The organism is Bacteroidota bacterium (genome assembly GCA_016713925.1).
Taxonomy (GTDB): Bacteria; Bacteroidota; Bacteroidia; order AKYH767-A; family OLB10; genus JAJTFW01.
Map to the genome: position 1 here is coordinate 57,672 of JADJOH010000008.1, position 57,671 is coordinate 115,342.

Annotated in this window: 35 protein-coding genes and 1 pseudogene (2 of these 36 cut by a window edge); 21 read left to right on the forward strand and 15 right to left on the reverse strand. The window is 43.4% G+C overall.

Going from position 1 to position 57,671, the window contains the following annotated elements; all coding sequences use genetic code 11:
- The 8 genes from IPJ86_14705 to IPJ86_14740 form a co-directional block, all read right to left on the reverse strand.
- Positions 1-1,771: the 5' portion of a hypothetical protein gene (locus IPJ86_14705; GenBank protein ID MBK7888473.1), read on the reverse strand. It extends 8 nt beyond the left edge of the window; 1,771 of the gene's 1,779 nt are visible here — the first part of the coding sequence; its start codon is at positions 1,769-1,771; the stop codon falls past the left edge of the window.
- Positions 1,772-1,867: 96 nt separating this feature from the next.
- A complete protein-coding gene (locus IPJ86_14710; GenBank protein MBK7888474.1) occupies positions 1,868-2,746 on the reverse strand; it encodes an alpha/beta hydrolase in 879 nt (292 codons plus the stop codon).
- A 333-nt stretch (positions 2,747-3,079) separates the two neighbouring features.
- Positions 3,080-3,826, reverse strand: a complete 747-nt coding sequence (locus IPJ86_14715; protein MBK7888475.1) for an MCE family protein — start codon at positions 3,824-3,826, stop codon at positions 3,080-3,082.
- 38 nt (positions 3,827-3,864) lie between these two features.
- A complete protein-coding gene (locus IPJ86_14720; GenBank protein ID MBK7888476.1) occupies positions 3,865-4,650 on the reverse strand; it encodes an ATP-binding cassette domain-containing protein in 786 nt (261 codons plus the stop codon).
- A complete protein-coding gene (locus IPJ86_14725) occupies positions 4,647-5,384 on the reverse strand; it encodes an ABC transporter permease (protein ID MBK7888477.1) in 738 nt (245 codons plus the stop codon). The genes IPJ86_14720 and IPJ86_14725 overlap by 4 nt, the downstream gene beginning before the upstream one ends.
- 154 nt (positions 5,385-5,538) lie before the next feature.
- Positions 5,539-6,666: an AI-2E family transporter gene (locus IPJ86_14730; protein MBK7888478.1), complete on the reverse strand. Its 1,128-nt coding sequence runs from the start codon at positions 6,664-6,666 to the stop codon at positions 5,539-5,541.
- A gap of 160 nt (positions 6,667-6,826) precedes the next feature.
- Positions 6,827-8,587 (reverse strand): DUF748 domain-containing protein, encoded by a 1,761-nt coding sequence (locus tag IPJ86_14735; GenBank protein ID MBK7888479.1) that lies wholly within the window; start codon positions 8,585-8,587, stop codon positions 6,827-6,829.
- Positions 8,584-9,186: a hypothetical protein gene (locus IPJ86_14740; protein MBK7888480.1), complete on the reverse strand. Its 603-nt coding sequence runs from the start codon at positions 9,184-9,186 to the stop codon at positions 8,584-8,586. Before IPJ86_14740 ends, IPJ86_14735 begins: the two co-directional genes overlap by 4 nt.
- 531 nt (positions 9,187-9,717) lie before the next feature.
- On the opposite strand from IPJ86_14740, the gene IPJ86_14745 reads away from it, so the two are divergent.
- From IPJ86_14745 to IPJ86_14760, 4 genes are all read left to right on the forward strand, one after another.
- Positions 9,718-10,755, forward strand: coding sequence for a pesticidal protein Cry7Aa (locus tag IPJ86_14745; protein ID MBK7888481.1), 1,038 nt, complete (start codon positions 9,718-9,720; stop codon positions 10,753-10,755).
- Positions 10,752-13,106, forward strand: coding sequence for a glycosyltransferase (locus IPJ86_14750; GenBank protein MBK7888482.1), 2,355 nt, complete (start codon positions 10,752-10,754; stop codon positions 13,104-13,106). The genes IPJ86_14745 and IPJ86_14750 overlap by 4 nt, the downstream gene beginning before the upstream one ends.
- Before the next feature lie 362 nt (positions 13,107-13,468).
- Positions 13,469-13,885 (forward strand): hypothetical protein, encoded by a 417-nt coding sequence (locus IPJ86_14755; GenBank protein ID MBK7888483.1) that lies wholly within the window; start codon positions 13,469-13,471, stop codon positions 13,883-13,885.
- A gap of 121 nt (positions 13,886-14,006) precedes the next feature.
- Entirely contained in the window at positions 14,007-14,483 is a 477-nt protein-coding gene (locus IPJ86_14760; protein MBK7888484.1) for a hypothetical protein, read from the forward strand.
- A 90-nt stretch (positions 14,484-14,573) separates the two neighbouring features.
- On the opposite strand, the gene IPJ86_14765 is transcribed toward IPJ86_14760, so the two are convergent.
- The 4 genes and pseudogenes from IPJ86_14765 to IPJ86_14780 form a co-directional block, all read right to left on the reverse strand.
- The gene (locus IPJ86_14765; protein ID MBK7888485.1) at positions 14,574-15,281 is read right to left on the reverse strand and encodes a DUF2807 domain-containing protein; all 708 of its coding nucleotides are present in this window, start codon (positions 15,279-15,281) and stop codon (positions 14,574-14,576) included.
- A 352-nt stretch (positions 15,282-15,633) separates the two neighbouring features.
- Positions 15,634-17,046 (reverse strand): MATE family efflux transporter, encoded by a 1,413-nt coding sequence (locus IPJ86_14770; GenBank protein MBK7888486.1) that lies wholly within the window; start codon positions 17,044-17,046, stop codon positions 15,634-15,636.
- Positions 17,047-17,129: 83 nt separating this feature from the next.
- Positions 17,130-19,496, reverse strand: a pseudogene (locus IPJ86_14775) (cation-translocating P-type ATPase).
- Between the two features lie 66 nt (positions 19,497-19,562).
- Positions 19,563-20,864 (reverse strand): HlyC/CorC family transporter, encoded by a 1,302-nt coding sequence (locus tag IPJ86_14780; protein MBK7888487.1) that lies wholly within the window; start codon positions 20,862-20,864, stop codon positions 19,563-19,565.
- A 216-nt stretch (positions 20,865-21,080) separates the two neighbouring features.
- Here IPJ86_14780 and IPJ86_14785 point away from each other — a divergent pair, with 216 nt between their 5' ends.
- From IPJ86_14785 to rnr, 3 genes are all read left to right on the forward strand, one after another.
- Positions 21,081-23,669: a cation-translocating P-type ATPase gene (locus IPJ86_14785; GenBank protein ID MBK7888488.1), complete on the forward strand. Its 2,589-nt coding sequence runs from the start codon at positions 21,081-21,083 to the stop codon at positions 23,667-23,669.
- A 67-nt stretch (positions 23,670-23,736) separates the two neighbouring features.
- On the forward strand, positions 23,737-24,087 hold the full coding sequence (gene folB, locus IPJ86_14790; GenBank protein MBK7888489.1) for a dihydroneopterin aldolase: 351 nt from the start codon (positions 23,737-23,739) through the stop codon (positions 24,085-24,087).
- A 197-nt stretch (positions 24,088-24,284) separates the two neighbouring features.
- Positions 24,285-26,615 (forward strand): ribonuclease R, encoded by a 2,331-nt coding sequence (rnr, locus tag IPJ86_14795; GenBank protein MBK7888490.1) that lies wholly within the window; start codon positions 24,285-24,287, stop codon positions 26,613-26,615.
- Here rnr and IPJ86_14800 read toward each other — a convergent pair.
- The gene (locus IPJ86_14800; protein ID MBK7888491.1) at positions 26,612-30,310 is read right to left on the reverse strand and encodes a T9SS type A sorting domain-containing protein; all 3,699 of its coding nucleotides are present in this window, start codon (positions 30,308-30,310) and stop codon (positions 26,612-26,614) included. The two genes, rnr and IPJ86_14800, sit on opposite strands and share 4 nt — an antisense overlap.
- Positions 30,311-30,507: 197 nt before the next feature.
- Between IPJ86_14800 and IPJ86_14805 the strand changes: the two genes are divergently transcribed.
- Entirely contained in the window at positions 30,508-30,867 is a 360-nt protein-coding gene (locus tag IPJ86_14805) for an ORF6N domain-containing protein (protein MBK7888492.1), read from the forward strand.
- 562 nt (positions 30,868-31,429) lie between these two features.
- Here IPJ86_14805 and IPJ86_14810 read toward each other — a convergent pair.
- Positions 31,430-34,057 carry a T9SS type A sorting domain-containing protein gene (locus IPJ86_14810; protein ID MBK7888493.1) on the reverse strand — a complete coding sequence of 876 codons (2,628 nt, stop codon included), beginning with the start codon at positions 34,055-34,057 and terminating at the stop codon, positions 31,430-31,432.
- 143 nt (positions 34,058-34,200) lie between these two features.
- Between IPJ86_14810 and IPJ86_14815 the strand changes: the two genes are divergently transcribed.
- The 12 genes from IPJ86_14815 to asnB all read left to right on the forward strand — a co-directional run bounded on the left by IPJ86_14815 (position 34,201) and on the right by asnB (position 55,254).
- Positions 34,201-34,701: a DUF1761 domain-containing protein gene (locus IPJ86_14815; GenBank protein MBK7888494.1), complete on the forward strand. Its 501-nt coding sequence runs from the start codon at positions 34,201-34,203 to the stop codon at positions 34,699-34,701.
- Between the two features lie 156 nt (positions 34,702-34,857).
- Entirely contained in the window at positions 34,858-37,488 is a 2,631-nt protein-coding gene (locus tag IPJ86_14820; GenBank protein MBK7888495.1) for a PKD domain-containing protein, read from the forward strand.
- A 31-nt stretch (positions 37,489-37,519) separates the two neighbouring features.
- Positions 37,520-38,095: a sigma-70 family RNA polymerase sigma factor gene (locus IPJ86_14825; protein MBK7888496.1), complete on the forward strand. Its 576-nt coding sequence runs from the start codon at positions 37,520-37,522 to the stop codon at positions 38,093-38,095.
- Positions 38,092-39,519 carry a hypothetical protein gene (locus IPJ86_14830; GenBank protein ID MBK7888497.1) on the forward strand — a complete coding sequence of 476 codons (1,428 nt, stop codon included), beginning with the start codon at positions 38,092-38,094 and terminating at the stop codon, positions 39,517-39,519. The genes IPJ86_14825 and IPJ86_14830 overlap by 4 nt, the downstream gene beginning before the upstream one ends.
- 539 nt (positions 39,520-40,058) lie before the next feature.
- Positions 40,059-41,450 carry a hypothetical protein gene (locus IPJ86_14835; GenBank protein MBK7888498.1) on the forward strand — a complete coding sequence of 464 codons (1,392 nt, stop codon included), beginning with the start codon at positions 40,059-40,061 and terminating at the stop codon, positions 41,448-41,450.
- 282 nt (positions 41,451-41,732) lie between these two features.
- Positions 41,733-45,209, forward strand: coding sequence for a T9SS type A sorting domain-containing protein (locus IPJ86_14840; GenBank protein MBK7888499.1), 3,477 nt, complete (start codon positions 41,733-41,735; stop codon positions 45,207-45,209).
- 194 nt (positions 45,210-45,403) lie between these two features.
- The gene (locus tag IPJ86_14845) at positions 45,404-46,510 is read left to right on the forward strand and encodes an acyl-CoA desaturase (GenBank protein MBK7888500.1); all 1,107 of its coding nucleotides are present in this window, start codon (positions 45,404-45,406) and stop codon (positions 46,508-46,510) included.
- 288 nt (positions 46,511-46,798) lie between these two features.
- On the forward strand, positions 46,799-47,431 hold the full coding sequence (locus tag IPJ86_14850; GenBank protein ID MBK7888501.1) for a TetR/AcrR family transcriptional regulator: 633 nt from the start codon (positions 46,799-46,801) through the stop codon (positions 47,429-47,431).
- A gap of 33 nt (positions 47,432-47,464) precedes the next feature.
- Positions 47,465-48,952 carry a TolC family protein gene (locus IPJ86_14855; GenBank protein MBK7888502.1) on the forward strand — a complete coding sequence of 496 codons (1,488 nt, stop codon included), beginning with the start codon at positions 47,465-47,467 and terminating at the stop codon, positions 48,950-48,952.
- A complete protein-coding gene (locus IPJ86_14860; GenBank protein ID MBK7888503.1) occupies positions 48,949-49,992 on the forward strand; it encodes an efflux RND transporter periplasmic adaptor subunit in 1,044 nt (347 codons plus the stop codon). Before IPJ86_14855 ends, IPJ86_14860 begins: the two co-directional genes overlap by 4 nt.
- Before the next feature lie 12 nt (positions 49,993-50,004).
- Positions 50,005-53,055, forward strand: coding sequence for an efflux RND transporter permease subunit (locus IPJ86_14865; protein MBK7888504.1), 3,051 nt, complete (start codon positions 50,005-50,007; stop codon positions 53,053-53,055).
- A gap of 531 nt (positions 53,056-53,586) precedes the next feature.
- Complete coding sequence (gene asnB, locus IPJ86_14870; protein MBK7888505.1) at positions 53,587-55,254, forward strand: asparagine synthase B; 1,668 nt, start codon at positions 53,587-53,589, stop codon at positions 55,252-55,254.
- A 172-nt stretch (positions 55,255-55,426) separates the two neighbouring features.
- Here asnB and IPJ86_14875 read toward each other — a convergent pair whose 3' ends face one another.
- Positions 55,427-55,912, reverse strand: coding sequence for a tetratricopeptide repeat protein (locus IPJ86_14875; GenBank protein MBK7888506.1), 486 nt, complete (start codon positions 55,910-55,912; stop codon positions 55,427-55,429).
- 710 nt (positions 55,913-56,622) lie between these two features.
- Here IPJ86_14875 and IPJ86_14880 point away from each other — a divergent pair.
- Positions 56,623-57,671: the 5' portion of a putative DNA binding domain-containing protein gene (locus IPJ86_14880; GenBank protein ID MBK7888507.1), read on the forward strand. It continues 280 nt past the right edge of the window; only the first 1,049 of its 1,329 coding nucleotides appear in the window; the start codon lies at positions 56,623-56,625; its stop codon lies beyond the right edge, outside the window.

The window sequence follows — 57,671 nt, forward strand, 5'->3', positions numbered from 1 at the left end:
ATTCCAATGCCTCAGGTTTCCCAAGTTCAAAAACCCGAAAATCGAAATCGGTTGTTTTTAGTGAATTGAACTGGATTGAATTTTGTTCATTGTTGTTGATAAATGTGTAGAAGGAAATGGATAATTGAAATGTATTCAAAACTAAGTTTTCATTTTTGATTAGCATTCCAACCCCTAGTTGTGAATATACTTTACTGCGCGCAAAGTCCGTATGCGCATTGCTCAGCATGCCCAGTGATCCAATAAGATAGGGGCCAAAACGGAATCCAAGCACATTCCAGGGCGCATAGGACTGCGATTGAAGCTTGAGCAATATCCGACTTTCTCCCGTCAGTTCAGAGTTCGTGAAGCCATCTAATCCAAAGCCATCATTAATCGAAAGCGCTTCACCCGGATTGCGTTTAATCCCTATAGTGATCGTCGGTTTTACAAATTGTCGGAAACGCCATTTTCTGATTTCTAATAGTGGAGTAAAGTAAGTGATTCCAGCCGCTAGTAAACCCTGACTGACTTTTGACCGTTGTAGAAATGTACCGAATGCAATTCCTGAACTCAGATACCCCCACTTGTAATAATTCCCATGGGAGATACTGCTTCCTATATAAACATTTCCGGTTTTATTCTTTTCCAGATAGCCGGCAGTAAGGTTTATAGCCCGTCCGACAGGAACATCTTCTCTTAAGCCATAATTAAAAATGTATTTATCCTGAATATATTTTCTGGTAGTAATACCAATGCTTCCCATATAGAAATGCGAGTCAGTAAATTGAAAAAGTGAATCTTCAGCTTCAGGTGGAGGTGAAGTGTAGTTAATATTTAGATAGCGAAGTGATGTGATGAGTAAAGTGCTACGGGCATTTTGAGATCTTCCTCTTAAAATAGGGGTGCCTTTTCCTATCCAATAATCTTGTGTTGTAAATTTATATTGCCGGGAAATAATTAAAGAATCGATGGTTTGAAAAGTATCTTTTCGAAGTTGTTGTGAAAAAGTAATTCCTCCTGCCCATCTGGTAAATGATGAATAGAAAGTACGATCTACAGAAATACTCTTTATAAAATTTTGAAATTCATCGCTACCATATTGCAATGTTGTTCTTATATACGTGTTGTAAATATTAGGATTATGGTATTTTGCATAAAAGTAATGGTGACTGTTTATTTTAGATATGGAATAGGAGCCTTGTATTTCCTGACCCAGGCCAAAAAGGTTGGTTTCTGTTAACCGGTAGTTGGAATAGTTATCAGTAAATGCCAGTTTTGGAATTATTGTCCATTTGTCAATTAAACGAACGATGATATCTACTGAATCTGAATTTGCTGAAGTGAATGAAGTATAAAATCTAACATCAATTACATATCCATTCCTTCGTACTAAACGCTCCGACTCTTTCACCAGTAATGAATCGAACACATCATTTGGTCGGATCAAGAGAAGATGCTGAATGGTAAGTTCCTTAGACCTGGAATGCAGCCTGTTGCCTGCCCTTGTGAGTAGATTTGAATTGGCAATACCGGTATCGGCGATAATGTATCCAAAGGGATCCAAAGACTCGATCAGAATATGCCGGATGATTTTACCCTCAAAGGGAGTAAGTCTGTTTTGGATGATATAAACCGATTCATTTTCCGGTGAATCTACGGGATGAAGCAGGAGTGATGAGGTGGAAGATGAATGGATCGAATTTGAGAATGCAGAGTTATACATAGGAGCATGCGCGGTTTGATCCCGGGTTGGAAAGAATGCATCAGCCGTTATGGCATTCACCGTCATACATACGTGAACTTGAGAAAATAAGCTGGTAAGGAAGAGCATTAAATATCTACATTTCCATGGTTGCATTATTTGAATTTGAACAAGATGAGAAAATTATTTTCGGTCAAGGGACGTTTGGTTTTCATTCGTCACATCAATGGATGGGTTTACATTCAAACTATTAAGAAAATCAAGTAAAAGATGGTTAAATGTATCCGGTTGATCGAGATTCGAAAGATGACCGGCTGTATCAATATAATGTAAAGTGGATAGGCGAATATTGTCTTTGAGATATTCAGCCTTTGCCGATGAGATGATGAGATCATCAGCACCGTTAATGATCATACAGGGGATATTGATTTCCTGCAACGTTGAACAGGTTTCGGTGCGTTCGGCAAGTGCACGTAAAGTTTCTGTAAGTGATGAAGTCGTAGTTGAAATAATAATTTCCTGTTGGCTTGCTACCAGACTTTGGTTTTTATTCATAGTTTCAGGATGAAAGCATTTTTTTATAAACTCACCCGCCCATGTGTTTTTACCGCCGCTGATTATTTTGGAGATGGTCTGGTTCCTGTTTTCAATCGCCTCAGGGGTGTCTGCATTGCATTGCGTATCACATAAAACAACAGCTTCAAACCGATCCGGAAAGCGTTGTATGGCGTTTAATGCAATATATCCACCCATCGACAGCCCGCAAAGGATGACTTTTACAATCCGGAGTTTATCCATAAAGGCAATTAAATCATCAGCAAATAAACCCATGCTTACCGATTCCATTGGCCCTGTAGATCTTCCAAACCCACGGATGTCATAACTGATAACACGGTGTGTAGTCTTTAAAAAATCCATTTGAGGTTGCCAGGATGATTTATCAAAAGGAAAACCATGAATGAAAATCACAGGAACTGTACCGATCCCCATGTCGTTGTAGCAATATACAGAATCATTGATTTCAACGCTTATATCCGTCCCGCTTGTATGTTGTTGTTCCATTTTTATATTTTATTTTATACTAGTTACAATTTAAATATTTTCTTCTACTATATCCGTCTAAATATCCGTTGCTTAGTCTGATTTTTCTGAGCATGTTACTTCCATATTCAACCCCGTTGGGGTTGGGTGATAGGTTATCTGTAACTCCGGGTTGCACCCGGAGTTGAGTACGTTGAACCCCTTTGGGGTTCGTATTCCGATCTACATTTCCTCTTTCAACCAAATTCTCACCTGCTCTACAATCCCCGCGACTTTCACCCCAGTGAAGCGATCCCCTGGTCTCGTCAGAAATAAATCGTCGCAGACGAATTAAGAATGACGAGACGTTCTCCTTTATTTCTTCTTCTCCTTTTCCTCAGCCGCTTTTTTCAACTTTTCCTCCGCTTCCCTTTTTTGCTTGGCAGCGGCCTTCTCCTTTTTATTGAAATATCCTTTCAAAAGTATATTGCTTTTCGCAGCTTTCATATTTTCATCAAGCCCCTTCGAACTGTTTTTAAGATTTTTCATGGTTTGATTCAGGTTCTCTGCAATAGTCGAGTCCTGAATTAATTTCCCAAGCGTTCCTTCTCCACTGTTAATTTTAATCATGATTTCTGCAAGCTGTTCGGAGATAATTTCAGCATTGCCCGCAGTAATTTGCAAACTGGCCATGATCGCATCTGTTTCAACCGGCTCCGAAGAAAGGAGCTCTTCACCATCTTTCGCCAAAGGAGAATCGGCACCTCCCTGAGAGATGACTAGAATCCGGTCTCCTATCAAACCTTCCGAACCAATGGCTACCTCACAATCCGATTTAATGAACGGCATGACTTCCTTTTTTATGATCATATCTACTTTCACGGTGGAGTCGTTGATAATGCTGATATTATCTACAGTTCCTACATTGATTCCGGAGAAGCGTATGTTATTGCCGACCTGAAGCCCGCTCACATTGTAGAAAGTAGAGCTAAGTTTAAAGACGGGATTAAAAAGATTACGTTGCTTCCCTATGATGAAGATGGCCAGGACAAATAACGCCAGCCCGCCTGCAATAAATAATCCAAGTCGGAATTTAAATTTATCTGAATAAGTATCATTCATGATGTATGTTTTGTATAGTGTGGTTAAGAATACTTTATTTAATTTTTAAAGAAGGATTGAATCATGGGATCCGTAGATTTCTCAAATTCATCAATCGATCCGGTCGCATATACTATTCCATCATTCAGCATAAGCACACGATTGCCGGTTGCCCTGGCGCATTTTATATCGTGTGTGATGATGATGGAAGAGGTTTTATATTTCTTTTGTACATCCATGATCAGTTCGCTGATTTCGTCAGATGTTACCGGGTCTAATCCCGTAGTAGGTTCATCGTAAAGCATGATCAAGGGATCTACAATGATGGTACGGGCAAGGCTGATTCTTTTGCGCATACCACCGGATAACTGGGAGGGCATCTTGTTCAAAGCATCTACTAATCCAACATTTTCGAGTACTTCATTTACTTTCAAGGCAACTTCTTTATCATCGAGCTCTTTTTTAATTCTTCGCAAGGGGAATTCCAGATTTTGTCTAACGGTCATGGAGTCGTATAAAGCTCCGCTCTGAAACAGGAAACCTATTTTTGCTCTTATATCAGCCAGTTCTTTTCGATTCATGGTAAGCGTATCCTTCCCAAATACATTTATACTTCCGCTATCAGCATGAAGAAGGCCTACTATACATTTGATCAGAACTGATTTTCCCGAGCCCGATTTGCCCAGAACAACCAGATTTTCTCCTTCAAAGAGTTCCAGCGATAAATCTTTAAGCACTGCCTGACTTCCGAAGGATTTGGTCAATGACTTGATTTCTATCACCGTTTTACCCGTAGCGGATTCAATCCCACTTGTTTCTTTTATGAATGTTTGTTCATCGTTCATATCAGCATATCGGTTATCTGTACTGCAATCATATCTACTATTATTACCAGAAGTGAGGAAAGGACAACGGCGGAGTTCGCAGCTAAACCTACACTCTCGGTTCCTCTGCCGGCATTGTACCCCTTATAGCAACCTACTAACCCAATAACCGCTCCGAAGAAGAAAGATTTGATGACGGCAGGAATGAAATCAATAAACTCAACAGAACTGAAAGCTTGCGACATAAACAAAACAAGCGTAACATCTCCTTTTATATTTGCACCCACCCAACTGCCAAGTATACCGAGCAGATCGGCGTAAAGAATAAGCAAGGGAATCATCAACGTAGCTGCCAGTATCCGGGTGACTAATAAATATTTCATAGGATTCGCAGAAGATACTTCCATAGCATCTATTTGTTCGGTAACTTTCATAGAGCCCAATTCTGCACCCATTCCGGAACCAATTTTTCCGGCGCAGATCAATGCCGTAATTACAGGCCCCATCTCACGAATGAGTGAAACTGCAACCATGCCCGGAAGCATTGTGACCGCACCGAAGTCTACCAAAACAGGTCGTGATTGTATCGTGAGAACAAGTCCCATGATGGTGCCGGTGATGGAGATAAGTGGAAGTGATTTATTCCCGATCTGATAGCATTGCCGCAGGAATTCTTTAAATTCAAAGGGCGGGGAAAAAGTCTCTCTGATAATTTGGAGAATAAAAAGCGTTACGTTGCCTGTATCTTTTAGTATATTGTTCGCGGCTGTCTTTTTTCTCCAAAGCTTTTTCACTCAGCTTTACAGAATTGGCTTTGGCATAACCTTTTACTGTTTCTGCCGATTTGTTAATTTTCATTTTGGCTGTGAATTATTTGAACAACTAATGTATTGAATGTATTTTCTCCGATTAATTATTCGTATCCCTTTTGAGCTTGTATTTAAACGAAAGAATGCGATGACGAATACCTTTCTTGTTAGGTTCTTCCGAAGCCATATTTCCAATAAGAAATCCCCAGGGGTGTAATGAATCGATATGATCAAATATTATTTTAAGCGTAGCGAGGATGGGAATGGAGAGAAACATTCCCGCAAGTCCCCACAAAGCTGCCCCAATAAAAATTACGATCAGGGAGGCCAGTGCATTGAGTTTTACTTTTGATCCAACAATGCGCGGTACGAGGTAATTGTTATCAATGAATTGAATGATGGTGTACATGGCCATAACGTAGAGCGCATAGATGGAAGATTTGGTCGCAAGCGCGATGATAACAAATATGGCTACACTTATTAACCCACCGAGGTAGGGAATTACATTTAGAATCGCTCCTAAAGTCCCAAGTAGTAAAGCATAATTGATACCCAAAATGAATAATCCCAGCGAATTTAAAACCGCAACGATACCAATTTCAGCAAAGAGTCCTACTAAATAACTTTGTATAATGGTTTTTGTTTCGGAAAGTACAGACCTGACTTCGATATTATTGCTTGCGCCAAATAGTTTGTGGAGGAAGGTAATTATATGTGGCTGGTAGTAAAGTATCATGAAGACATATACCGGTAGCAGGAAGATCATAGCAAGTATATTCCCCATACCGGTCAGCGTGGAACCAATGGCACCACTGCCATTCTTCATTAATTCTGATTTCGCATTATCAATAAGTGAATTTGATTTTTGAGGACTTAGATTGAAAGTTTCCGAAAGCCATTTGATAACTTCATTTAGCAATTCCCGGAATTTGCCTTCAAGAGTGGGCCATGCTTCAATGAGCAGTGTAGCCTGAGAAGTAATGATAGAAATAGCAGTAATAACCAGAAGCAAGGTCGCTGTTAATATGATAGCAATGGAAAGCGTACGATGAACTCCCTTTTTTACAAGGAAGTTCACTGCAGGATTGACGAGTATGGCTATTAGAATGGAGAAAACTATTGGTAGCATTATACTCTTACCAATAGATAGAATAACGAATACCAGCGATAAACCAATAAGAATGATAGTAACTTTGAAGTAAGTGGGGAAGTTCACGGTAGTATTCATGATGAAGTAGATATTATGAAATATGTTTCATACTAATGATCTACCTTGTCTTACAAATTTATTAATAATGTGCACGGAAAGTGTTATACAACATTTTGAGTATGTTATATAATTCACACATTCGGATGTAGAAGCCTTATTTTGTTTCCCTGAATTAAGGTTAATCAAAATTCAGAGATATTTTATTCCTCTTTCTTTCCCGTTCTTCCTTGAATTGTTTACGCGGTGATTCTGCATTAAGCATATTCATTTCCCTATAGGCTTTCAATAACGATTCGGGTAGCTCACCCTTATAATCGATCTTATAAATGGAGTATCCGTTGAAAGGTACAGTACTGATGGTCTTAGAAAAAACTAACCGTTCTTTTGATTTGATATTTTTAAAATAGGATTTGAAATTTTCTTCACGCTCCTTTCTTAACTCCGATATTCGGGTGTTAATAAGGGACGACGGAATAATTCTTCTGCATTTATCCTGTATCGTAAATAGCAAGGAATCTTTTACCATATTGTCCAGATAGTTAACAAATGATGGGTCTTTTATGGACATTTTTTCAATTTTTCGGATATCTCCCGGAGTCAGGGCAGTAGGCTCTATTTTTTGCCTTGTCAGATAGTATTTTTTCCTGGCTTCAAAGAGTAGTATATTTTCCCTTTCCTTTTCACTGTACTCTTCCGGATAAATGGTTATGGATGCCGAGGGTGTCTCTTCCATAAATTCAGCCATTCTTTGAACGAATTTTTGCTCATCTGAACCTATTGTCCCTTCTAAAATATCCCATTTCATTGTTAGAGAATTTTCAATGGTGGTCTCTACTTTTTTAATTTTCATCCTGTAAGGAGTATTCACCGGTTTGATAAAAATATTTTCAAGCAGATCAAATAAGGCATCCCGTAGATGAAATACGGGATTCTTTAAATCACCACTAATGGGTATTTCGTAATCAATTACATTTCCATTTTCTCTTACAAGAGCCATAACTAGTGGTAATGGTAACCACTTTGTATCTTTACCCTTCTCCCGGTCTGTTAGACGGGGATCAATAATGACTAAATGATTTTCACTTTTGATGATGCCATGTCGCACGCTCCAGTCGCCGTTCAGCTCTACACTTCCCCGATCAAAAGGAGACGAGGTATAAGCTTTACTGTAGGGATTGAAAGCGGCAAGGGGTAACTTTTGAAATTTAAAGTTTAAATCAAATTCACCACTGTCTTTTGGATTGATACTCAAATTTACAGATACATTACCGTGAGGCTTGATGCCGGAGTACAGGGCCATTTGTACACGCCGGTGATCTTTGTCGATGGAATCGGAGATGATGGAGATAGGGTCAAGGGCAAGACTAAAACGTTCTCCTAATGAATAATCAACATATCGTATATCACCGTTATAAAGCGCAAGCCTGTCAATTTTATAATGACTCTGAAAGAAGCGCTGTGAGATCAGTTTTATGTAGTTGGCAATTTCTATAATAAGATTGAATTTTGCGGGGTCTGCTTTTGCCGCATCAATATTACTTCCACCCTCTCCAAAAATGGTTTGGATATTGTCCAGCTTATCGTATTTTTCGTATTTAAAATAGGGTTTATTTAAGGATATAGAGTCATAGAAGAAGATAAGTTTTTTAGGGCTTAATTCATGAATGGCTATCACCAGACGGTCAAAGGAAGCGTAATCAGTCAATGAATCTTTACCGAAATGAAAGTCATGGACAGAAATATTTCCGGATAATGTTGTATTGATTCGTTCTTCAAAGTCACCTTGCGATTTAATATCAGCATTCAGGATGGCAGAGAATTTACCAAAGTTGGTAAGGTCTTTCAAATACTGGTCTATAATATCTAATGTAAATTCATGAATCACTAAGGCCAAACGATACGTGTTTTTCTTTATATTGATGCGTAGATCACCCTTCATATCCCCACTCCCGATACCCGCAAAAAGTCAAATTTAAAACCTACTGTATCTTTATCCCACCTGTAGCCATCGCTCTTTATATTTACTTTATTTATGGAGTAGCTGACAGCAGTCAAACTATCTGAATAGTGGAATTCCCCATCCTGAATTTCGACATCGAGAAGATTGAAGTTCATTCCATCTTTTGCAAGAGAGTCTATTATAGTGGAATCAGCTTTACTGAATTTATTAATGATATCAGTAAAGTTGAAAGTGTTCTTGGTTTGTATAATATTACCTTTCGGTTGAACTAATGTAAGTTCACTGATTTCAAAGGTGTTATTAAATAATTTTAAAAGCGAAATATTTATGCTGAGATTTTTCGTTTCAAGGAAAATACTGTCACTTTCCAACTCATGGATGTTGAAGTTATGCGCATTCAGATATCCGGTGAATGGATTAACATAAACCCAGTCTAAAGTAATATTGCGTCCGGTATATTTTTCGTCGTATTTTTCAATTGCATATTTGGTTAAAGGGGATATTAATAGTATAATTAAAATGAGTAATGAAAGGATTACAATTATGGTCTTGAAAACAGGGCGGTTTATTTTTAGCATAAAGTGAATTAAAGAATCAGTTTAATAAAGGAAATTAGTTTAGAATTAAAAATAACACAGTCAAGTTGGCGGATGCATGTTGAAGATCATAGGATAACGCAGAATTATGATATTCAATGTGTCAATGTCAAAGATGAGTTTAAAAGACCGAATTAATATTATATAATTTCAACTTATTCTTACAATATTCACACTTTTCACCACTTTATATCCATTTATCTCCATTATATCCATTTATATCAAGGTATATCAAGGTATATCAAGGTATATCAAGGTATATCAAAGTATACCAATTTTTACCGGTATTGATAGGATAGAATTGAAGTAAATGAAATGATGACGGAGAGAGTGTGTAATGAATGATTTTGCAGCCATAAGTGTGAATTTTATAACTTAAAATAATTATAGTGTAACCTGCCGGTATTTTAATAGTGGATATTTGTATGCAGAGATCATGCTTCTGGTTAGTGCCAATATTGATGTAGGGCTAACAAGTACATAACGAAATAAATTACGATCTCACCGGATGTTATGATAAATGTTAAAAAGGAAGGTGTAATACTTACGAAGTCAGCAACAGGATTTGATCACGATGGGGTTTTAAATCCTGCCGTTATTATGGAAGACGGTTTAATACACCTGTTTTATAGAGCCGTTAGAAAGGGAAACTATTCCAGTATCGGTTATTGTAATATGATTAGTCCATTGGTTATTAATGAACGTAGTAACACACCTGTATTGTATCCTCAGTTTGACTATGAATCGCATGGGGTGGAAGATCCCCGGATAGTTAAAATTGAGGATATGTATTATATGTCTTATACAGCTTATGATGGCGTAAATGCGCTTGGGGCTTTAGCTGTATCTAAAGATTTGTTGCACTTCGATAAACTTGGACTTATTGCTCCACAATTTACCTATGAGGAATTTAGCCATCTCGCAGAGGCCAAAGGAGCGATCAATGAGAAATATCTTAGATACAATGAACATGAACAAGTGAAGGAAAAGGATGGTAAGAAAATCTTTATATGGGTAAAGAATCTTATTTTTTTTCCAAGAAAAATTAATGATAAGTTCTATTTTCTGCACAGAGTAAGACCCGATATCCAACTGGTTTGTGTGGATGAACTGTCCGACCTCAATACTGATTTCTGGCAAAAATATTTTTTACATTTGGACGAACATATTGTGCTAAAGCCAAAGCATGAACACGAAGTAAGTTATATCGGAGGCGGATGTCCTCCAATTGAGACGGATCACGGCTGGCTCTTGATCTACCATGGTGTTCACGATACTGTTAAAGGCTATGTCTATACCGCTTGTGCTGCCCTTTTGGATCTTGAAGACCCGCTTAAAGAAATTTCCAGATTACCTTATGCGCTGTTTCAACCGGAGTTTAGTTGGGAATTGAAAGGAGAAGTGAACAATGTTTGTTTTCCTACAGGTACTGTTTTAATAGAAGACACGTTGTATATTTATTATGGAGCAGCGGATGAACAAATAGCCTGCGCTTCAGTAAGTATCAGTGAGTTGTTAGACGAATTATTATTATTTAAGAAGAAAACATGAGCTATAACGATCTATTGATTGCAGAAGATACTTCTTTCCAGGATGTCATACAGGAATTGCTTTTCACTGAGAGTATTCCTGAAGTGAAAAAGGTATTACCGGAAATCCTTATGGTATCCTCTTATTGGCCCCGGGAATGTGGTATTGCCACGTACAGCCAGGACCTTATTACCGCCATAAGAAAAAAGTATGGTGATTCCTTTAAAATGACTGTATGCGCATTGGAAGCTGACAATCATCAGCATCATTATAGTGAGGATGTGAAGTACGTTTTTAATACAGGGGATTCAAATAAGTATTTACCGATGGCACATGCAATTAATAGAGATACAGCTATTAATTTGATCTTGATACAACATGAGTTTGGGTTTTATTCAAAACATGAAGAACACTTTTCTGAATTTATTGATACTATTGTTAAGCCTGTTGTCGTCGTATTTCATACAGTCTTACCTCGCCCTGATGAAAGAAGGAGGATACATGTTCAGAAAATTGTAAGTATTGCTCAATCAATTATAGTGATGACTAATTCTTCAGCAGAAATATTAATCAGGGATTATAATACAGCCAAAGAGAAAATTACAGTAATTCCGCATGGTACACATTTGGTTCCACATGCGGATAAAGAGACATTGAAAATAAAATTAAATCTTGCCGGCAGGAAAGTCTTAAGCACTTTTGGCTTACTGGGTTCAGGAAAGAATATTGAAACGTCGCTAAAGGCGTTGCCGGCGGTAATAAAAAATCATGGCGATGTACTTTTTTTAATAATCGGTAAAACACATCCTGAATTATTCAAAAGAGAGGGAGAAGCATATCGCACCAAACTGGAAAATATGGTTCGGGAGCTGCAGTTGCAAAACCATGTTAAATTTATAAATAGTTTCTTACCGCTTCCGGATCTGTTGGAGTACCTTCAACTCACCGATGTTTATTTATTTACTTCAAAAGATCCGAATCAAGCGGTCAGTGGAACCTTTGCATATGCTATTAGTTGTGGCTGTCCTGTAGTATCTACCCCAATTCCTCATGCCAGAGAAGTGCTTAAAGAAGATGCCGGTATCTGTTTTGATTTTGAGAACGCCTCACAACTATCAGAAGCGGTGAATAGTCTGTTGGATAATACGGAATGGAGAGAAAATATGAAGGCGAATGGCTTACATAGAATGGCCGCAACTGCATGGGAAAATATAGCCATTGCGCATACAAAGCTTTTTGAAAAATTAGAAGGGAATAAAATCAAATCAGAATTTGTTATTCCTGTTGTAAATTTAGAGCATATAAAACGATTGACCACCCACTTCGGAATGATTCAGTTTTCGAAGATAAATCAACCTGATTTGGCAACGGGATATACATTAGATGATAATGCCAGAGCCATGATTGCGATGTGTCAGTATTTTGAGCTGACCAGGCAACCGGTAAGTTTGAAGTATATTTCTATCTATCTGGACTTTATCAAATATTGTTTATTGCCTGAAGGCTACTTTCAAAATTATGTGGATGAGGATGGTAGGTTTACCGATCAGAATGAGACAACAAACCTCGCTGATTCTAATGGTAGAGCCATTTGGGCGTTGGGCTACCTGATATCACTACAGGATATATTACCTAAGAAGCAGGTGGATACCGCTATGGAAATTTTAGACGTGGCTATGCAAAACGTAAGTAAAATTCACTCCACACGTGCAATGGCTTTTGTAATAAAGGGATTGTACTATCGTTCGAAAAAACAAAAATCAATAAACGATTTGTTTTCTATAAAGCAACTTGCTGACAGACTTGTACAAATGTACCGTCATGAATCAGGTCCGGATTGGAATTGGTATGAGAGTTATCTCACTTATGCGAATAGTATCTTGCCGGAAGCCTTATTATGTGCATGGTTAGCGACCGGAGATCCGATTTACAAGGATATTGCAAAGACTTCATTCGATTTCCTTTTGTCGAAAACCTTCTTTGATGATCGAATCCGCGTAGTTTCAAATAAGCTTTGGTTGCAAAAGGGGGCGGATGTATTGCAGGTAAAAAAGGGTGGTGAACAACCGATTGATGTGGCCTATACTATACTTGCATTAGACAATTTCTATCAAACTTTCAAGGAGCAGGGCTATCTCTACAAAATGCATAAATCATTTAATTGGTTTTTAGGAAATAATCACTTGCATCAGATTATCTACAATCCTTGCACAGGTGGATGCTACGATGGACTAGAAGAAAATTATGTAAATCTGAATCAGGGCGCTGAATCCACGGTGAGTTATCTGATGGCACGATTGACTATAGAAAAGTATTCAACTACAGAAGCTGCTCGGTTGAAGTCTGTAGGCCTGAAAGAGTTTAGCATATAGAAGTAAATAATATAATCCTCCTGATAAAAGCAAGCTTCCGCATATTTCGCCTTTTCGCCTTTTCGTCTTTCGCCTTTTCGTCCTTCGTACCTGCATGCCGGCAGGTTTCGTATTTCGCATTTCGCATTTTCGTACCTGCCGACAGACAGGTTTCGTATTTCGTATTTTCGTATTATTCATTGAAAATGTAGCAAACATGTAAATAATATAAGCAATTGTGTAATTACTATGTGTTTCCCGAAGTGCATCTTTGATGCGGATTAGAAAAGGAATTTTACACCCTTTATTAAGACAGAACACTAAGAACTGATACGAACCATGTAGCTGTTTACAGTGAAACTTAAAATAAAGTAAAATAACAAATGAAAAATGCAGTAAAATTGCTGATGTTGCTATTGATTGGAGCAATGGTAGTACCCTCCATAGAAAGTTGTGGTAAATATGAAGATGGTCCTTCCATAAGTTTACGATCCAGAAAGGAAAGAGTAGCCAATACATGGAATGTGGAAAATTATAAAGTGGATGGAGGCGACTTCACTTCATTGGTATCCGGCTATTCGGAGAAATATTCTAAAGATGGTGACTATTCCTATTCCTGGGGTTTATTAAGTGGATCAGGTAACTGGAATTTTTCGCACAACGATGAAAGGATTAACCTGGATGGGAATGATGGTCAATCCTCAAGAACCCTCTATATTCTAAAATTGGAGGAAAAAGAGTTTTGGTATTATTATATGGAAGGAAATGTGAAACATGAACTGCATTTAGTACCGAACTAAAAGGCGGATGAAGTAAAGATATGTTTAACCTGCGAGTAGCTGAGTATGGGTCGTGCTTTGTTTGCAGATCAATTTTGTGGAAAGGTAGATAGAATAGAAATCAGTTATAAAACATTACGTGATGAGAAAGTTATTGTTAATTTGGGCTTGGCTGATTAGTGTTAGTGCAGGCACAATGCTGTTGATGGGATGCAGTAATTTTGGAAATGATTTGGAGGACCTCCGGCTAAAACAAAGGAATGATGCTGCAGATGCTAAAGCGGTCTTGGAATTTGAACGGGCGGCGGCGGTGAAAGCAAAACAAATGTTGGAATGGAAGGAGTTCAAAGTAGCAGCTGAACAAAGTATCAAAGAACAATCAGAAATCATTGCAGAATATAAACTAAGTGTTAAGGGAAGACGACGTTCTTTTGATTACCAGGTAGTGAAAAAGTTAGAGAATCTTGAGATAAAACAAAAAACACTTCGGAATAAACTGATTGAGTTTAATATCCAAAAGGACGACTGGTCCACTTTTCAATCTTCGTATAAAAAAGATCTGGAACTGGTGATTGCAGAAGTGGCTGAATTTCGAACAAAACCATTGATTAAGATTTAAATGGACCGGGCAGGGTACTATCATCCGGGTTTTAATCCTACGCTGATAGCGCAATTCATCTGTACTGAATTAAAAAATGTGCACTGTCATTTATAATGGAAGAATTTTCCCTTGACCAATCTCCGTAAAATTTTTCACCGTAGGATCACCCTTATAATAGATTCTACTCGTTCCGGATGCTTCCGCCGTCAATGTGTCAAGTGCAAAAACATAACCCGTTGACTCGCTATTGGCATCAATTGTAGCAGCGATATTTCCCGAGGTGTTTCTGGCGTCATATGTTGATTCTCCGGAAATGAATATGCCCGAACGGTGAATAATTCCCGCAACCGTCATGTCGGAATTTCCTGATAGCGTCACATCCAGATAAGAAGCATTGCCGGTGTAGGAGCAACTGGAAGTACCGGATAAAATAAAGGTATGTTGTTCGGTGCTATCAATAAAGCCATTGATAGTGCAGGCCGCTTTCTCCTCTAAAATTAAAGTGGAAAAGGTGGGTGCGCCGATCGTAAATTTGACCAACTCATTCACCTCATAGTCGTCCGGATAGCTGATAGATAATTCCCCATTTATCACATATACTTTTAATGCATTAATATCTTCCTCACATCCCGTTGCTTTTACGGACCAGGAGGAAGCCTCTTTTAATGTGATACGATGATCATCACCCGCTTTTATCGTGTGGAAATTACTTGCCAAAAAGGATTCGCTGATGGTATCACTGCATTCCTTCTCGCAGGAAGTGAATAGAATACAGGCACTGATAATTAAGAAGTGTGATAGTTTTAAGATGTTCATGAGTCCGATGATCGTATGCTGAATGTTTCATGTATCTATCAGCAATTGAGGAGATAGAAATTCAGGATAAAGGTAATGCTATTCTACAATTCCTTTGATAACGAAGTGGTTTTTATAGGGGAGTGAATAGAGATGTACTGAGAAACAGGATATTGAATATCAATTGTTAAAGTACATGTCGATGTTTACGATTGTTTCAGATTTGATAATTTCCATTAAAAGAGTAGTCCTGATCATTACCCGGCAGCATCAACTCTGACCATTTTCTTTCAATACCCACAGAAAAATCAGGAGGAGGTGTAAACCAGGAAGACATGATTCAATAGAACTATCACAAAACTCTCATCCATGTTTAAACTTTAACTTCCTTCCATTTCCCTTTTCTGTAAAACCAAATGTATAAAAATGCTACGAAGGCTTCCGAGGAGGGTATGGCGATGAATACACCCAGTGGTCCCATGCCGCCGGTAATGGCCAGCAGATAGGCCAATGGAATTTGCAAAAGCCAGAATCCGACAAAGCTGATATAAGTAGGCGTTTTCGTATCTCCGGCACCGTTAAAGGCTTGCATAAGGACCATGGCTATACCATAAAGTACATAACCCAAACTGATTATACGAAGGGCTTGTACAGCATAGGTATGCTCTGCCGGATGATGTTCGGGGATAAAGAAACTGATGAGCGGATCAGCAAGAACAATGAAGAACAACATCACACCTGCCATAAATACCACATTGTATCGGGCAATGGTGCGAACGGATATTTCAGCCCTTTCGGGTTGATTGGCACCCAGATTTTGCCCAACTAGAGTAGCAGCAGCATTGCTCATACCCCATGCCGGGAGTATAAAGAAGATGATGAGTCGAATGGCTGTTTGATATCCCGCACTCGCATCACTTCCACTCATTGCCACAATAGCAGCAAGAAAAATCCAGCTCGCCGATTGAATGATGAATTGCGTAGTCGCAGGGAGAGATATGGAAAGAAGAGAAGAAATTACTTTTCTATCTGGCCACCATCTTTGCCGGTGTACTTTTATCATATCGTGTTTTACAAAAAAGAGCTGATAAAGCTGATAGAGTACGCCTATGCCTCGTCCGCAAACTGTTGCCACCGCCGCACCCGTGACTCCCATCTCCGGAAAGGGACCATAGCCATTTATTAGCACAGGACAAAGTATAATATTACATATATTTCCCAGCCATAAACTCCGCATCGCAACAGAAGCATTCCCTGCACCGCGAAAAATTCCATTGATAAGAAAGAGCAAAACAACTACTGCCGATCCGCCTAACATGATACGTGTATAGTTGACGCCCATATTTACCGCCTCGGGTTCTGCGCCCATGATTTCCAGTATTTCTCTGGCATAGATATAACCAAAGCAACTCATAATGGCTATTAGTACTCCCGATACAAGGAGCGATTGTACTGCAGCCTTTGATGCGCCTTCCGGATTTTTTTCTCCTACTCTTCGTGCCACCAAAGCCGTTGCCGCTGCACTTAATCCAATCGCCACAGAATAAACCAGGGTAATGGTCGCTTCTGTTAAACCAACTACACTTACTGCATGAGGCCCCAATTTATTCACAAAGAAAATGTCTACCACAGCAAAAACACTTTCCAGACACATTTCCAACATCATGGGTACTGATAATAAAAAGACAGCCACTCTTAAACTTCCGCTGGTATAATCATATTCATCTCCCTTAAGAGATTGCCGTAACAATGAAAAGAAGCGTTGATAAGAAATCTTGTTTTTCATAAGAATCAGTCAATAGGCCAAGTGGCTGCTAAAGTAATCAAATGTAATTCAGTTTCATAACAGTCAGGAAAAAAGCTTCATATCTATTCCTGTTTTTTCCTTTTAAAATATTTTATACCCTCATACCATATCACACAAAGAAAGCCACCTGCTACACTAATGCTCAATTGCCACGAAGTTAAAAGTGCAAATGAAAAAAAAGTGGTCAATGGAGGAATGAAAAGTAAGCATGCGGTGATTACAACCGTGCTAAAAATAATAAGTGGAACCAGATTGTTTTTGTATCGGAGTGTACTGAAAATGGAGAAGAAAAATGATCTGTTTACGAGTGTCAGGAAAATATTGGCAGTGATCAATGTCGTAAAGACCATGGTGCGTGTTATTTCTTCATTGAAATTTTGAGCTACTGCATAGTGATACATACTTAATGTTCCTGCCGTAATCGCCAAACCCTGAAGAATGCTCGTGAAGAGTTCCTTGCCATTAAAGAACGTGCTGGAGTACGGCCGTGGAGCTTGCAGCATGGTGTTTTTTTCCATGGGTTCGTTTTCATAAATGATTGAACAGGTCGGACCCATAATCAACTCCAGAAATATAATATGTACAGGCGAAAAAATAAATGGATACTTCCAGCCGAGTGCAAGCGGGATAAATACTGTCAGAATAATGGGTATATGGATGGATATAATATATTGAATAGCTTTCTTCAGATTGGAATAAATTTTCCTTCCCATGGCTACCGCCTCTGTCATCTTTGATAAATCATCATCAGCAAGAATCAAGGAGGCTGCTTGTTTAGCAATCTCCGTTCCTCTTTTCCCCATTGCGATACCAATATGAGCAGCTTTTAATGCAGGCCCGTCGTTTACCCCATCGCCCGTCATGGCTACAATTTGATCCTGTGACTTAAGCGCATTGATCAGCCTGAGCTTTGCCTCCGGATACATCCGGGTAAATATAGCAGTCTGCATGGCTGCAAGGTTGATCTCCTCATCATTTAACTTCATCAGCTCGTCGCCACTCATGCTCTTTTCAAAACCCCTGAATCCAATTTGCTTTGCAATGGCTTGCGTTGTTAGTGCATTATCCCCGGTTACAATTTTAACGAGTATTCCGGCAGTGTAAAAGGTCTGTAATACCTCTTGCATGTTCTTTTTGGGAGGATCGTAAAAGGCAATGAGTCCGTGAAAATCAAATTTGAATTCTTCTTGTATGTTTGGATAATTTTCGCCCTGGAATTTTGTTTCTCCAACAGCGAGTACCCGATAGCCCTGTTCAGCTAGCGTTTGAATATTACTTTGTATTTCATTATTTTCTTCTTCCGACAAAGAGGATACATTCAGGATAGCCTCCGGAGCGCCTTTGGCTGCGATGATTCTGTTGCCATTCTCATCCTGAAATACATGTGTCATCATTGGGGGAATTCCGCCCAGTGGATATTCATGAATGAGTTTGTAATGTACGCGTTCATCATTCGTCGTTTGCTTTGCGTACGTTTCATGAATTGCCTGCTCCATCGGATCAAAGGGAATAGGTTCGCTGGCCCACATCGCCATACGGATCAGTTCGCTTTCTGTCTCGTTCAATTCTGCTGAAGGTTCAATGATGCGATGGGAGGCAAGAGAAAATATTTTTGCCAGACTCATGCTGTTTTCCGTGATGGTGCCGGTCTTGTCCGTACAAATAACTGTAGCACTCCCGAGTGTTTCCACCGTCTTCATTTGTTTTACTACTATGCCCAGATGCATTAACCGCCATGCACCCAAGGCCATGAAGGTGGTGAATGCAACAGGAATTTCTTCAGGAAGAATACTCATGGCCAATGTAAGTGCCTGAAGTAAACTATCGGTGAAACTTCCGGAATTGGAGTAGTTGATGCCCCATACGATCCCAAAAATTATGGCACCAAAACCAACCATTATTTTTACAAAATAACTGATCTGTGATTCCAAAGGGGTTTTTGTTTCTTTGATTCCTTCGAGACTTTTCCCGATTTTACCCAGTTTGGTGGTATTGCCAATCGCTGTCACTTTCGCAATGGCAAGTCCGCTGTTCACGGTGGTTCCGCTGTAGACAGAAGGATCACTATGGTTTTTATCCTTGTAAACAGAGAGCGATTCCCCGTGAGCAAGGATTCGTTTACTGAAAAATCATTGGAATGAATGATGAGTCCATCCGCCGGAATAGAAATGCCTTCTTCCACAATCAGATGATCTCCAACAACTAACTCCTCACTTTTAATCTCTATAGTTTTCCCCTCTCGAATAACCTTGCAGTTAGCTGCGGTGAAGAGGTAATAACAGCACCATAGGTTCTGTCACCACGCGCTTGACGGCATCAATAAAACCGTTCTCTTTTTTGTATTCTAATTTGTTTGCACCGAATTTTTTCCTCGACTCATTTACCTGAATTTCCGTCAATCCTAAAATGTTGAAATTATTTTCCGGCATAACTTTATTTTCTTGCAGCAACTTCTTTGAGAGCGTTCTTGATTGTAGTGATGATTAAAAAGTAACTCATGATATTTTCGGCATATCTTCTGTTCGTCGAACCAGAATTTTATCAATTCTTCTTTTATCCATATCAATAATCTCAAAATTGAAATTCTTCCATTGAAAAATATAACCGGTAGTGGGAATGTTATTTGCAAAATGAAAAGCAAGACCGCCAACAGTATTGATATGGGCGAGGTCATCATTTTCATCCGTAACTATTTCAAAGTAGCGGATGAATTCAGGAAGAGGAAGCGACGCATCGATAAGAAATGAACCATCTTCGCGGGGAATGATTTCCTTCTTATCATGCAATTGTTGTGTTAAATCCCCCACCAAAGCGTCCATCAAATCGTTCAGTGTAAGTATACCGCGCACATCCCCGAATTCATCTACAACTATCGCTGCATTTTGTCGCGAAGATCTTAATTTCTCTAACGCAATATATGCCTTTGTGTTTTCCGTCAGAAAGATAGCCGGTTGCATGTGTTTTTCAAGAGAGAAGGGCTTTTCTTCCAGAAGATCATTTAACATATCTTTTGAGTGTACGATACCGAGTATATGATCCAGTTCACTGTTGCATACCGGAAAGGATTCATGCGTCGATTTAATAATATTTTGTTTAATTACCTCCGGTGAATGTCGGGTGTTGAGCCAGTCAATGTCCAGTCGTTGTGTCATTAGGTTTTTCACACTGCGATCCCCGAGGTAAAATACGTTTTCCACAATATCCTGTTCAATGCCCTGTACCGTACCGGAAGCAGTGCCTTCGCGTATCAATGCATTTATTTCCTGCTCTGTCACCAGGTTTTTGGCATTTGTCTTTAATCCAAGTATTTTTAAAAGGAAATCTGTGGATATGGTGAGCAGCCATATAAAGGGTGCCATTATAATTGAGATAAAATACATCGGATAGGCCATAACGGTAGATACCCGTTCCGGTTTGGATAATCCAATGCGTTTGGGAACAAGTTCACCTAAAACCAATGAAAAATAAGTAAGTGAAATTAAAATGAGCGCAATAGCGAGTGTCTGACTATATGGCCGTATACTTTCAAATTGGTTGAGATAATACTCCACATCTGACTCGATCTGTTGTCCACTGTAAATACCGGTTAATAAGCCAATGAGTGTAATGCCAATCTGTACAGTCGAGAGGAATTTTCCCGGTTTCTCCGCGAAGCGCAAAGCCAATTTGGCTGACCTGTCTCCTTTCGAGGCTTTGATCTCCAGTCGCGCCTTTCTGGAAGTGACCATCGCAATTTCAGACATGGAAAAGAGACCATTGAGGAGGATAAGCAGGAGTAAAATTAAAACAGCAGTCATAGAATTAATGGAGAAATTTAAGGCATGCTCGTATTTTGAACTTAAATAACATAGGGTGGCCTTGGTATTGCAACGAAGATATTAAAGAAAAATAAATATTTTAGAGGATAGGAGGGAATTTATTAGCAACCTTTTTCAGTTAAAGTGAAGCGAACTTGCTTATTTTTGTAGGAAGTGTATACTTCACCTCCATCAGCAATTTGAAACAATGATCATATGAATTGGCACGCTAATGCTTTTGAAGATATTTTAGAAGAAGTCCGATCTGCCACAAAAGGACTATCCGGCGAGGAAGCTGCCTTGAGGCTGGAAACAAATGGTCCCAATGAATTGGAGGAGAAGAAACGAAAGTCGCCGTTGATGATTTTTCTTGCACAGTTCAAAGATTTTATGATTCTGGCATTGCTCTTCGCAGCAATCATCTCAGGTGTCATCGGAGAAATGACGGATACCTTGATTATTTTAATCATTGTATTGCTCAATGCTATTATCGGATTTGTACAAGAATATCGTGCAGAGAAAGCGATGCAGATGCTGAAGAAGATGGCTGCTATTCAGGCCACCGTTCAGCGGGAGGGAACCGTGGTAAAATTGCCGGCGGCTGATCTCGTTATTGGTGATGTGGTTTTGCTGGATGCCGGAAATGCCGTCCCCGCTGATCTCCGTATTCTGGAAGCACATAGCCTGCGTATCGATGAGTCGGCGCTTACAGGCGAAGCGCTTGCTGTGGATAAATCTTCAGAGAAAATAGAAGGAGAGAATATTCCGCTCGGTGACCGGTTGAACATGGCCTATAAAAGTACATTGGTGACCAATGGTCGTGGACTTGCTGTGGTGGTTGCCACCGGCATGAATACGGAAATAGGAAAGATCGCCCGCTTGTTACAGGAGGGGGAAATGTCAACACCTCTCCAGCGCAGAATGGCGGATTTCGGTAAACGGTTGTCGCTGATTATTCTTGGTATCTGTATTATTCTTTTTGGTGTGGGCTTGCTCAGAGGGGAAGAGCCCTTGAATATGTTGCTGCTTTCGATCAGCCTTGCTGTAGCTGCTATTCCGGAAGCCCTGCCGGCGTTGATTACCATCGCGCTTGCCTTGGGAGCGAAGCATCTGGTTCAACAAAACGCGTTGATTCGAAAACTCCCGGCCGTGGAAGCACTCGGATCAGTTTCATTTATCTGCTCTGATAAAACCGGTACCCTGACGATGAATAAAATGAAGGTGGTGCAGGTGCAGGAAGAACCGACTGCTGATTCTCATTTCCCATTATCGCCACTTCGGATGTCCATGGCATTGAATCATGATGTGAGATTTTCTAAAGGCGAGGAGGCAATAGGCGATTCAACAGAGCTGGCATTGGTGGAGTATGTGATGGAAGAAAATGGAAGAAATACTTTCAATGTACTTTCAGCTTCGTTTCCGCGTGTTGCTGAATTGCCCTTCGATGCAGATAGAAAGTGTATGTCCTCCGTGCATGTCTTCAAGGATCGCTATGTGGTGTTTACAAAAGGCGCTATCGAATCCATTGCCCGTTGTCTGGCTGATCAGAAGAATGCAGAGAAATTGTTTTCGCTAAATGAAGAATGGGCAGCGAAGGGGTTGCGCGTACTGGCATTTGCGTATAAGTATATCGACGTTCTCCCTGATACGATTTCTATTGAAACATTGGAGAAGGATCTTGTTTTTACCGGTCTTGCCGGAATGATTGATCCTCCCCGACCGGAAGCGAAGGCCGCCATCGAAGAGTGTATAACGGCCGGCATTAAACCCGTCATGATTACCGGTGATCATCCTGCCACAGCCCTGTCCATTGCGAAGGAAGTAGGTATCTGGAATGGGAAGGGATATTGTGTATCCGGCGTGGAGTTGGAGCAGATGTCAGAAGATGACTTGCAGGAGAAAGTAGAACATATCTCTGTGTATGCACGAGTGAGTCCGGAGCAGAAAATTCGTATTGTAAAAGCATTGCAGTCAAAAGGGCATTCGGTATCGATGACCGGTGATGGTGTAAATGATGCGCCCTCCCTGAGAGCTGCCGATATTGGTGTGGCCATGGGGATCAACGGCACCGATGTAAGTAAGGAAGCGGCAGATATGATATTACTGGATGATAATTTTGCCACTATCGTGAAGGCCGTGCGGGAAGGGCGAAGGATCTATGATAATATCCGGAAGTTTGTGAAATATATTATGACCTGTAATGGCGCGGAAATATGGACCATCTTCCTCGCTCCTCTGGCAGGATTACCTATACCGCTGCTTCCGATTCATATTTTATGGATCAACCTGGTGACAGATGGTCTTCCCGGACTCGCATTGGCGAATGAGAAAGCCGAAGAGGATGTCATGCGCCGACCTCCGTCTAAAAGTGATGAGAGCCTCTTCTCCGGAGGTGTTTCCTTTCATATTCTCTGGGTGGGATTATTAATGGCCGGGGTGACGCTGGCTACGCAGCAATGGGCAGTAACAAATCAATTGGCGCATTGGCAAACGATGGTTTTTACAATTTTGTCTTTATCTCAACTGGGACATGTATTGGCCATCAGAAGCGATAAAACCTTTTTGTATATGCAGGGAATTTTTTCCAATAGAATGTTGATCGGTGCTATTGCGATTACTGTGGTGTTACAGATGATGATCATTTACCTGCCTTTCGCCAATGAAATTTTTAAAACACAACCACTGACCTTGAAGGAGTTGTTGATCTGCATCGGGATGTCGGCAGTGGTGTTTCATGCTGTGGAATTGGAAAAGTGGATCAAAAGGAAAATGGTAAAACGCAATGTATATTTTTCTTCCAGGTAAAGCCAATAAGACTAAATTTTGTTGAAAATCGAATTTAGAGTTTCCGGATTAAAAATATCTTTGCCCAATGCAACAACTGGACATCAAAAATATTGAAGTACATGCCTATCACGGTTGTCTCCCGGAGGAAGCGAAGATCGGATCTCTGTTTGCTGTAGATGTGTCCTTTAGAGGGGATTTCAGCGCCGCCATGTCCAACGACGATTTGTCGAAAGCGGTGGATTATGTTATCGTGCATCGTATTGTAAGGGAGCAAATGGCGATTCGCTCTAACCTGATTGAGCATGTGGCTGCCCGATTGTTGAAACACCTGCGCGCTGCGTTTCCGGCCGTTGCTCAATGCAAGGTTTCCATTACCAAATTTAATCCTCCAGTGAATGGCAGCCTCGGAAAAGCGGTTTTTACGGTGGAAGAATGAATCGTATAATGAAGGAAAGGATTGAAGCATTAAAACTTTTTTCGCTCTTATTAGGGTAATTACAAGATAGGCCTGACAAGTGGTGGGCGAATTTCTCCCGGCAGGATGCCCGGTTTCTCCTAACATTAAATTAATGTCAATTTCTTTATTAAAATGGATTCATTTCTTCAGAAAACCATATTACCTTCGCCTGTAATATGGCAAAGAAAAAGTCTACTGCTGATCATGGAGCCCTTCTGAAGAAACTCCTCCTGGATATTTTTAAAGAACATCCCTATAAAGCCTATAATTATAAACAGGTTATTAAAAAATTAAATCAGGAACCCTTTTTTGAGAATGCGAAGGAACTTCTGGAGTTGATGGATGAACAACAATTGAGAACCGCGCTGATCGCAACGCTGGAGAGCATGTCCATCAATGAAGATATTCAGGAAGTGGATCGTGGTAAGTATAAGTTATGGCCGCAGTCGCATTTTATTGAAGGTGTTCTCGATATGACATCTAACGGTAATGCCTACGTGATGAATGCCGATTTTGAAGAGGATATTTTTATCGATCGATCCAATACACTAAATGCACTTAACGGTGATAAAGTGAAAGTGAATTTATTTGCCTCACGTCCGGGAAAACGCCAGGAAGGGGAAGTGGTGGAAGTGCTCGAACGGGCGAAGAATGAGTTTGTCGGTACAGTTCAGGTGAGTGGAAAGTTCGCCTTCCTTGCTTCAGAAGGTGCCCGTAATGGTGTCGATATTTTTATTCCGCTCTCGGCACTGAATGGCGCGGTCAACGGGGAGAAAGCGGTGGCCCGGATTACCAATTGGCCGGTAGAAGCGAAGAACCCGCAGGGAGAAATTATTAAAGTGCTCGGCGTGCCGGGAGATAATAATGTGGAAATGGATGCCATCCTCGTCGAATATGGTTTTCCATTGCAATTTCCGGCGATCGTGGAGAAGGAAGCAGATGAAATTCCGGAGACCATCTCCCGTAAGGAAATCTCCGCCCGCCGCGACTTCAGAAAAGTCCCTACGTTTACCATCGATCCGGTGGATGCCAAGGATTTTGATGATGCCCTCTCTGTGCAGGTGCTGGAAAATGGTCACCTGGAAGTGGGTGTGCATATTGCCGATGTCTCGCATTATATTAAACGGGATTCGCACCTCGATGAAGAAGCCTATAGCCGCGCAACCTCCGTCTATCTCGTGGACCGGGTGATTCCGATGCTGCCGGAAAAACTGAGTAATATGGTATGCTCATTGCGCCCCGGTGAAGATAAATTATGTTACTCCGCCGTTTTTGAAATCAATGATCGCGGTGAATTGTTCAGCGAATGGTTTGGCCGGACGATTATCCATTCACAACGTCGCTTTAGTTATGAAGAAGCGCAAGAAGTGATCGAGACAGGAGAGGGGGATATGAAGGAGTATATTCTCCGCCTGCATAAAATTGCGCAACAGCTGCGAAAGAATCGTTTTGCGAATGGCGCCATTACTTTTGACAGAGTGGAAGTGAAGTTCCGACTCGATGAGCGCGCACATCCGGTGGATGTTTTTCTGAAGGAAAATAAGGATAGTAATAAGTTGATTGAAGAGTTTATGCTGCTGGCGAATCGTAAAGTGGCTGAGTTTATCGGGAAAAATTTATCATTGAAGCAGGGCAAGGAATTGCCGTTCGTTTACCGTATTCATGATACACCCGTGACCGATAAGCTGGAAGGATTTTCTTTGTTCGCCGCACGTTTCGGATATAAGATCAATACAAAATCGGAGAAGGATATTGCGCATTCCCTCAACAAACTGATGAAGGATGTGAAAGGGAAACGGGAGCAGAATGTCCTCGAGCAACTCGCGATCAGAACCATGTCGAAGGCAGTGTATACTACAGATAATATTGGTCACTATGGTCTCGCTTTTGATTTCTATACGCATTTTACATCTCCTATTCGTCGTTATCCGGATGTGATCGTGCATCGCCTGCTGGATCATTATCTCAAAGGCGGAAAGCCGATGGATGCCGATGAGATTGAATCCGCCTGCAAGCATAGCACGGATATGGAAATTAAAGCTTCAGAAGCAGAACGTGCTTCAGTGAAATATAAGCAGGTGCAATATCTCCTCGACAGGAAGGATGAAGTGTTTAACGGAATGATTTCCGGAGTGACGGAATGGGGCTTGTATATTGAAGTGGTAGAGAGTAAATGTGAAGGACTCTTGCGTATACGGGATCTGACGGATGATTTTTACGAGTTGAATGAAGAGCAGTATTGCCTCATCGGACATAAAACAAAGAAGACCTATCAGCTCGGCGATCTGCTCAAAGTGCGTTTGAAATCCGCTGACTTAATGAAGAAGCAAATTGATTTTATTCTCGCTGAAGATTTTGGAAAGACAAGACCGGGCAAGGAAGGTTTTCGTCCCTCAGGTGGTTTCCGATCAGCACCTTCCGGTGGCTTTGGCTCGAAATCGGGTAAATCGAAATCAGGAGGCTCCGGAAGAGGAAAGAGCTCAAAGCATTCTAAGAAAAGACGCTAATTGGTGGAGGAGCGAATCAGTTTCGTACTGTAAACAACACCAGCTTCTTCAATGCTGAGTAAATAGACTCCGGACTCAAATTTATCGCGCTCCAATGGTAGTCGGAATAAAGCACTTTCAGTAATGATCTGCTGCTCATAAACGACCTGTCCTTTGAGATTATAGATTTTTAAGTTAGCGATATGGTTTTTTTCCGAGCGGAAGAGAATGTTGATATGATCTTTGAAAGGCATAGGGAAAACGAGGATACTTCCGCTTCCTTCATTTCCGCGCTTGATGGCAATGGTTTTTGAATATTTTTCGGCGCCGTTATAGTCTATCTGTCGCAAACGATAATAGCTCAATAACTGCTGCAAAGGATTTTCATCCCGGAACACATAATTGTTGGCGAGTGTGCTGTTTCCTATTCCTTTGGTAAATCCGATTTCTTCAAATTGATTTCCCTCAGCAGACCGCTGGACAAAGAAGCCATCATTGTTTAGCTCACTGAGAGTGGTCCACTCCAATAAGTTCGTTGTTTCTTCGGCCTTTCCGGTAAAGGAACCCATCGTCACGGGCAAAGGAATATTGGAAGGTCCGATGATTTCAAAGTCATCCAGGGCAACACCCGGTGTAGTCACCACTCCATCTGAACGAAATACAAAACGAAATGCAACATTGGGATTCCCTGCCAGAAAAGATACATTGCGCGTGGCCAGTGTAAATGCACTTTGCGTGGAGTTGAAGAAGGGTTCACCAACAGGGAATGCAGTGCCTCCTCCGCCATTGGCAAAATCATACCAGCCTGCACCGGTAGTTCCAAGGATCGTCCAGCTATCTCCTTTGTTCAGCGAATATTCAACACGGAATCCATCGTAGGCAATTTCAAAACTATTTTTCCGGTAAAAATTAAGTGTATATGTTCCGGCTGCTGAGAAGTTGTAATTGGGTGTATATAAATTGCAATAGGCATTATCAGTATAGTTGCCGGTAAGATTCGTCACCCATGCTGAACTTCCGCTACGGGTGCTGTTCTTACCTGCTACAGCGCTGTTTCCTCTCTGCCAGCGGGTGCCTCCTGTATAATCTCCGGCAAAATCATTGGGATTGGTGTCGAAGTTTCCTCCGGCCGCAATCGTATAAGGTGTTCCGCGGTTAGGCAGTACCGTTATATAGGCGGTTTTAGTATTTGTCAGTGCTCCTCCACCTCCATTGATGCTCAGACTCACCGTATATACGCCGGGTGTATTGTAAGTATGCACCGGATTCGATAGGATGGAAGTGAACCCATCTCCGAAATTCCACGCCCACGATGTAGCTTTTACAGAACCATTTGTGAATTGGATGCCTTTACCGGTATAGATGACAAAACGGTCGGCACTGAAATCCGCACGGGCCGGCGAGAAATGATCCGTGGAATACAACCCACGGCCATGAGTAGCCGCAATGATCATATTGTCAGAACTGCGCAATTGCAGCATGTCGGTGCGTACATTGGCCAGACCGCTGTTGGAAGGTCCCCAAACCGTCGCTCCGCCATTTAATTCGTCGGTGCTCCAGATGCCTACTTCTGTAGCCAGTAAAGCTTCAGAGCTGTCAGATGGATTGAAAAGTGACCAGCGGATAGGCATATCCGGTAGATTCCCTTCTACCGATGTCCAGGTTGTTCCTCCGTTCTTCGTTTCCCAAACACTGTTCACACCATAATTGCTATAGGTGACCAGCAAATGATTGTCATCATCCTTTTCCACTTCTATGCAGGAGATGGATGCTGATGTGGGCATACCTGCTCCGGCATTAATATGTGTGGCTGTTGGTGTGGCGGCATTGGCATTGTCCACCCGAACTACTCTTCCGTTGTTGAGTCCGAAGAAAACACGATGCGCCGTAACCGGAGCTACTTTTACTGCAGTCACTCGTCCGGCATTGAAGGCGGCTATAGCGACATTTGTCCAGGTAGTGGAAGTATGGGCATTGAGCAAGCGGGTATAATTTCCGCCCGTGTAGGATGCGTAGAAGTTATTGTTGGTATCATCAAAATCACTGGGATTGATGAAAGATCCATTGTTGTTCGCGCGAATGGAAGCGAAGGATCCTCCTCCATCCGTACTTCTGTAGATGTTGTTGTAAACATAGGAGGAGAACTGATAGTTGGGATCACTTTGATCAATATGGCAATAGGCACCATCTCCACCGGTCACTTCGATGGTAGTGTTGATGCCCGGTACACTGTATTGCTGCGTACCATTGTCCTGCGCTCCGGCCATGAATTGATTGGAGCCTATTGCAGGATTCATGGCACAGGCATAGTATTGGGTGATGTTGTAATTGTAGGATTTGAAATCAATGGTGGTTCCGGCATTCGCAGTGCGATAGATCCCTCCATCATTGCCAAAATAAATGACATTGGAAGATCCGGGTTGAAAGACGATGGCGTGTTGATCCGCATGTACATTCTGGTATCCGAATCCACCGTACCAATGACAAAGTTGAGTCCAGGTAGTACCACTATTGGTGCTTTTGAATAGGTCAATGCCACCTACTAACACCGTGTTGGGATCATTGGGATCTACACCAATAGTAAGATCATACCAGGCCTGACCTCTCGTAAATTCGCCGGCTATTCCGGGATCCGCGTCGGTAGGAAGGGTGCAACTGGTCCAGGTCGTTCCGGAGTTGGTGGTTTTATAAATTCCTCCTACACCGTAAGTAGCAGCACTCATAGTAAGCGCATAGATGACAGCGGCATTCGACGGAGCAGCTGCAATTTCAATTCTTTCAAAACCCGTTGTCGGAAAGCCATTGGCGCCGGTGTTGAGTTTTGTAAACGTACCTGCATTACCGTTAGGTGACCGGTACACACCATCCGCACCACTGAAAATGGATCCTGTAGCCGCGATGATGGCATTGTCTGCTGCCAGATCCACATCTCCTATGAAATCCACCGTAGAGCCGTTGCCGTTACCCAGCACTTCGGTCCAGGTCGTGCCTCCGTTTTGAGAACGAAAGAGTCCGCCATTGGTGGCCGCATAAACATCTCCCGTGGGAGGGTGAATAATCATTCTGTTTACATATCGGAAATTGGCTAACCCGGCAGTAGCTGCAAGCTGTGTAAAAGTGAGACCTCCATCCGTACTCTTCCAGATGCCATCGCCGCGAATAGCATCCGCGTTGAACCATCCTTCGCCCGTTCCAAAATAAATAATATTCCGCGTTGTTGGATGCTGACAAAGTGCAGTAATAGCAATGTTGGAGAATAAATCATTGACGGGTGTCCATACCGGTGCTGCTACAGTGATGTCACTGGTCTTCCAGAGTCCGCCGCCCACTCCGGCCGAAAAAACCGTTTTGTAAGTGGGGTCATTCAGATCCACCATGATCGCTCGCGTACGTCCACCAACGTTAGATGGACCGCGTTCTGTCCAGTTGATACTTAAAGCCCCTGCTACCTTGCCCACCTGACTAGCCGCCCGTAGCTGTTCAGCATAATTGATGGCGTTCCATAAGCGTTCCCTCGGAATACTCATCGTGGCCGGATCGCGGGTGAGATCAAATTCATGCCGCATGGCGAGATCCATCCGATCGCGCTTAGGAATTTTAGTAATTTTAACGGAGATGCTGTCAGTGACCCATAATAATCCCTGCATCAACACAACCGAAAGGAGGGCAGCAGCATAAACCGGGGTGAATAATCGCGGGAAGAGCGAAGAGGTCATATGGATTTAACACGTAAGGGGATATAAAGTTACGGAGGAATTTGTCGATTTCTTTCTGATTTTTTGAAAGGATTGTTATTTAGAAAATTAGCAGCGATAGAAGCGGCAGAAATTTGATAAACATTTGTATTCGACTGTACATGTTTATTAGAGTAGTTCAACCGTTGAACCGACTTATTTTTGCTGCTATGAATACGATGATATCTATTGCACCGCAGGACTTATCAGCACATATCTATCTGATCCGCGGAAGAAACGTGTTACTGGATGATTATCTGGCCAAATTGTATGGGGTTTCAACCAAATCCCTGAATCAGGCAGTGAAGCGGAACCCGGATCGGTTTCCACCTGATTTCATGTTCCAATTATCAGATAATGAATGGATTAACTTGAGGTCACAAAATGTGACCTCAAATGAAATAAAGGAACAGGGAGGCCGGCGTTTAACGGAGACTATTTCGCTAAATCTTCGAATTCCAAAGGGAATAATAGTACACAGACGGCTAAGCAGAAAACATTACGCAGCTTTTGAAAATGATGGTTATTTGAGTGGTTAAAACCCTTCCAGAGCAGTAACGATTCCAAACTTAAACCTACCTATGCTGAAGCTTCGGCAGGCAGGCGCTGCGTTCGCGGCGGGTTCGCGGCGGTCGCTGCGTTTAAACAGAAGATTTAATTATCAGAATATTCTTTTATTCAAAACTAAGATTATTTATGGTCGAAAAATAAAGTCGAATTTGAGGGAAAAAGCGATTGGCCCATTCTAACTGCTCTTAGTGCGGTTAAAATAGAAAACCATTAACTTAAGCGGCTGAATTTAGTTTTCCTATAATGTTACACGTGAATGCAGGTATAAGGCAGGAACTATTAATGCCAATGGAGGAGATGGAGTGCAAGTTCATGGAAGGAGTCGAGTGGTATAACGAAACTCCAGCAGTTGATTGTAACGAATAGTCATAAGCCCGCTCCGATTGGCTTTCATGTGCATCCGTAGAGGACATGTACACTGGAAATACTTTAAATTATTTTGCAAAAAAAGACCGCTGCAAACCAACGATTGTTCGTTTGTCTGCAGCGGTTTGAAGTGTCGATTATTTTCTTAGCTAAAGGCGCTTTCGATTATTGCTTGATAATTCGCGTACTCACTTTCGACTCTCCTTCACCAATGGTAACAATATAAGTACCCGGAGAGAGTTGTCCGGCTAAAGGGAGAGAGATGGTGTTAAATCCTTCCTGAGCGGAAATATTACTCGTATAAAGTTGTTTTCCATTTTGATTGCTGATGATCATCGGTAATGTACCCGCCACTGTGGATTCGAAGTTCAGGTTGAGATCCGAACGGAAGGGATTAGGGCTCGCAGTTAATTGTTTGAGAGCAGTAGCATTTTTGTTTCCCAACTGAAAGGGTTTAGGAGCGAAAACTTCCTTTGTACCATCTCTGTCTACCTGTACTAGCCGGTAATAGCTGATACCGGGGAAAGGTTGTGGATCTACGATTTCATAATTCCTGATGGAGGTACTGTTGCCCGCCGCATTCACTTTCTGCACTAGCTTATAATTGCCGGCATCGGTTGATCGTTCCACGACAAAGTAATCACTGTTTTGTTCGCTGCCTGTTGACCAGGTGATCACTGCTGATTTATTTCTTTCTTTCACATCAAAGCTGAGTAATTTAACAGGCAAAGGATTGACACCACTTGATGTAATTCCGAATTCACCAAATGCTGTTACCCCACTGCGGTTTACTTCCGGCACTAACGCGGATCCTCCAGGTGCAACATGTGTACCGTTCGCTTCCCATACAGAAGCATTATTGTCCCTGCGGAATAAATGCAGTAAGGTATAATCAGTAATTCCTGTAAATCCTTCTGCAATAACTGACAGGGTTGCCGTCCCGCCGCTGAAGCCATTTGCTCCCGTCATCGTCCACCAACCCGAACCCACTGTAGTGCATTCATCCCCTGCATCACTCACCGGCAAACCATATACGCCCGGAAATCCGGTGTCGAAACGTGAGCTGATGGTTCCTTCCGTAGGAGCGGAAGTGAAGTCGATAGTAATGCCATTGTAGATGCTGCTTGTACCCACCGGGAATACAATACCTGAGGTGGTTATATTGTCAATCCATCTTCTAAAGTTTCCAACCACATGTCCGCTGGTTCTTGTTAAAGTACCTAATACGGAAGCCGATGTGCCCAATGTAAGTGTGTTGGCGTTGGTAGTAACATTGCCGGCATTTAAGGTAAGTGTTCCCGACGTGGCAGTAGAAGAAGTTAATGTGACGCCCGCGGCGTTATCGATAGTGAGATTTCTGTTCGTTGCCGGTAAGCCATTGCCGGTAGATTGGCCGACAGTTCCATTGTACAGGTAGTCAGCATTCGTATTATAGCTTCTGATTCCGGTGACGACAATATTTCCGCTTCCTCCTGAAGTAGTGATTCCATTGGCAGATTTAATTCCGAGTTTAGCAGCGCTGCTGAGTGTAAATGTTCCACCGCCGCTTATAGCAGTGTTTTCAGCTACCATTTGCAGAAATGCATTGGTGTTCACGTTAAAATTAACAGAATTGGAAACGGTTCCTCCTGAAGTAAAATCTTGTTGTGTTGTGCCTTTGAAGTGTACAGTATAAGTTGCGCTTCCTGTTTCGGTAATGGTCCCACCGCTATGCGTGAAGTGTCCGAGGACGTTTAAGGTCCCGTTGCCGTTAGATTCACCAAGTCGGAGCGTGCCGGAAGTAACACTTAAGTTGCCGTTTACAGTAGCTGTTGAACTGGCTGAACTACTGGAGAGGATAAGCAATCCTGTACCACTTATATTTAAATCACTACTGATAGCTATTGTTGAATTACCGTTACTGTTATTTCCCATCAGCTCTCCGCCGGAAATGGAGCAGCTACCTGTAATGTTCATCGTTCCGGATGTCCATCCATCAGTTAAGCGTAAGTTTCCGCCTGTTTGTATATAGTTGCCGCCGATAGTAAAAGTACGGGAGGTAAACCCGTCATTAAGTTCTAAGCGACTGCTGCCCGTACTGTTTATGGTAAAATCACTTTGAATACTCATGTTTGTATTTAAAGTCAATACTCCCGTTTGCCCGGTGCAGTTCCAGGTCAGATTTCCATAGTTCTGGCTGATCTGTGAGGGAAGTGTAGTGGTGATATTGGTAATGTTACAATTGGACGTAGCATTCCATGTTGCATTTGGAATAGTTCCTCCATTTTGTAAATGCATATAAGTACCACCTGCAGCATGGTTGATGGTGGCACCTCCACTTACTGTAATTGTTCCTGTATTTCCAATGATACCGTTGTTCACCATATCGGTACCTGTTCCATTCGCGATGGTCAGCGTTCTTCCGCTGTTGACGTTTATTCTCCCGCCGTTTTCAATAACAATCTGGTCGGCGCTAACACTCGCCGCCACGGTTACAATATGTCCGTTCTGGATGGTGATGATATTGTCGGCAGTAACGGGAGTAGTGGTTGCTGCCACCCAGTTGGTCCCGTCATATTCTTCCCATGTCGCTAATGTTCCCCAGTTGCCTGAAGTTTTGGAGCGGTATTCTCCTGCAACTGCTGCCCTCGCCGGTGTGGTGCGGGTAGATTGATACACCATTACGATAAGAACGATCACAAGGGTAGAGACCACTCCGCCGATCAGCATTTTTTGTTTCTGGCTGAGACGGGTAATAGTACGGTTGCTGTTGCGCTGTCTTCCCGGCTGAGGGGAATTGGATTTGAAATTCATGTTAGCTATTTTTAATCACTCTTTCTACGAGGAAATGCACCAGAGGTTACTCTTTTTTTTAAGAGAGGATATATGGATATTTCTTCATAAAATTTGGGGATTTCAAAGATTCATTTTACTTTCACCGATCAAACCTAAAACCCATGAATATTAACTTCTTACTCATCCTTATTACCGCGTTGGTGCCTTTAGTTGTTGGCACTATCTGGTACAACCCTAAAGTGTTCGGAACGGCATGGATGCAGGCCGCTGAAATGACAGAAGAGAAAATGAAGAACCCCCCAATGGTTAAAATCTTCTTATTGTCTTTTTTGTTCGCCTTCCTCTTATCCTTTTCTATGCAGTTTATGGTTATCCACCAGTACCATCTATACTCCTTAGTCGCTGATACCGTGAAGCCCGGAGATACTACTTCTGTAGATGCGCTCTGGCTGAGTAGCTCTTTAGAAGCCTATGGGAAACTCTTCCGCACCTTTAAGCATGGTGCCTTCCATGGGTTATTAACCGGAATTTTCATGGTACTCCCTATCATCGGTACACATGCCCTCTATGAAAAGAAAACGGCAAAGTATATTTTTATTAATGCCGGCTATTGGATGGTCAGCATGATGATTATGGGCGGAATCTTATGCCAATGGGCCTGATCGTATTCAATTAAAAAAAATCCGAAGGGAGGGTGAGCATTCATTCTCCCTTTTTCTTTATATTTCGGTAGATTTACGTTACGAAGAAAAATTATCCTCTCAGGTAAACCATTTGCCGCTGACCTTCGTGATATCCTCTGAAAACAATCCACAACTATGAAATACATTTATTCTCTCCTCCTGGTCCTGTTTGTGACCTTTGGCGCTCAGGCACAAAATTGTGTCTGGACAGCCTCCAATCCCTCAGGAAATGTTGCAGTGTTAATCCCTTCTCCCGGATTCCCAGCCGGACAGTTTTACGGCATCTGGACGTTCGGTAACGGTACCTCTTCCGGTCCGGTAGCGGTAGGTCCTATCACTCAGGTGTACAATTCACCCGGAGTGTATTCGGTTTGTCTCAATGTTTACGATAGCCTCAATGGTGGAATCATTTGCACCCATTGTGATTCGGTATTGGTGGGCGCTAACAATTGTAGTTTCACTTATACGCAAGATTCCAGTAACGCGAATCAATATTATTTTAGCGCCAATTTGCAAGGGACAAATACTGTTGCGAACTGGAGTTTTGGTGATGGAAGCAACGGTACCGGAAATAATGTGACGCATACCTATGCTGCAACAGGTACCTATACAGTCACTATGACAGAAGTTGATTTCTTTAATAATGTCATTTGCTCCTACACCTATACCATCATCATTAACTCCTCCATCTCCTGTGCTTTTGGTTATACTTTCCCTAATCCCGCTCAAAACCCGGCGCTCTTGCAGTTTAACGCCGCATTTAATACTTCCGGAGCTCAGTACATCTGGGATTTTGGTGATAACTCTCTTCCTGTAACCGGTAATAATCCGCAGCATGCTTTTGCACAACCCGGCGCTTACAATGTTTGTTTAACAATAATTTCCGGTGTTGATACTTGTTTCAATTGTATGATGATTCCTGTTGGTGGAGGAGGTGGATCAAATTGTTCCTTTATTGCAACTCCCGACTCCTCCAATCCTTCTTCATTTACTTTTCTTGCTACCGGTACAAACCCCAATAATGCAATTGTTTGGAATTTTGGTGATGGATCTACCGGATTTGGAATGATAGCCAGCCATACCTACAGCAGCACGGGGACGTTTACGGTTTGTATGGATGAAATAGACTCTTCAGGAGCCATCATCTGCTCTTTCTGCTTTCCGGTGCAGACAAACGGCGGCGGTGGCGGCATCAATTGTAACTTCACTGTTTCTACCTGGCCGGGAAACCCCACCATTTTTACATTCGCCATCCCTCAGGCCATTAATACAGCCTATTTCTGGGACCTTGGAAATGGGGTTACTGCCACAGGAAACAATGTAGCACATAATTATGCAGCTCCCGGAACCTACAATGTATGCCTTACTGCCAGCAATGGAATTACCTCCAGTACCTGCTGCCAAACGATTGTAGTTCCTCCCAATCCAAATCCTTGTTCATTCGTTGCCACTCCTGACAGTTCGCTTGCCAATACCTTTAATTTTGTTGGTCTTCCTTCCCAGCTTATCACAGGTCTCACATGGGATTTTGGAGATAACACAACAGGAGTGGGCAATAACCTTTCGCATACCTATCCCGGACCCGGTACCTATCAGGTCTGTATGAATGAAATCGAACTGGCTACAGGAAATATTGTTTGTACATCTTGTATGGCAGTCACTGTTGGGAACTCCAATTGTACTTTTACCGCAACGGCCGCTCCTGGAAATCCGGGTACCTTTAGCTTCAATACACAAGGAATTCCCAACAATACGTATTACTGGGATTTTGGAAATGGCGCCACCGCTACCGGTAACAATGTTGCCTATACCTACCCGTCTCCCGGCGTATATAATGTTTGTCTAAACGTAGGTAATGGCGGAGCAATTATCTGTACCTCCTGTCAAACCATTACTGTTCCACCGAACAACCCTTCTTGTGTTGCGAATTTTACTTCAGTAAGTATCGGGTTGATCGCTTACTTTATCGATCAGTCTACGGTGAATCCTCCCAATGTACCACCGCTGCCTGTGCCCGTAAACTACAGTTGGAATTTCGGAGATGGTAATTCAAGTACATTGCAGTTTCCTCAACACCAGTACAGTGCTCCCGGAACCTATTTGGTTTGTCTGACAGTAAGTACAGTGGGTTGTACAACTACTTATTGTGATTCTATTGTGATAGATACCACCATCAATAACCCGATAGGTTGTAATGCTTATTTCATCTTTACTCAAACCACCCCTTACCAACTGATTGGCGTGAATTTGTCTAATGGTGTAAATCTTAACTTCAGTTGGGATTTCGGTGACGGATCACCGTTAGGATCCGGAGCATACCCTACACATCAGTATGCAAATACCGGGACCTATGTCGTTTGCCTCACCGTTTCAGATTTCCTGGGATGTAACGATACCTATTGCGATACAATTACTGTGGATTCATTGGGTAATATCATTTATCGCGGTTTCTCTGCCAATGCCGGCTTCACGCTGAATATTATTTCTCCGTCGCAACTCACAAGTGGCCTTGATGATCAGACAAATACCATATCCCGTATTTATCCTGTTCCTGCTACCGATCGTTTGTTTGTTGAATGGGCAGCGAATACGGCCGATGCACTGAATTATCAGGTCATCAGTGTAGATGGAAGAGAAGTGATGAAAGGATTGGTCACTCGTACCGCGAATCAATTGAATACAGAAAGTCTTTCTCCCGGCATCTACCTGTTCAGAGTAATTAATGCAGATGGAAGTGCGGACAGCAAGACCTTTGTGAAACAATAACCGCAGCAGAAGCCGGTAAACCCGGAGTAGCATGCAGCCCGCCGTTGAATTATTAGAGAAATGCCGGCACGACGACCGGAAAGCACATCACGATTTATACGTGATGTGCTTTCCCGTTATCTATTCTATTTGTTCAAGATATTATATCAATAAGGAAGATCGGATGGCGGCGTTGAATATGATCTTTGTTCGCCTGGTGCAAAATATGTCCGACTATTTGAAGCGCCATAGTGCTGTTCCTTACGAACAATGGCTGCGACGGGTGAGTGTGAATTATATTATTGATGAATTCAGGAAACAGAAACGTTATCGGGAATACATCAGTCTGAGAGAGGAAATGCCCGAAGAACACCATCCCGGACGTATGGAGGTGGACATGAAATACGATACCGACGAAATATTGCTTGCTATTGAAAAGCTGCCTCCGATGAGCAAGACCGTGTTTAACCTCTATGCAGTAGACGGATACAAGCACGACGAGATAGCGACATTGCTTGGCATATCATCAGGAACGTCAAAGGCACATCTCTTTAAAGCCAGAAAGAAATTGCAGGAGATGTTGAGCGATGTCAAAAAAACGGAATGGAATAAACCCATCATACAATGAGCAACTATAAGAACGAAGAAATGAATCCGGAGGAGTACTGGCCGGAAGCAGGGAAGATGCTCGACCGGCATTTCGCTGAGAAGCGCCGTCGCAGGATGATCGTCTTTTTCAGCTTTTTCCTAGCAGGCACCTTGGGTGCGCTCTACCTGTGGAATACCAACAGGGAAGCGACTATTGCTGATGAAAAAGCAGGTGTTTCAATACAGTCGACCGGCACTTTAATTACTAACGGTAATGACGTGCAGAAGATAGCAGAAGAGAAGAGGATGGAAGAAAAGAAGGAAAAAAGCCATGACGTGAATAGTGAAGCTGTAATCAACCCCAATTCTTCTGTAACGACAACGTCTTCTAATCAAATGCAACGTGAACGACGAACTGCTGCTGTTGTGGAAGAACGCATCACCTCAAATACCTCAGTAATAACAACGCCAATCGCAAGGAATTCAATCACGACTGCAAAAGAAGAACAGTTGGCGACCACGACACCTGTTTTATTAAACACGCACACATCTAAAGAAGTGGAAACAACAGCACCCTCTTCCATGGAACTTATGACGCTCTTGCCCTCTCTTGAAATTGCCCTGCTAAGCCCCGACAGTACAAAGGATTATTATCTCCCGCAAAGAAAAGAGCTATTACTCCAACGAAAATCGCGCTGGGATCTCCTGTTGTATGCCGGTGGAGGAATGGTGCAGAAGGACTTGAGTGGATCAGGAAGTACAGTTTATCTTGATCGTCGCGAAAAAGAGGAGAAGCCCGCTTATCTACCCTATGCCGGTTTGCAATTGTCAAAAAGCATCAGAAACTGGGATCTCCGTGGAGGACTTGAATTCGCTGTCATTGGGGAGCAGGTGAAATATTCTCCCTATACCAATGGCGAATATTATAACTCCTACAATGAATGGGAGCCTTATAGCTACACGATTTCAGATACAGACAGTGTTTACATCTTCGGAAATTTATTTTTGAATACAAGACTGGAAACAGTGAACGATAGCCTCTATGTAACAAAGACCGATACTTTAACCGGAAGGCACTACGATCCTGCCTTGCAATCTACAAATGGCATCAACCGCTGGTATATCGTTGAAGTACCGCTGGAGATTGTTTATAATTTCAAACGAGGCCGCTGGGGAGCAGGCATCAGTGCAGGCGTCGCGCCCGGTGTGGTCGTGCAATCGTCGGGGAGATACCTGCGCGATGATGAAAGTGGAGTGACAAAATTTCAAAATGAAAACACCGGAAAATTATCCCTCAATGCCCGTGCCGGATTAGAGTTCAGTTACCTGATGAATAAGAATACAAGATTAATGCTACGACCATCAGGAAGATATTTCCTGACGAAGATGGACGCCGGCAATAACACAAAACAACGCTACAGTTCCGTCGGAATCAATGCCGGCATCCTCTATATGATACCCTGACCTTACACACAGAAAAGCCGGGGAGCCGTATCATTTGATGCGGCTTTTTTAATGGGTGTAATTTGCAGAGCGGGCATTTCTTACCGTACAAGCCTTTTTAGCGGCGGTATCTCTGCATCTTGCAAACCCCCCGAGGGGGGGCCCCCGCCAAAAGGAAGTTTTTTTTTTCAGGGGGGAGAAAAAAAGCCCCCCCACCCCCGGGGGCCCCCCCCGGGGGGGGGGGGGGGGGCCGATAGAAACGGCATCTCTTTAACTGACAAACTCCCTTGCAGAGCGGATTTTTTGGTACTAGCCCTGTAGGGGCGACATCTTGGTAACCAACAATCCCCTCTCTCCACACACCCGCCCTCACCCGACCTATGGTCGGGTGAGGGCGGGTGTGTGGGGGAAGATGATATCCTTACCGAGATGCCGCACCTGCAAGGGCTACTCTATTTTTTAACACGATACCTGCATACCCCTATTTGTAGTTATAATGTAGTGTCATCATACATTTTTATCTCCAAATTTTTATATTCGCCATCCAAACCCTTCCATCAATGAAAACAATCGCTATTCGTCAAAAGATAGAATCCCTGATAATTTTACTTTTTCTCTCCGGAAACATCGCCGCGCAATCCAACAACGCCCTCGCCTTTGATGGCATCAACGATTATGTTGCTGTGCCTGCAGCCTCTGCATTGATTGCGAACTCTACCGGCATGTCCCTCACCGCTTGGGTATATCCCACCAACCCCTCTCCGGTATTTCCTAACTTCGATGGCTTTGCCGGATTCCGGAACAATACCAATGCTGATTTTTATCTGCTGCATTATACGCCAACTTCGGTGGAGGCGCGATTCACCGGTGCTTCAGGTGTGAATTATACCTTAACTTCTCCTGTTCTCACTTTAAATACCTGGACCCATCTCGCATTTACCTATGATGGCTCTATGTTACGACTCTATAAAAATGGCATTAAAGTAGATTCTCTTCCTGCTACCGATGTGATTACCACTACGACCGAGGATTTTTTGATCGGAGATCAATTGTATCAGGGCACTCATTATTACCTGAGCGGAAGAGTGGATGAAGTGAGTCTCTGGAACAGAGCATTGCAACCCGCAGAACTGAGTTGCCTCCCGGTGAATGGTATTGATACGGCTAGTGCGGCCGGTTTGCAATTGTATTATCGCTTCAATCAGGGAACAGCCGGTGGTGTGAATTCCGGTCAGACAACACTTACGGATGCCGCTGGTAATATCAATGGCACCCTGAACAATTTCGCCCTTACCGGGAATGCTTCTAATTTTGTGGCAGGTGCTGCTCTCATCACTCCTACTGTTGCCTTTGTTTGCCCGGATTCTGCCTATAATTTCAATGGTAACATCGTATATCCTCCCGGTGTATTTTATGATACTCTTACCAATGTTTCCGGATGTGATTCTGTTATTCAGCTGACCCTTTCGAGCCTGGTCGTTGATACAGTCGTTATACAAAATGGCGCTACATTAACCGCCAACCACACCGGCACCTTTTATCAATGGCTGGATTGCAACAATGGATTCTCTCCAATAAGTGGAGCGAATCAGAAAGTATATACTGCTACAGCAAACGGCAGTTATGCAGTGATTGTTTTACAGGGTAGTTGCTACGATACCTCCGGTTGCCATTCGGTCACCAATGTAGGGTTGAACAATGCGGCCGGTGGATCGCCCATTCGTGTTTATCCTACTGCTTCTTCTTCCTTCATTCATATCGCGTTTACCAATGTCACAGGTGATTACCGCCTGCAGTTGATGGATATTTCAGGAAGAGTAATGACGGAAGAATTAATTGCCAACGCTGATGAATATGATTTTGATATCAGTCGTTTTGCACCGGGTAACTATCAGCTCCTGCTCATCAATGCCAGACAGGAGAAAGAAGTGTTTCGTGTTGTAAGACCCTGAGGGAAAGAATAGTTTTTATTGATAGCAGATGTAGGGGTCTGCTAAACACGGAGTAGTGGTGATTTCTCCATTTGAAAAGAGACCCCTAAATATAGGGGTGGACCCCTGTTTTTCACGCAATTAATCCCGGCTTCTTACCCCATGCATTGTCAAACATCCTTATTGCAAGGCGGAAGGCATCATTTTATCATGCCGGGAAGAATTTAATTTCGGGGTCAACTTTGTTTCTGCTATATTTACAATTCATAAAATTTCCATGAGATCTTAATACTTATTCCAACGATGAAGAAAAATTATACAGGATTACAGTTATTAGTACTTATTTGCATCGCTATCACCGGTGGCACATTAGTGAAGGTTCAGGCCGGAGATGCCATCTCAGGCGATACAACAGTGGTTCAAACGTTCCGCTACGACACGACCATGCGCGCGGGGATGTTTCAGTTTCCGGATGATTCCACCAAGTCCTACGAGAAAATTATCATGCTCTACAGTATGCGTTGCAAAAATGGTTTAGTCTCCAATTCCGGACAACCCAATCAGGGCTGTGGAGAATGGGATTACAATTGCTATACCTATCTCGTGGATTCCGCGCAAACGGATTCCATGCGCAGGATCAGCAATAGTTACGCGATCAGCAATTTTACGGATACTGTTTATCCATATACGATTGTTCCACAGTGGAACTACTATCAGACCATTCAACAAGAGGTAACCTATACCAGCACTATTTCAGAATCCACCGCCACGATCGGTAACGGTGCAGCACTTAGCAATGTACCTTTCGATGCCGCATCACCACTGTCGAGAACCCAGTACCTGTGGACCGCGTCTGAGCTCATTAATGCAGGCTTCACTGCAGGGAATGTTAACGGTCTGGAAATGGATCTTTTTACTTTAGGATCAACATTGGAAAATTTAAGAATCAGGATCAAAAATACCTCCCGCACCATTCTTGACAGTCAATCACCGGAGTTGAACGGATTTGCTGAGGTCTTTTATCAGAATACCACATTTACTGCAGCGGGTGCCAATCGATTTAATTTTCATACTCCGTTTAGCTGGGATGGTGTTTCCTCAGTACTCATGGATATTAGCTTCAATAACGTGAACGCCGGAATGAATAATCAAGTCTTCGTTTCCGGTGCTGCTAATATAGCTTCTCTTCACACTACGGCAAAAGATAAGTATCTGGATACTGACGGAGGTCTTGCTTCCATCACTTTGCCTTCCGGTGTAGGCGACACTGTTACTGATCAGGTGACACTGGCTTTCTGGTGTTACGGTAACCCCATTATATTACCTGCAAACACTAGTATCCTGGAAGCATTGGACGCCGGAGGTGAAAGACAAATGAACATACATCTTCCTTGGAGCGATGGGAGTATTTATTGGGATTGTGGTAATAATGGTTCCGGCTATGACCGCATCAGTAGAGCAGCTACCATCTCCGAAATGGAGGGCCAATGGAATTTCTGGACCTTTACAAAAAATGCAAGTACAGGTATCATGTATATTTTTCTGAATGGTAGCTTGTGGCATTCCGGTTCAGGGAAAACAAAGCCCATTAGCATCAATCGGATGAACCTGGGCAGATCGATCGCCAACAACTATGGTTATTATGGAAGTCTGGATGAATTCAGTATGTGGAGTATAGCCCTTGATTCAGTGGCGATCAGTGATATTATGTACCATTCCATCACACCCTCCAATCCTGCTTATGCCAACCTATTGGTATATTATAAAATGGATGAAAGCAGTGGTGCACTAATTGATGATTCCTCACCTAACGGTATGGATGGTACGATGTTTAATATGACCCGAAGAGATCGGCGAGGCAAAGACCTCTTTCGCAATTTTACAGAGAGTCTCGAGCGGCCCAAAATATCCTTTATAAGAGGGGTATATACAACCTCCGTTCAGGTCACACCCGTTTTAGACTCCCTCGCAATCAATGCCAATTCCGTTATTGAATATACTGTACAAAATAATACACTCGCTGCTGTTGACACCAATCTTTACTGGCAGGCCGGTGGGTATAGCTATGTGTATGATACCGCCGGTGTAGCCATTGATTCGATCCCGGTGGCTGCCGATGATACGATTTTTATTACCCGTTTAACGCATTATGAAAAACGTCCGATGAAAGTCGAGTTGATTAATTTCATCACGCCTTATGGATTAGGATTAAATATGAACGGGCTCATCGGGAAAACATGGGCCTTTGATGTGACCGATTATGCGCCGGTATTAAAAGGAAGAAAGTTCATGGCGATGGAAGATGGAAAGTATCAGGAAGATAATGATATCCGATTTGTATTTTATGAAGGTACACCGCCGAGAGATGTGCATGCCCTTCAACAGGTATGGCCAAGTGGTGCGTGGACGATGGCAAGTTATGGCCAGATCGCGAACAATGATATGTTTGAGCCGCGTGATATTCCACTTTCTGCCAATAGTGCTCAGTTCAAGCTGCGTTCTGCTATCAGCGGTCACGGACAGGAAGGAGAATTTATCCCACGCAATCATACTTTACGTTTAAATAATAGCACCAACTACACGAGAGCAGTATGGAAGGAATGCGCGATGAATCCCATCTACCCTCAAGGTGGTACATGGGTCTATGATCGTGCCGGCTGGTGTCCGGGAGATGTGGTGGACACGAAAGAATATGACATCACCCCTCAGGTTTCTCCGGGCCAGGTCATCAATTTAGATTATAGTCTGCCGGTTGTTTCCAATACCGGTACATCCAACTACAGAGTGAATAATCAACTGGTAAGTTACGGGGCACCCAATTTCAATCTCGATGCAGCGGTATCGTATGTGAAAAGTCCGAGTAATAGAGTGGAGTTTGAACGTTTGAATCCGATATGCAATGCACCTGTTATTGCCATTCAAAATACCGGAGCAACGCCGTTAACACAATTGGATATTACCTATGGTCGCTTAGGCGGCACCATGGCCAGCTACCAATGGACCGGCACGCTTAACTTCCTGCAAACAGCAGAAGTCACCTTGCCCCAACCCAATTGGCTGAGCTCAAATACCAATGAATTTATCGTCATTGTTACCAATCCAAACGGAGGAACGGATCAGTACGGTTTAAACGATACCCTCATCACTACCTTTAATTATCCTGTTGTTTATACTTCCGGTCTGGTGTTTGAATTAAAGACGAACACCAGCGGTTCACAAACCAGTTATACACTGAAAGATAGTCAGGGAAATAATCTCATTAACAGAATCGGCCTTGCTGCCAATACCACTTACCGTGATACCGTGTATCTACCCACAGATTGTTATACGTTGAAGTTGCTGGATGCGGGAGATGATGGTCTCAGCTGGTGGGCAAATCCCGGACAAGGAACCGGATATTTCCGTATCAAGGATGCGGCCACAGGAACAAATCTGAGAACCTTTAATCCTGATTTCGGGGATAATATTTATCAGCAATTCACGGTCAACTATACTCTGCCCACTGTTGAAGTTCAACCCGGACAAGCAGGCAATCTGACGGTATTTCCAAATCCCGCATCCGGACTGCTCAACGTAGAGTTTTCTCTGCCGGTGTATGCTGAAGGAGAAATCGCCGTAGTGAATATCGTAGGGCAAACACTGATGACACAAAAAGTTTTTGTTTCTCAGCCGAAGGAAAAAGTATCGCTGGACATCAGCCCACTCGAAAGCGGGATCTATTATATTGTCCTCCGATCGGGCAATGAAAAGGTCATGCAGAAGGTGGTAATCACACGATAAACCCTGAAAATAAAGGTGAAGGCGGGATGATGCAAAAATCGTATCATCCCGCCTTTTGCCTGAAATCCCATTAAATATCATGAAAATGCCGGTAATTCCTATGATTTTATCAGGAATTTCCAGGCGGATGATATAAGTTATTTGGATAATTTTAATTATAACTATCTTTGCATCAATAATTAAAACGTAGAAAATTGAGCACAGTAAAAGGAAATATTAAGTTTAAAGGGGAAGATCAGAAAGAGTTCTATAATGTTTTAAGAAAGAGAGTAGATAATTATTTTGTTGAGAACGGTATCTCCAAATATGCGAATGCGCAGATGGTATTCAAAACCATTTTTATGTTTTCCTGCTACTTCATCCCTTATGTATTGATGATGACCATGGAGTTCTCTTTCGGGGTGCAGATGTTGTTATGGTTAGTGATGGGTGTTGGTTTGGCAGGCATTGGAATGAGCGTTATGCACGATGCCAATCACGGTGCTTATTCCGGCAGCAAATGGGTGAATAAGATTATGGGCTATTCCCTGAATCTGGTAGGCGGTAGTATTTTCAACTGGAACCTTCAGCATAATATTTTACACCATACTTATACCAACATTACCCATTACGACGAAGACATTGATGATAAATTAGTGCTTCGTTTTTCCCCGCATACCAAGGTAAAATCCTTTCACCGTTTCCAGGTGGTCTATGCCTTTTTATTTTATGGAATCTTAACATTGTACTGGGCGACGTTTAAAGATATTCTTCAGTTTCGCAGGTACAACAGAAACGGTGTGAATCCGCTCAACAAAGCCGATACCCGTATCACCTTCATCAAGATTATCCTTGCCAAGATATTTTATTTCACCTACCTGCTCGTCATTCCGATTGCCGTCTTCAATGTAGCCGTAGGCCCTTGGATCGCAGGATTCTTCCTCATGCACTTTCTCGCAGGCATTGTATTGACAACGGTATTCCAGTTGGCGCATACGGTAGAGGGCACGCAACATCCCATGCCATCGGCTGAGGGAACCATCGAAAACAGCTGGGCGGTACATCAGCTTTGTACCACTGTTGATTTCGCTACCAACAATCGTTTATTATCTTTCTACATCGGGGGATTAAATTTTCAGGTGGAGCATCATCTTTTCCCTAAGGTATGTCATGTGCATTATCCTAAGATTGCTCCTATTGTCCGTGCCACCGCGGAGGAATATGGCATCCCCTACATGGAGAACAAATACCTCAAGGATGCGCTCATGTCGCATGTCCGCACGCTGAAGCGCTTTGGCCAGGCTACGCTGGAGTTCGGGTGATACGATGCGATACCCTGCGGGGGGGTAAAAAAAGGGCCTGAACGGTGTGTCCTAGGACCGTCTAGGATTCGACAGGTCTCGACCTGTCGCTACAGCCCTGTTCCCGTAGGACAGCCCCTCCTCCTGTCCCGTAGGGACAAAACACCGGTCTCCTCTCCATGCACCGGTGATTTTTATTGGCACAAAACCAGCATTTTACGACCAATCACCCCCTCGGAATCCCCTCCCCCTTGCTTTACTTAACACTGTTAATTATATTTGCAGCGTACAATTTATTCCTCCTCCCTCATGGGTATCACCGAACGAAAAGAAAAACAGAAAACCGAGCTGAAGAAGATGATCCTCGATGCTTCGATGAAGCTTTTTATTGAAGAAGGTTTTGAAAAGGTCTCTATCCGCCGCATCGCCGACCTGATCGAATACAGTCCGACTACCGTGTACCTCTATTTTAAGGATAAGAATGAAATCCTTTTTCATCTGCATCAGGAAGGTTTCCGGAAAATGCAGGAGTACAATCAAAACCTTAAACAGATTGCAAATCCTCTCCTCCGCCTCCATAAAATGGGTGAGAATTACCTGCATTTCGGTCTCGAAAATCCCGAATACTACGACCTGATGTTTCTGCAAAGCGCCCCCATGGAAACAATCCTCTGCAGCAGCGGCGATTGCGAATGGATTGAAGGCGATAAAGCCCTCGATCAATTGCGCATCATCCTCTCCGAATGTATGGAGAACGGCCTCATCGTAAAAGGGGATGTGAATGCCGTGGCGATGGTGATCTGGGGTATGGTGCACGGACTCGTCTCCCTCGCTATCCGCCGCAGATTTGAGAGACTCGTGCCCGAAGGTCAGGTCTATGGGATGATGGAACAATCCCTCAACTGGCTCCTGAATACCATGGATGCCTCAATGAAGAAATAAATTTTTTTTAATAATTACTTAACACTGTTATTAATGAGTACACTATTAAGAACCCCAATCATCCGGCGGGTCCTGGAGATGCGAGATGTCAGTTTGGTACGACAGGTGCGTCGAGTACGACAGGTCGCGACCTGTCGTTACGCAATGCGGATGATCACTATGTCGTACATCATGGTTTGGTCGACTGCAAGTTTCGCCCAGGAAGGTCCATTACCGTCCTACATCTCTGCCGGGATAAAGAACAATCTTCTCGTAAAGGAGAAAAACATCTCTCTCGATAAAGCTTTGCTCGCTTTGAAATCGGCGAAGGGCTTGTTCCTCCCCAACGTCTCGCTGCAGGGCGCTTATCAAAACGGTGACGGCGGTCGGAGTATTTCGATTCCCGTGGGTGATCTGGTGAATCCCGTCTACACGACATTGAATCAGCTGACGGGCACACAGGCTTTTCCGCAGATTGAGAATGTGAAGCAGAATTTCTTCCCCGATAATTTATACGATATGAAACTGCGCACCAGCCTCGCCCTGCTGAACTCCGACCTCTTCTACAACCGGAAACTTCAATCGCAGCAAGTGGTGTTGCAACAACTCGAACTGGAAGTGTACCAGCGTGAACTGGTGAAGGAAATAAAGATCGCCTATTATAATTACCTTTCGGCTACCCGTGCCGTTAGTATTTATGAGAACGCCGTTTCTACTGCGCGGGAAGGCAAACGGATCAATGAACGCCTTCTGGAAAATGGAAAAGGTCTCCCGGCATTCAGCCTTCGTTCAGAAGCGGAAGTGCAGGCGATGGTTTCTAAATATGAAGAAGCTGTCCTGAATCGTAATAACGCGCAGTTGTATTTTAATTTTCTTCTGAACACCGATCCGACCTCGCCCATCGACACCACTTACAACCCGGCTCCCGAAATTTCACAGGTGAACCTCCTCCTGCAACGCACCCCTGTTGTGGAGAAACGGGAAGAGCTGGCGAGTCTGCAACAGGTGAATGAAATGGGAGAGACGATGCTGCGGATGAAGCGGGCTTATCTCTACCCGAAAGTGAGTGGTTTTCTGGACCTCGGTCTCCAGGCGGAGAGGGCTAAACTCAGCAGCGATGACGCCGATTATTATCTCGCGGGAATACAACTGGAAATCCCACTCTTCGCCGGCTTTACCAATCGTCATAAAATTCAACAGGCGAAATGGGATATGGAACTGTCGTCATTGCAGTTGACCGATGCGCAGAAGAAGCTGGCGATGGGCGCGAACATCTCCCTCAACCGCCTGAATGGTGCATGGTCGCAATACCTGGCAGCACAACGTCAGGTGGAGGCCGCTGCTGCATATCATCGACTCATCAACAAAGGCTACATCGAAGGTGTGCATACTTTTCTCGAGAAACTGGATGCCTCTAATCAATACACCAACGCGCAACTGCAGTTGAATTTAAGTGAACTGAATATCCTCTCGGCATTGGCGCAGCTCGAGCGGGACGAAGCAACATATCCTATACAAAATTTTAAAAATAGTAATCCATGAGAACATCCTTGCTCTGGCTTGTCCTGCTGACAGGCGTATTGTCCTCCTGTTCATCTTCAAAGGAAGAGGTGAAGGAGATGAATGAAGAAATTATTCCCGTGAAAGTGATGGCGCTGGAACGGAGCCGTATGAAAGTGGAGATTAAAACCTCCGGCCTGTTTACAACCGATGATGAAACCGTCCTCTCTTTTAAACACGGTGGCATCGTAAAATCGGTGGAGGTGAATGAGGGTGATTTTGTGAAGCAGGGACAAGTGCTCGCTACCCTCGAAATGACAGAGATCACCGCTGCTGTTGAACAGGCGCAACTGGCGCACGAAAAGGCATTGCGGGATTTTAATCGCACCAAAATTTTATTTGAAGACAGTGTAGCGACACTCGAACAATTGGAGAATGCGAAGACGGGTTACGATCTTTCCAAACGTCAGCTGGATGCCGCCAACTTTAACGGGAAGTACGCCACCATCCGGGCTAACGGGAATGGATATGTGCTGAAGAAGTTTGTGAACAGCGGACAATTGGTAGGGCCCGGAACGCCTGTGCTGCAAATCAACGGTGCCGGGAAAGGGGAGTGGATGCTGAACGCCGGAGTGAGTGATGCGGAATGGGCTTCTATCTCTACCGGTGATCCCGCGGTCATCACTACCGATACAGATCCGGATCATCCACTGGAAGCTGTAGTGAGTCGTAAATCAGAGGGCGTGGATCCGATGAGCGGGACATTCATGATTCAGTTGAAGTTGAAGAAAGGCGAAAAAGCCGCGATCGCTTCCGGACTTTTTGGTAAAGCTACTATTGCCGCGGGCAGAGCTAACGAAGGATGGCAGGTGCCGATGGAGGCGCTCCTCGACAGTGATGGTAACAAAGCGGATGTGTTTGTGACAGATGATAAAGTCACCGCGAGGAAGGTAAGGGTGCAGGTGGCGCAACTCACCAACGAACGGGTGCTGATCAGCAAGGGACTGGAGAACGCCGCTTTTCTCATTGTCAACGGGAACGCCTATCTCACGGATAAATCGAAAATTAAAATCATCGACTAAAATTTATTTCCCATGAAAATTTCTGATTACGCAGTTAAGAATTATCAGTTTACCCTGATCATTTTCCTCATGGTAGTGGCCCTCGGTGTGACGACGATTCTCACCATGCCCCGCTCTGAAGATCCGGATATCAATGCCCCGCAGTTTCCGGTGGTGGTGGTTTATCCGGGGACAAGTCCGGGAGATATGGAAGAGATTGTGGTGGACCCGCTGGAGAAAAAATTATATGCCCTGGAAGATATCAAAAGAATTAAAACTTTTATCTCCGATGGTCTTGCCGTACTCACGGTGGAGTACAAGTATAGCAGCGATGTGGAGGAGAAGTACCAGGAGCTCGTACGCGAAGTGAATACCATTCGTACCCAACTGCCGAAGGAAATCGCGGCGATGGAGGTGCGGAAGATTCAGCCTTCGGATGTAAACGTGATTCAACTGGCGCTGATCTCTGAAAATGCCGGCATGCTCACGCTGAAGAAGGAAGCCGAGCGCTTGCAGGAGAAACTCGAGAAAGTGACCGCACTGAAGAACGTGGAAATTTTTGGGATCCCGGAACAGCAGGTGAAAGTAGATTTGAATTTGAGTAAGATGGCGCAGTTGCATATCCCGCTCGATGCCGTGCTGAATGTTTTGCAGAGTGAGATCGCCAATATCCCCGGTGGTAGTGTGCAGGAAGGCGCCCGAAGTTTCAACGTGAAAACGAGCGGGAATTATAAAGATGAGCAGGAAGTGGCGAATACGATCATCTACAGCGTGAACAGAAAAAATATTTTGCTGAAAGACATTGCAAACGTTTACAAAGATTTTGAAACGACTACACATATCACCCGACTGAACGGGCACCGTGCCGTTTTCGTGACCGCGGCGCAGAAGAAGCAGGAGAACATCAGCACCACGCAACAAGCCTATCTTCCGGTCATCGAAGCGTTCAGGAAGACCTTGCCTTCGAACATCGATTTGAAATTGCATTTTGATCAGGCCGATAATGTCAACAAGCGCCTGAATGGTTTGGCGTTCGATTTCCTGATCGCTATACTACTCGTGGCCATTACCCTGCTTCCCCTCGGGATGAGAGCTGCCTCGGTGGTGATGATTTCTATTCCGCTTTCACTCGCGATCGGCATCGTATTGCTGAATTTGATGGGCTATACCCTGAATCAACTGAGCATCGTGGGATTGGTCGTGGCGCTGGGATTGCTGGTGGATGATAGCATCGTGGTGGTGGAGAATATCGAACGCTGGCTGCGGGAAGGGCATAGCCGGCTGGAAGCGACATTGAAAGCCACACAGCAGATAGGCCTCGCCGTTATAGGCTGTACCGCGACCCTCATCATCTCTTTTCTTCCCATCATCTTTTTACCCGAGGCCTCCGGAGATTTTATCCGCAGCTTGCCCATGGCGGTGATCAGCGCGGTGATCGCTTCGATGCTGGTCTCGCTGACGATCATTCCCTTTCTTTCCAGTCGTGTGCTGAAAGAACATTCCGGTCATCCCGATGGAAATGTGTTCATGCGCGCGTTGAAAAGAGTGATTCACGGCAGTTACAGTCGTCTGCTGGAAAAGGCACTTCAGCGTCCGGTGATGACAGTGCTGATAGGATTGCTGGTTTTCGGAGGTTCGCTGGCGTTATTCCCTGTGGTGGGCTTTAGCCTCTTCCCCGCCTCCGAGAAACCACAGTTTATGGTGAATGTGATCAGTCCCCTGCAGAGTAATATCGAGTACACGGATTCCATCACCCGCACCGTTGAACGTGAACTGAAGAAAGTCCCCGAGGTGCAATATGTCGCCACCAACGTAGGACATGGAAATCCACGCGTGTACTATAACATCGTACCGAAGGATGACCGCAGTGATTTTGCAGAACTCTTTGTGCAGTTGGAAGAGCATACCAGTCCGAAACGAAAACTCGCCATCATCGATCAGCTTCGTAAACAATGGACACCCTATCCCGGCGCCAAAGTGGAGGTGAAGAACTTCGAGCAGGGTCCGCCCGTGATTGCTCCCGTGGAGGTGCGTCTCTATGGCGAGAACCTCGATACCCTGAGTGTCCTCGCTGCGCAGGTGGAGAAGTTACTGCGAACTGTAGATGGAACCCTCTATGTCAATAATCCGCTGATGCACCGCAAGTCGGATATCAAGGTGGCGATCAACAAGGAGAAGGCGATTCAGTTGGGTGTTCCTACCCTCAGCATGGACAGAAGCATCCGCATGGCCGTGGCAGGACTCGAGATGGGAACCTTCACCGATGCAGCGGGCGATGAGTTCAGCATAGTGGTGAGTAAACCCAAGGAAGCCCGTCCCGGACTCGAAGTCTTTGATGACCTCTACGTAAACGCGGCTAACGGTACTGCCATACCGCTAAAGCAAATCGCCGGACTCACCTTCGAATCCTCACCCCTCAGCATCAACCATTTTAACAAAGCCCGCACGGTATCGGTGAGCGCCTATGTGCAGAAGGGATATCTCAACGATGAAGTAATCAATGGCGTCATCGCAAAGATGGATCAGGTCAAATTGCCTTCCGGCTACAGCTATGAGATGGGTGGAGAAGTGGAGAGTAGGAATGAATCGTTCGGCGGATTCGGCACCATCATCCTCGTCACCATCTTCCTCTTCATCGCCGTCCTCATTCTCGAATTCAGAACATTCAAGAGCACGCTCATTGTCTTATCCGTCATCCCGCTTGGTATAGTGGGTGCTGTACTCGCCTTACTCGTCACGGGAAATTCGTTATCCTTTGTCGCCACCATCGGCATCATTGCCTTGGCGGGCATCGAAGTCAAGAACACCATATTGCTCGTCGATTTTACCAATCAGTTGCGCGAGAAAGGCATGCCCTTAGAGCAGGCGATCCGTGAAGCCGGAGAAATTCGTTTCCTCCCTATCGTCCTCACCTCACTCACTGCCATCGGCGGACTCTTCCCCATCGCCATCTCCACCAACCCGCTCATCTCTCCCCTCGCCATCGTCATGATCGGCGGACTCATCAGCTCCACCATCCTCTCCCGGGTCGTCACGCCGGTAGTGTACAAACTAATTCCTCCGGCGGTAGAACTGCAGAAGTAATAACCACGCTGACATCAAATCAACACCTCTGTACCCAGGAGAGTTACTACCACCACAAGCCCTGTAGGGGCGACATCTTTCAACACCTCTGTACCCATGAGAGCTACTACCACCACAAGCCCTGTAGGGGCGACATCTCTGTAAAGACAGGCGCCCTCTCTCCTAACAACCGCGGGCACCCGACCCTAGGTCGTGTGCCCGCAGGAGGGTGGTGGAAGTAGCTCTCCCGGGTTACAGAGGTGTCGCCCCTACAGGGCTTGTGCTCACTCGTACATTCGTAAAAATTCGTAATTCGTACATTCGTAAACTTTCGCACCTGCCTGCCGGCAGGCAGGTTTCGCATTTCGTATTTCGCATTTCGTATTTTCGTAAACTTTCGTATTTCGTATTTCGTATTTCGCATTTCGTATTTTCGTAAACTTTCGTATTTCGTATTTCGCATTTCGCATTTTCGTAAACTTTCGTATTTCGTATTTCGCATTTTCGTAAACTTTCGTATTTCGTAACCCCTTTTCATTATTTTTGCCACCTATGTGCGGAATAGTAGGAGTTTTCGATATCAAAAGTAACACAGCCGATCTTCGCCCCAAGGTGCTCGAGATGGCTAAGCGAATCAGACACCGTGGTCCGGACTGGTCGGGGATGTACAGTGATGCGAATGTGATTCTCGCACATGAACGGCTGGCTATTGTAGATCCCACCTCAGGGAAGCAGCCCTTGTACAGCGAGGATAAAACATTAGTGCTGGCGGTCAACGGAGAGATCTATAATCATATGGAATTGCGTGCCGGTTTGCAGGATTATCATTTCCTCACGCATTCCGATTGCGAAGTGATCCTCGCACTTTACCGCAAGAAGGGAAAAGATTTCATCGAAGACCTCAACGGCATCTTTGCTTTTGCCCTCTACGATAAAGAACAAAACTGCTATCTGATTGCACGTGATCATATGGGCATCATCCCGCTCTACATGGGCTGGGATAAGTTTGGAAATTTTTATGTTTCCTCGGAGCTCAAAGCACTGGAAGGGACCTGCAATAAAATCGAAGAGTTCCTGCCCGGACATTATCTCTACAGCAAGGAAGGCGCGACACCCCAGCGTTGGTACACCCGCGATTGGATGGAATTTGAAAACGTGAAGCACAATACCAGTGATAGTGCTCAATTACGTGAAGCGCTCGAGCAGGCCGTCCACCGGCAGTTGATGAGCGATGTGCCTTATGGCGTCTTACTCTCGGGCGGACTGGACTCTTCCATCATCTCTGCCATCACCAAAAAATATGCAGCGCGACGCATCGAGAGCAACGATACGCAGATGGCCTGGTATCCGCAATTGCATTCCTTCGCTGTCGGACTCGAGGGATCACCCGATCTGGCAGCGGCACAGAAAGTCGCGGAACATATAGGCTCCATACATCACGAAATTCATTTCACGGTCCAGGAAGGACTCGATGCGATCAGCGACGTCATCTACCACCTCGAGACCTATGATGTCACTACCGTTCGCGCAGCTACACCCATGTACCTGCTGGGAAGAGTCATTAAGTCGATGGGCATAAAAATGGTTTTATCGGGAGAAGGGGCTGATGAAATTTTTGGCGGCTATCTCTACTTCCACAAAGCGCCCGATGCCAAATCCTTTCACGAAGAGACCGTACGCAAATTAAGCAAGTTGCATTTATACGATTGTCTGCGCGCCAACAAATCCCTCGCCGCTTGGGGAGTCGAAGGACGCGTACCTTTCCTCGACAAAGAATTCATGGATGTAGCGATGCGCCTGAATCCGGCCGATAAGATGGCGGGCAACGGCAAGATGGAAAAGTGGATTCTACGCAAAGCCTTCGAAGACCTGTTGCCCGAAAGCATTGTCTGGCGACAGAAAGAGCAATTCAGTGATGGCGTAGGCTACGGATGGATTGATACATTGAAAGCCTTAGCCAACGAAAAAATCAGCGACGAAGAATTAGCGCAAGCGAAGTTCCGTTTTCCTGTCCACCCTCCCATGAGCAAGGAGGAGTACCATTACCGCGGCATCTTCCATTCCCATTTCCCCTCTGATACCGCAGCGGCCTGTGTACCTTCTGTCAAGTCTGTCGCCTGCAGCAGCGCCGAAGCCCTCGCCTGGGATCCTTCTTTTCAAAATTTAAATGATCCTTCGGGAAGAGCGGTTAAAAATATTCATAATAGTAGTTATCAATAGTGTTTTTTAGTGCATACTATTTTTATGCATAAATAAATTTTTTGGTGCATGGAAAGGCTTCCGGCTTCCAGCCACCGGCTTCCGGCTTTTTTTTGGTACATGGAGTTTATCATAACAAATCATAAAAATCATAATAAATCTGCGGCCCATCAAAATATCGATGCCAGAAAATTTATAGGTTCATTTTAATCTTTACCCTATTCAAATCATTTTGATATCGACTAACATCAACATCCGATAAGGAATAAAAAATCGCCTTCGTATAATACTCGATCGCTTCTTCCCATTTTTTCTCTCGTTCATAGAGATTTCCGAAGAGGCTGTAAATTTTATCCTTTTCAATTCCGGGGACTTCCAGGGATTTATTGAGGACGGCGACGGTTTCGGTGGCTTTATCGAGGCGGAGTAAAAGTTCGCCATAATCGTAATAGAGGTCGGGGTAGGCGGGTGCCTGACGCATCGCGATACGGAAAGCCTCTTCGGCGGCGGTGAAATCGGCAAGGTGGTGGAGATAAATGCTTCCCAACATCGCCTGCGCCTTCCCTTGCTCCGGATAGCGGGCAATGATCACCTGCAACTCCGCCAACGCTTCGCCCACCTTCCCCTGTTCCAGGAGCTGCTGAATGACGAGTAACTGCGTTGCGATATTGTCTGACATTGATTAACGATCCATTCGGACCCACTTCCTCTCCTGCAAAAATGCGGTGTTCTCACTCCATATCCCCTCAGAAGGTGGCGAAAATAGATGAATTTCGGGTAAGAAGGGCAGGGGGGAGGGTGAAAGGGGTGGGACTTGTCAGAATGGTGATGTGGAAAGGGGAAGGTTTTGGGGAGGGAAGAAAGGAGGTTAGTGACGCTTTTGTCCGGAGGTGGGGAGTTTAGAGGCAATCGGTGGGGGTGAATTTATGAGATATAGATTTACAGTTTATTGTATAGTAGGGTGATAAATTAGATTTGAATTTCAGGTATAAATAATTTTATAAGAAGGGGATTAAAGATAATTTAATAGTTTTGGTAGGACGGAACATTATTTAGTGGAACTATTTAAAATACATTAGTTATTAAGTAAATCGGTTTATTGTATTGAGATTTTTAGTAAAATCGTATTTCTCCCCGGTCAACCGAGTTCTCAAAGACATCAGAGAAGTTCTCTAAATAAAGTTAGTGGTAGTAAGCAAAATTGAGAATATTAAAACAATTCTGTAGCAGTTTGATAAATCGATGTTATTAATAGAATTTAATCAAGAGTATTTAATTGAATTCTTAAATGTTTGGAATACTTACGAGCGTGAATTTACTTCATTATTATTTGGTCGAAGATGTAAAAGATAAATTTGGATTAGTTGATAAGTAAATAATCGATTTATAATGCACGAGCAACAAAACATAGAATACAAACAAAGTTGGCATGACGACTACCTCAAATGGGTTTGTGGCTTTGCCAATGCCCAGGGTGGAGTGATTTTTATCGGCAAAGATGATGATGGAAAAATTGTTGGTGTTGACAATTATAAAAAATTGATGGAGGATTTGCCCAACAAGATCAGAAACTCAATGGGTATTTCTGCCGAAGTAAATCTACATGAAGAAACGGGAAAGCATTTTATTGAAATTGTAACTCATCCCTACTCCGTTCCTATTTCGATAAGAGGAAGATATTATTACCGAAGTGGAAGCACTAAACAAGAATTAACGGGAGCTTCGTTGAATGAGTTTCTATTAAAAAGATCAGGCAAGACTTGGGACGATGTTGTAGAACCTCGTGCTACCTTTGCAGACATTGACGAAAAAACAGTTACCATATTTTTACAGGCATCTGAAAATGCTGGTCGCTTGCCTGAAAATAAAGGCTTGACAATTCCTGAATTGTTTGAAAAATTAAGGCTTACCGAAAACAGTCAGTTAAAACGAGCTGCTCTTATTCTATTTGGGAAAGAACCTGCTAAATTTTACCCAAACACCTTTGTAAAGATTGGTCGCTTTGGAAAAGATGATGCCGACTTAAAATTTCAGGAAACAGAAGAAGCAAATTTAATTTTATTGCTTCAGGCAGTTTTAAATCAACTCAACCATAAATTTCTTACAAGACCAATAGAATTTAAAGGAATGCACAGGCTCGAAAGAAGTGAATACCCAACTGCTGCACTACGTGAAATTATTTTAAATGCGTTGGTGCATCGCAACTATATGGGATCGCCAACTCAAATACGGGTTTATGATAACAAAATTAATTTTTGGAATGAAGGTATCCTTCCCGTAGGCTTAACATTTGAGGCATTAAAAGGATTCCATACTTCACGACCAAGAAATGTTTTAATTGCAGACGTTTGTTTTAAAGGAGGATTCATTGATTCATGGGGACGAGGAACGTTGAAAATTTATGATGCTTGCAAAGAGGCAAAATTACCCGAACCCGA

Coding starts and splice junctions, on each gene's coding strand:
- rnr (MBK7888490.1), top strand. CDS start 24,285: ATGGCAAAGAAAAAGTCTACTGCTGATCATGGAGCCCTTCTGAAGAAA.
- IPJ86_14755 (MBK7888483.1), top strand. CDS start 13,469: ATGAAAAATGCAGTAAAATTGCTGATGTTGCTATTGATTGGAGCAATG.
- folB (MBK7888489.1), top strand. CDS start 23,737: ATGCAACAACTGGACATCAAAAATATTGAAGTACATGCCTATCACGGT.
- IPJ86_14760 (MBK7888484.1), top strand. CDS start 14,007: ATGAGAAAGTTATTGTTAATTTGGGCTTGGCTGATTAGTGTTAGTGCA.
- IPJ86_14825 (MBK7888496.1), top strand. CDS start 37,520: ATGCAGCCCGCCGTTGAATTATTAGAGAAATGCCGGCACGACGACCGG.
- IPJ86_14750 (MBK7888482.1), top strand. CDS start 10,752: ATGAGCTATAACGATCTATTGATTGCAGAAGATACTTCTTTCCAGGAT.
- IPJ86_14785 (MBK7888488.1), top strand. CDS start 21,081: ATGAATTGGCACGCTAATGCTTTTGAAGATATTTTAGAAGAAGTCCGA.
- IPJ86_14765 (MBK7888485.1), bottom strand. CDS start 15,281: ATGAACATCTTAAAACTATCACACTTCTTAATTATCAGTGCCTGTATT.
- IPJ86_14865 (MBK7888504.1), top strand. CDS start 50,005: ATGAAAATTTCTGATTACGCAGTTAAGAATTATCAGTTTACCCTGATC.
- IPJ86_14710 (MBK7888474.1), bottom strand. CDS start 2,746: ATGGAACAACAACATACAAGCGGGACGGATATAAGCGTTGAAATCAAT.
- IPJ86_14770 (MBK7888486.1), bottom strand. CDS start 17,046: ATGAAAAACAAGATTTCTTATCAACGCTTCTTTTCATTGTTACGGCAA.
- IPJ86_14830 (MBK7888497.1), top strand. CDS start 38,092: ATGAGCAACTATAAGAACGAAGAAATGAATCCGGAGGAGTACTGGCCG.
- IPJ86_14855 (MBK7888502.1), top strand. CDS start 47,465: ATGAGTACACTATTAAGAACCCCAATCATCCGGCGGGTCCTGGAGATG.
- IPJ86_14780 (MBK7888487.1), bottom strand. CDS start 20,864: ATGACTGCTGTTTTAATTTTACTCCTGCTTATCCTCCTCAATGGTCTC.
- IPJ86_14840 (MBK7888499.1), top strand. CDS start 41,733: ATGAAGAAAAATTATACAGGATTACAGTTATTAGTACTTATTTGCATC.
- IPJ86_14730 (MBK7888478.1), bottom strand. CDS start 6,666: ATGAATACTACCGTGAACTTCCCCACTTACTTCAAAGTTACTATCATT.
- IPJ86_14805 (MBK7888492.1), top strand. CDS start 30,508: ATGATATCTATTGCACCGCAGGACTTATCAGCACATATCTATCTGATC.
- IPJ86_14740 (MBK7888480.1), bottom strand. CDS start 9,186: ATGCTAAAAATAAACCGCCCTGTTTTCAAGACCATAATTGTAATCCTT.
- IPJ86_14715 (MBK7888475.1), bottom strand. CDS start 3,826: ATGAATGATACTTATTCAGATAAATTTAAATTCCGACTTGGATTATTT.
- IPJ86_14810 (MBK7888493.1), bottom strand. CDS start 34,057: ATGAATTTCAAATCCAATTCCCCTCAGCCGGGAAGACAGCGCAACAGC.
- IPJ86_14820 (MBK7888495.1), top strand. CDS start 34,858: ATGAAATACATTTATTCTCTCCTCCTGGTCCTGTTTGTGACCTTTGGC.
- IPJ86_14850 (MBK7888501.1), top strand. CDS start 46,799: ATGGGTATCACCGAACGAAAAGAAAAACAGAAAACCGAGCTGAAGAAG.
- IPJ86_14745 (MBK7888481.1), top strand. CDS start 9,718: ATGATAAATGTTAAAAAGGAAGGTGTAATACTTACGAAGTCAGCAACA.
- IPJ86_14735 (MBK7888479.1), bottom strand. CDS start 8,587: ATGAAGGGTGATCTACGCATCAATATAAAGAAAAACACGTATCGTTTG.
- IPJ86_14720 (MBK7888476.1), bottom strand. CDS start 4,650: ATGAACGATGAACAAACATTCATAAAAGAAACAAGTGGGATTGAATCC.
- IPJ86_14835 (MBK7888498.1), top strand. CDS start 40,059: ATGAAAACAATCGCTATTCGTCAAAAGATAGAATCCCTGATAATTTTA.
- IPJ86_14815 (MBK7888494.1), top strand. CDS start 34,201: ATGAATATTAACTTCTTACTCATCCTTATTACCGCGTTGGTGCCTTTA.
- asnB (MBK7888505.1), top strand. CDS start 53,587: ATGTGCGGAATAGTAGGAGTTTTCGATATCAAAAGTAACACAGCCGAT.
- IPJ86_14860 (MBK7888503.1), top strand. CDS start 48,949: ATGAGAACATCCTTGCTCTGGCTTGTCCTGCTGACAGGCGTATTGTCC.
- IPJ86_14875 (MBK7888506.1), bottom strand. CDS start 55,912: ATGTCAGACAATATCGCAACGCAGTTACTCGTCATTCAGCAGCTCCTG.
- IPJ86_14800 (MBK7888491.1), bottom strand. CDS start 30,310: ATGACCTCTTCGCTCTTCCCGCGATTATTCACCCCGGTTTATGCTGCT.